Origin of the sequence: Chitinophaga pinensis (assembly GCF_007896845.1) — a bacterium.
GTDB classification, from domain to species: Bacteria; Bacteroidota; Bacteroidia; order Chitinophagales; family Chitinophagaceae; genus Chitinophaga; species Chitinophaga pinensis_C.
This window is the reverse complement of sequence record NZ_VOHS01000006.1, coordinates 173,015-230,685: the sequence shown is the minus strand read 5'-3', so window position 1 is coordinate 230,685 and position 57,671 is coordinate 173,015. Positions and strand designations below refer to the sequence as shown.

The window sequence follows — 57,671 nt, the reverse complement described above, 5'->3', positions numbered from 1 at the left end:
GAACTGAAAGTGTACCTGGATGACCAGCTTATCACAGACATCGCCGAGCTCATTCACGAGCTGCCGGAGCATGCTGACGTGATCATGAATCAGTTGTCCATAGGCCGTGCTGCTGCAGCTTTCAGGATCCTGGAGTTTCATATACAGGAAGAGGTGATCCGGGAGCTGCCCGCTGCGAAAGTCGCTGAGCTGCTGAATGAGCTGCCGGCGGATGACCGTACTGCCTTCCTCGGAGAGTTACATAGTGACGTGGTAAAAGAGCTGATCAAGCTACTTGACCCGGAAGAACGCAAGATCACCCTTAGTCTGCTGGGCTATCCGGAAACCAGCGTAGGGCGTATCATGACGCCGGAGTACATAGCCGTTCGTGAAGAATGGACGGTCAAACAGGTACTGCGCTATATCAGGGAGTACGGTAAAGACAGTGAGACCATTGACGTGATCTATGTAGTAGACGAAAAGGGCAAACTGATAGATGACTTCCGGATCAGGGAGTTCCTGTTGGTAGCGCCTGATACTGTCGTACATACTCTGATGGATGATCGCTTCGTAGCTCTGCATGTCAGTGATGATCAGGAAGAGGCCATTCAGGTATTCCGCATGGAAAACCGGGTGGCGCTGCCGGTAGTAGATGATGCAGGTATTCTGCTGGGTATCATCACCATTGATGACATCCTCTGGATTGCTAACGAAGAACATACAGAAGATATCCAGCGTATCGGTGGTACTGAGGCACTGGATGAGCCCTATCTGGATATTCCCCTGCTTAAGCTGGTGAAAAAAAGGATCGGCTGGCTGGTTGTACTCTTTATCGGTGAAATGCTGACGGCGACCGCTATGGGCTTCTTTGAAGACGAAATAGCCAAAGCCGTGGTACTGGCACTCTTTGTACCGCTCATTATATCCAGTGGTGGTAATAGTGGTTCTCAGGCATCGACCCTGATCATTCAGGCGATGGCGCTGGGTGAGATCAGTATTGCAGACTGGTGGAATGTGATGCGCAGGGAGATTATCTCCGGACTGTTACTGGGTGGTGTGTTAGGCTTAATCGGCTTTATCCGCATCCTGCTGTGGAATACCTTCTTTCATACTTATGGTGATCATACCATATTGATTGGTTTAACGGTAGGAATATCGTTGATAGGAGTCGTCTTGTGGGGAACGCTTTCCGGCTCTATGCTGCCATTGCTCCTGAAAAAGCTGGGTGCTGATCCGGCTACATCGTCTGCCCCTTTTGTGGCTACGCTGGTGGACGTTACCGGTTTACTGATCTATTTTTCAGTAGCTTATACCCTGCTGAAAGGGGTTATGCTCTGATGATCATTCCGGACAGGTACGCATCAAGTCCACCTCATGTCCATAACAGCTTCAGGTACAATGTGTTCCAAGGGCTGCCTATCGTCCGGCCAAACACATAACATCCACTATAGCAATAAGTTATTAAATCGTCATAACGTTACCAGACCGGAATAGCAAGGAGTATTGACAGCTCCTTCCTGTTCCGGTTTCTTATTTCAATAGTTCAGTCTTTTGCAACGTACACTATCCTTATACTTTCTGACGATAAACAGACTGCTGTAATCTTTGCCTGCAACAGAATCGATCTTAGGCTTCGCCTTCAGGGAGTGCATGATGGGTACCAATGCGCGGTTATTCCCCACCACCAGCAGTTTCTTTCCCCAATCCTTCTCACGGGTAATTTCATATAACAGCCCCTCTCCGGAGGAATCAGCTACATAGGAGACGGTATCAAGGCTCAGATACTGAAACATGGAATCTGCCATGTCCATACTGCCGGGATAACGGGTAAAATAAATCTTCTGGATACCTGAGTCCTGCAACAGCCGGTAAAGCGCTCCTGCCTGCTCATGCCCTGCTTCTACCAGTGTAGAATCTACTCCGGTCTGCTCAGCATGACGCACCAGATAGAAGGTGCCGGTAAGAAAGGTGCTGTCTTCCGCAACCGGAATGGCTTGTTTTTCAGGTGGCGCCTGTTCACATGCCAGGCAGCTTAGTAATAGTAGTATTACATATCTCATAGGACCTCATGTTCGGTTAAGGGGGACAAATTACGAATTTTCCACGCAGGCATACAATTTGATGATGGTGAGTGGCTCAAAATGTATAAGTAATAGTACCTAAAGAATATTTTAACGACTAACAGCGTGAGGCTCATTTTGTTATTCTGGGCCATAATTCGCAATCTTTTATACGTTTTTCACATTTTTTATACAACTTGCACGCTTTATCCATGTAAACTGAAAAACATTTTATGTGCGGAATAGTCGCTTACATAGGCCAACGGGAAGCCTACCCCATCGTATTAAAAGGACTGAAAAGATTAGAATACCGCGGATATGACAGTGCTGGTGTAGCACTATTAAATGGAGAACTGAAAGTCTATAAGAAGAAAGGAAAAGTAGCAGAACTGGAAGACTTTCTCAGCGGTAAAGACACACACAGTCACATAGCCATAGGACACACAAGATGGGCTACGCATGGCGAGCCCAGTGATCGTAACTCTCACCCTCATACATCCGGCAATGGCAAATTGGCTATGATACATAATGGTATCATAGAAAACTATGCACAGCTCAAACAGGAGTTACTGAAGAAAGGCCATGTCTTTAAAAGCGATACAGATACTGAAGTACTGATCCATTTCATAGAAGAGATACAGACAAGCAATCAATGCGGTCTGGAAGAAGCACTGCGTATTGCTCTGAAAAGAGTTGTAGGTGCTTATGTGATCGTGCTCGTTGATCAGGATAATCCGGATACACTTATTGCTGCCCGTAAGGGAAGTCCGCTGGTGATCGGTGTTGGTAAAGGAGAACATTTCCTTGCTTCTGACGCCTCTCCTATCGTGGAGTACACCAAGGAAGTCGTGTATGTGAACGATTACGAAATTGCCATTATAAAATCAGATGAACTGATCCTGAAGAATATCTCCAATGAACGTCAGACGCCTTATATCCAGAAGCTGGATATCGAACTGGCTGCCATTGAGAAAAGCGGATATGATCATTTCATGCTGAAAGAAATATTCGAACAGCCGCAGACAATCTTCGACAGCTTACGTGGCCGTCTTGATGCGAAACGTGGTACACTGACACTGGGTGGTATCCGCGAACACGCGTCCCTGCTCAGTAAAGCCAAACGTATCATTATTGTTGCCTGTGGTACCTCATGGCATGCCGGACTGGTAGCCGAATACATGATCGAAGAGTTATGCCGCATTCCTGTGGAAGTAGAATATGCTTCCGAATTCCGCTATCGCAATCCGGTGGTAGGTGAAGGAGATGTGATCATTGCTGTTTCGCAATCAGGTGAAACCGCAGATACGCTTGTCGCTATTGAAAGTGCCAAACAAAAGGGCGCGATCATACTCGGCGTTTGTAACGTGGTAGGTTCTTCTATCGCGCGTATCTCTGATGCCGGCGCGTATACACATGCCGGTCCTGAAATCGGCGTTGCCAGCACCAAGGCATTCACCGCACAACTGGCCGTACTGTGTATGATAGGACTGAAAGTCGCACAGGAAAAAGGCAGCATCACCCAACAACGCTTACAGCACCTGATCGATGAACTGGACGCTATTCCTGATAAAGTAGCAACCGTTCTTAAACTGAATGACCAGATCAGACAGGTAGCAGATAAATATAAAGATGCACGCGACTTCCTCTACCTCGGACGTGGTTATAATTTCCCGGTAGCACTGGAAGGTGCGTTAAAGCTGAAAGAAATATCTTACATACATGCAGAAGGTTATCCTGCTGCTGAAATGAAACACGGGCCTATCGCACTGGTGGATGAAAACCTGCCTGTTGTTTTTGTTGCTACACGAGACAGCTATTACGAGAAAGTAGTATCTAATATTCAGGAAATAAAGGCGCGTAAAGGGAAAGTGATCGCGGTCGTAACTGAAGGTGATCAGACCATCCGTGGTCTGGCTGATGATATCATCGAGGTACCTGCTGCTGACGAACTGGTGGCGCCTATTGTATCCGTTATTCCCATGCAGCTGCTTGCATATCACATCGGTGTACTGAAAGGATTTGATGTGGATAAACCGAGAAATCTGGCAAAATCAGTAACCGTAGAATAATAAAACCTCAATTCTTTTTTGATGAATGTAATACAGAAGAAGCCACTCACCGAGTTAGGCTACAATTTTGTAGCGGCTCCTTATTTGCCGGAGGGCAAAGACGAGTATTACCTGCGGAACAGGCAACTGGGCAAACAACAAACCAATTACCGTAAACTCACTGCGCTTGAGATTGAAATACTGGTGCGTAATGACAATACTTCTGATGATTGGAATAATATTTTTGTTGCCAACGAATTTAATCCGCAACTCGTAAAACACTGCCACTTCTTTGGTGTGGTACGTATCGGGAAACTGGAACCTTATTACCTCGAATTTCACAACCTTAGACTACCTGTCGGCCTGTATAACAGCACGATCTCCTCCTGCGATTTCGGCGATAATGCTGTCATTCATAATGTCAACTATCTCTCTCATTATATTATCGGCAATGAAGTGATCATCTGTAATGTCAACGAAATGACAACAACTGATCACGCTAAATTCGGTAACGGTATCGTGAAAGAAGGCGAGTCAGAATCACTACGTATCTGGCTGGAACTCTGCAATGAGAATGGCGGCAGAAGCGTCATGCCTTTTGATGGCATGTTACCCGGTGATGCATGGCTCTGGACGCGTAATCGTGATGATGCTGCCCTGCAACAACAATTCAAGACATTCACAGAAAAACAGTTTGATAAAAAACGCGGCTACTATGGTATGGTAGGCGACCGTAGTGTGATAAAGAACTGTAAGATCATCAAAGATGTTACAATCGGTACCGACGCTTATCTGAAAGGTGCGAACAAGATCAAGAATGTAACGATCAATAGTTCAGCGGAAGCAACCAGTCAGATCGGAGAAGGCTGTGAACTGGTAAACGGTATTGTGGGTTATGGCTGCCGCGTGTTCTATGGCGTGAAAGCAGTGCGTTTTGTAATGGCCTCTCATTCGCAGCTGAAATATGGCGCGCGTCTGATCAACTCCTATCTGGGTAACAATGCTACGATCTCCTGTTGTGAAGTATTGAATTCATTGATCTTTCCGGCGCATGAACAACACCATAACAACTCCTTCCTGTGCGCAGCACTGATCATGGGACAGAGTAATATGGCAGCTGGTGCTACGATCGGATCCAATCACAATTCACGCGGCGCAGACGGAGAAGTCATAGCAGGAAGAGGTTTCTGGCCGGGACTCTGTGTCAGCCTCAAACACAACTCGCGCTTTGCCAGCTTTATGCTGATCGCCAAAGGCACCTACATGTATGAAATGGATGTGCCTTTCCCATTCAGTCTGGTACTGAATGACGAACAGCACAATACCCTCAGGATCATGACAGGCTATTGGTTCATGCATAACATGTACGCACTGGCCCGTAACTCGTGGAAATATATTGACCGCGACAAACGTACAGATAAAACACAACTGATAGAATACGATTATCTCGCGCCGGATAGTGTGGAAGAAATGATCCATTCAATGGCACTGATGGAGATTGCTACCGGTCAGGCATGGTACCTGAAACATGAGCATGATGCAGGCGCCCTGTCTGTTCATGATTTTCAGGAGAAAGGAAAAGATCTGTTGTTACATGATCCTGAAGAAGCAGGCAGACTACAGATCTATGCTTCCAATGTAGAGAACAGTTCGCGGAAAGTGCAATTGCTGAAAGTACACCGGTCATATCCACTCTTCAAAGAACTGATCAACCTCTACGCCGTAAGAAATATTTTCAGCTATATATCACAGGATGAAACGCATACTTTCACTACACTGCGTGGTATTGTTGAAACAGCAGAACGCGGTCCATGGCACAATGTAGGCGGACAACTGATGAAGGAAGAAACGCTGACAGATCTGAAAAATCAGATCCGTACAGGTGCCATCAACAGCTGGTCTGTATTACATGAAAATTACAAAACCATCGGTGCGCACTATGCAATGGATAAATTGCAACATGCGATTGCATCCCTGTTACATGTAGAAGAAAAGAAGGCAAGGGATTTCACACCTGCTTTCCTGAAAGATTGCCTGTTGCAATCTCTGCATATGCAGACCTACCTGACAGAAAGTATCTATCATTCCCGTGCAAAAGATTATCAGAATCCATTCCGTCAGATGACTTATGAAAATGAGGCAGAGATGGAAGCGGTGATCGGTAAACTGGATGATAATAATTTTATTCAGCAGACGCTGGCAGATCTGGCGGCATACAAACAGCAGGTCAGCAGAGTGATAGAGCAGTGGAAACTGTAGTATCAGTCAGTGATCAGTATCTCGCTGAAGTCCTGATTCTTCAGAAATTTTTTATCGGTTAACGTATTCAGAAACATATACAGCTGACGCTGTTCTTTCGGATTCAGGGGAATACCGTTCTTCACAAGAGGATCAATGGTATTCCCTTTTTCCTGCCCGTGATCGTACATATCAAACACCTGAAAGATATCAAAGAAACGGCCGTCATGCATATAGGGAGAACTGACCAGTACATTGCGCAGCGAAGGCACTTTAAACTTCAGATAATCGGCGGTGTTATTGGTGATACGCATACGCCCTACGTCGTTCATGGAAGGCAGATAGGGCAGTCCGTTATTCCGCAGACTATAATCAGTAAATAAAGGCGGTTTATGACAGCCGGCACATTTCTGCATGAACGTCCGATATCCTCCCTGCTCTTCTGCTGTAAATGTCACACCCGGCTCCCGGCGCATCACACTGTCATATTTAGACTCAAAAGAAAGCATGGTTGCTATGAATTGAGACAGGGCCTTGAACATACGTTCGCTGGTAACCTCCTCCGAACCATAGGCAGCCTTAAAAAGCTGTTTATAGGTCTGATTTCCCTGTAAACGATCAATTAACGCCTTAAGATCCATTCCCATCTCATTCTCGTCTGTAATAGGCGTTAAAGGCTGAATATCGAGATGATTGACGCCACCATCCCACATAAAATCCTTTTGCCAGATCAGGTTGAACAAGGTAGGGACAGAGCGGTTACCCGTTCTTCCCAATACCCCATGACTGAGGGCATGGTCGTAGTGACCAAAACCTGCAAACTGCTGATGGCAGAAACCACAGGAGATAGAACTATCTACGGAGAGTTTGGGATCATAGAAGAGGTGCCGGCCCAGCGCGAACCCTTCTTTGGTGAGTGGATTGTTTTTGAAATTGTAGACTGGCGGAGGCAGGCTGTCCGGTATTTTCAGCTGGTAGTATTCCACTACCGGCGAGTGAGCCGTCAACGTATCACGGTCTCCTCCCATGAGCCAGTACCACAGGCAGAAGGCACAAAGCAGATATATCACTTTCCGGATCATGCGCCTTTACTGATTTACTATTTTCTTAACGGAAAACATATGCTGATAATTATCCGCGATCCTGTCCGCCGCTGTACCCGGGGTCATAAATCCGGCTAACTGTCTGAAACTGACTTTATAAGCACCGTCAAACCAGCTGGCAGCATCTGCTACCAACGACAACTGAGGCGTCTTTCCTGCACGTATTACCAAAGGTTCGGGCAGTGTCAGGGTCACCATGCGCTGTGTGACATGCGGTGCCCGGTAGCCACCTATGTGAAACTGGATCATATGATTGGGCAGGCGGGAGGAAGGAGAATTACCTTCGAGTTTGGCCATGATATAGCCACTATTCCATGTCCAGAACATACCGTACATCGGATCAAGCGCGCCGGATTGTGGTCCGCTGAAATTCAAAACACTATCCACGCCTATCATAAAAGTCAGCTGTGTATAACGCCCTTCCGGACACTGCTGCAGCAGTATTTGTCTGGATCTGGTACTATCTTCGCTGACAAGAAAATAAGCCTTTTGTGCAGCCACTGTCTTTCCGGTTGCATCGGAGAAAGAGAAATTACTCAGGTAATATCTGAAGAGCGTGATATTGAAGGTATCTCCTGCGGCATTGTTGTAGGTAGCCGTTTTGAGTTGCATTGGCAGCCCTCCTACTACATGGCTGATATCCAGCTGCACCTGTTGTGCGGCTGTGCCCGTACAGGTAAACAGGAATATCAGAGATAACAGGCGCTTCATAATACCGAAAGTAAGTGATTTTTTTTATTACCTTGTTGAAAGACCTATTAATAAACAGCTCATGACACAGGACATACTCCAGCAATACCCTGACCACTATCAGTACATTGTTGACGCAACGAACGCATCTGGATTTACGATGGCTTCTGACCCACTGACATGCTCCCTGCTCCGCAGCCTTGCGGCAGCTAAACCCTATGGCAGTTTTCTTGAATTAGGTACAGGTACCGGACTGTCTACCTCATGGATACTGGATGGTATGGATAAAGAAAGTACACTGATATCAGTTGATAATGCGCAGGAATACCTGGATATTGCGATCCGCTTTCTGAATGATGACAGCAGAATCAAACTTGTCAACGCTGACGGAGGAGAATGGCTAAAAGAGAACAGACGCCGGAAATTTGACTTCATCTTTGCAGATACCTGGCATGGAAAATACCTGATGCTGGAGGAAACGCTGGCCATGCTGAATAAGGGTGGCCTCTATATCATCGACGATATGCTGCCACAGCCTAACTGGCCGGAAGGGCATCAGGAGAAAGCGACACAGCTGATAAAAGACCTTGAGGCAAGAGAAGATCTGGTGCTGACAAAACAGGTATGGGCGTCGGGAATTATAATTGGTGTTAAGAAATAAATCTATACATTTGCAATGTCTACAAAATAAGTAGACTTATAAAAACCGCCAACCAATCCTCCCCTTCTGGTAAAAAACCTATGTATTTCACCACCCAATACAAGCGTGTTTGCCGGGACAGGAATTGTTATACAAACCCAGGCTATTAACTGGCAAAACGAAATCATGAAATACAAACAGTTACTATCAGTTGCGCTGCTGCTTGCAGGCATGAGTGCTGGTGCACAGACAACCCAAAAACTGGATCTGCAGGGTGAGACACCAGTTATTGCAGGAACGGTCTATTTACAGCGCTTTGACAATAAAACATTCAATACCATAGATTCTGCTAAAATCAAAAATGGTAAATTCTCATTCCGTACCAGTCTGAAGTTGCCCGAACTCTATGGTTTAAGTCTGGATACTACCGGACCAAATTTATATGTGTTTCTGGACCAGCGCAAAGTGAAGGTCAAACTTGATTCGGCTGCCTATTACAGTCATTCTGAAGTATCCGGCTCTGCCCTGCAGGACCAGTTCAATGCGTTTAAAAAACTGGAAGACGTTAATATCAGTGAGTATATCAAAGACCATTCAACATCATTGGTATCTGCGTATCTGTTATACAGAAACTATGCTTACCGGCTGACTCCCGATGAAATAGAACAGAATATACAGTTGCTGGACACATCGCTGCATCATACGCCGTACGTGAAGACGTTGCAGGCGTATAAAGAAGTGCTCAGGACCGTGGCTATCGGGAAAAAAGCACCTGACTTCACCGCCAACGATCCGGAAGGTAAACCGGTAAAACTATCTGATGATCATCACAAATATGTACTGATTGACTTCTGGGCATCATGGTGTGGACCATGCCGCAGGGAGAATCCAAATGTGGTAGCTGCTTTTCAGCAGTACAAGGATAAAGGCTTCGCGGTATTTGGTGTGTCACTGGATGAAAGTAAAGAGAAGTGGATAAAGGCGATAGAAAAAGATCAGTTGCATTGGACACAGGTTTCTGATCTGAAGTATTGGAAGAGTGAAATTGCAAAGACATATGGCGTGAGGGCTATACCAGCTAATTTCCTTATAGATGAAAATGGAATTATTGTAGCAAAAAATCTGCGCGGCGAGGAATTATTACAAAAGCTCAATGAGTTGCTGAACAAGTAATAAAATCAAAGAGGTTGTTTCAATGTACTTCAGCGGTACGTTTGAAACAACCTCTTTAAATAATATCACGAATCAGCTAGTGTGCTTTATCCAGCTTGTATCCTTTTGTACCAAACCATACCACTACTGCAAAGCAGATCAATGGCAGGATATAGGCCATCTGGATATTGGAATTGTCGGAGATCAATCCCATCAGCGGCGGGAAAATCGCACCACCTACGATAGACATGATGATCAGTGAAGAACCGAATTTCGTATCACCTCCCAGACCTTTAATACCCAGTGAGAATATTGTCGGGAACATGATAGACATGAAAAACGGTACAGCCAGTACTGTCCAGACAGCAACCTGACCTTTGGTTGTCATTGCGATCAGGATCAGCGCCACATTCACCACACCATAGAGCGCGAGTAATGTCTGCGGTTTGACGGTGCGCATCAGGAAAGTACCAAAGAAACGACCGATCATAAAACCTAAACCTGCTACTGAGCCCAATAATACAGCAGCTTCTTTTTCACCGATACCCGCGGTATACTTCGCAAAACGGATAAAGAAAGCATTTACGCCTACCTGTCCGCCGATATAAAAGAACATCGTCACCACTGCCGCGATCAGGTGTCTGTGTCTGAAGATACTACCTTTTGTACCTGCTGTTTCATCAAATTTCTCATCCTCCTGTTCAACTACTTCCGGCATTTTCGTCACAACAAAAAGCGCTGCAATCAGTAATACCACTATGCCAATCACGAGGTAAGGGATCTTTACTGTACTGGCTTCTCCTACGAGATATTGCTGTAAAGCATCCGGAGACATTGCAGCCAGTTGTTCTTTAGAAAGTTCCGTACCGGAAAGAATAAATTTTGCGCCTAATATCGGTGCAATCATCGCACCCACTCCATTAAAGGATTGGGCAAGGTTCAGACGGGTAGTAGCTGTCTCAGGACTGCCCAATACTGATACATAAGGATTTGCAGCCGTTTCAAGGAAAGTAAGACCAGTAGCGATAATAAACAAAGCGCCCAGAAAGAAACTATAATCACGGGTGCTGGCGGCCGGAAGAAAAAGGAATGCACCCAATGCATACAGGCAGAGACCGAGAATAATACCCGCCTTATATCCGAATTTTTTCATGACCGCACCTGCAGGCAGCGCCATCAGGAAGTAGGCAGCGAAGACCGCAGAATCAATGAATGCGGACTGCATGTCTGTCAGCTGACAGGCCTTCTTCAGGTGTGGAATAAGGATAGGGCTCATATTATGGATCAGCGCCCATAGAAAAAATAAACTCGTTACCAGTATAAAAGGGAACAGGTAACTCTTCTTTGTATCGATGTTTGCCTTAACTGTGGAAGTGGGCATTGCGGCTCCGGCCATAAGTATAATTTATATGATGAAGATTACTGTTGGCAACTAGCTGATGGATCTGTCCAGATGTGTATAACCACCATCCACGTACACGATCTGGCCGGTGGTATGGGATGATACGCCTGATAACAGGAATACGGTCATATTCGCTATTTCCTCTGAAGTGGTCATACGTCTTTCGTAAGGAATTTTGGCAACGATAGCGGCCAGTTTTTCCTCCGGATTGGGTAAAGAGTTGATCCATGTTTCATACAGTGGCGTCCATACTTCTGCAGGGATCACTGTATTTACACGGATACCATAAGGCAACAGTTCTACTGCCCATTCACGTGTCAGTGCATTGATACCACCTTTGGATGCAGCATAACCGGAAGTATTACCCTGACCGGTATCAGCAACTTTAGATCCGATATTGACAATATTACCTTTTGTTTGTTTCAGGTACGGCAGTGCGTAGTGTGCGAGATTGTAGTAGTGGGAAATGTTCTTCTGCAGGGAAGCCATGAATTTCTCCGGACTACCGCTTTCCAGCCCCACGCCATCATTTACACCGGCATTGTTTACCAGTCCGTCAATACGTCCGAAGCGCTGTGCGGTGAATTCGATCACGCGTTTACAGGCATCCGGTTCACCCAGTTCGGCAGTTACTTCTACTGCTTGTCCGCCGGCAGCGATGATCGCTTCAACGGTTTTATTATTATCCTCTGTGCTTCTGCCGGCAACAACAGTAATACCACCTTCAGCGGCGATCAGTTTTGAAATAGCTTCTCCGATTCCTTTTGCTCCACCCGTTACTATAAATACTTTGTCTTTTAATCCAAGATCCATATCAATGGTTTAAATAATTTTAAATAAGCGAAGGCGCTACAATCCGTAGAACCTCACCGCATTTCCGCCCATAATGCCAGCTCTTTCCGTATCGGAAAGACGGCTGATATAATCGGTAATAATTGCTTTCACTTCTGTATAGCTGGCAGCCAGCTTACATACCGGCCAGTCAGAACCGAACATCAGTCGTTCAGGTCCGAAAGCATCCAGTGCAACATCGAGAAAAGGAGCAAAATGGGATGCTTCCCATTGCTGCCAGTCTGCTTCTGTTACCAATCCGCTGAGTTTACAGCAGACATTAGGTTGCTGTGCGATAGCCCTCATATGTGTTTCCCACGCGCTGATATCGCGTGTTTTGAAGTAAGGCTTGGCCATATGATCAATGACCAGCCGCTGATCAGGGAACTGTTGTACAAATGTTGCAACTGCGGGCAGTTGCACAGGGTACACGAGTATATCGTATGTGAAATCATGTGCAGCCAGAGCCCTTATTCCCTTACAGAAATCTTCTCTCAGAATAAATGAGGGATCAGGTTCTCCCTGCACAATATGACGGAAGCCTTTCAGTTTTTCGTATTGACGGTAATGAGTCAGTCTGTCGGAAAGATTTTCCGCACGAAGGTCCACCCATCCTACTACTCCTTTGATAAAAGCGTGTTGATCTGCAAGTTCCAGCAGAAAGGCGGTTTCAGTTTCCGACTGGTCTGCCTGTACAGCGACACAGCCGTCCACACCATTCTCCTGTAATACAGGTAAAAGGTGTTGTGGCAGGAAATCTTCCTGAATCACTTTCATATCATCGGTGATCCAGGCATCCTTTACAGGGTGATATTGCCAGAAATGCTGGTGTGCGTCTATAATCATTGTTTCATAACGTTTATCTTCCTTATCAGTGGCTATAAAGCTATACTTCTATACTGCAGTCGTCCTACAATTACTGTAGTGAAAAGATCCTGTCCATCATCACCCATTTTTCTCCGGGTTTAGCTACCGGCAGGGCCTGCTGATATTTCCACATCAGCTTTTCCCATTCCTGTACTTTCGGATTTGCTGCATCTGCCGCTCCTTTTGCATCAAAGGAGAAACTTTCGTTTACCTCCATGATCATAAAAAGACGGTCCATGATGCGATAGATCTCCATATTGGTGATACCGCTGTCAACGATACTCTTTCTTATTTCAGGCCATATCTCACGGTGATAGGCTTCGTATTCTGCTATCAGCACAGGATCATTTACGAGATCAAGTGCGAGGCAATAACGTTTCATAAAAATCAGGAATTGGCAATTAAGAATTAAGAATTGCCGGATAAGCATTTGAAGAGAAAGATCGGGAATGAAGTCATCTATGGAATATAATTATTGCTCCGATATAGACACTTCACTCCCAATGCTTAATTATTATTTCTTAATTCTTAATCTTTCAGTTATTTAAATGCAACAGCTGTCTGCTTTGAAGTACCCAGTCCGTCGATACCCAGTTCGATCACATCTCCGGCTTTCAGGTATACCTGTGGATTCATACCCAGACCAACACCTGCAGGCGTACCTGTAGAGATCACATCACCTGGCAGCAGGGTCATAAACTGGCTCAGATAAGAAACCAGAAAAGGTATTTTGAAGATCAGATTAGCGGTTGTACCGTCCTGCATGGTCTTACCATTTACGGTCAGCCAGAGGCGCAGGTTATCCACATCTTTCACTTCATCTTTGGTTACCAGCCATGGGCCCAGCGGAGCAAATGTATCACAGCTCTTACCTTTTACCCATTGTCCGCCACGTTCCAGCTGGAATGCGCGTTCGCTGTAGTCGTTATGTAAAGCGTAACCAGCGATATAGTCCAGTGCGTCTTTTTCTTCAACGTAGCTGGCTTTTTTACCAATTACAACTGCCAGTTCAACTTCCCAGTCAGTTTTCTCACTATTACGTGGAATGGTCAGATCATCATTAGGACCTACCAGAGAGGAAGTACTCTTGAAGAACACGATTGGCTCCTGTGGGATCTGTGCGTTGGTTTCTTTTGCGTGGTCAGCATAGTTCAGACCAATGCAAATGATTTTTGAAGGACGCTGTAAAGGAGCACCCAGACGGGTACCTGCCGGTACCTGCGGACAACTGCCACTGTTTTTTTCCCACCATGCAGCCAGACGTTGTAAACCGTCTGTCTCCAGGAATTTCTCACCAAAGTCTTCACCAAATGCACTTACATCGAATGTACCTGCTTCTGTTACGATACCTGGCTTTTCTGCTCCCGGTAATCCAAATCTGATCAGTTTCATATAAAAAATACTGTTTTTACTAAACGTTATGACCCTTTTTGAGGGCCGTCATACTATCTTGTTAATGTATTGATGCCGAGACGTCCGCCTTCTACTTTTATTTCGTAGGTATTGGTCAGCTTTCCGTCCTGTTCCAGCACAACAAAACATTTATCTTTTCCTGATGCTACAATACCTACTTTGTTACCGGCAGGTACTACCTGTGTAAGGGTTCTGTTAGCACCGGCAAATTCAGCATATACATGTACTGAATCTTTAGAAGATAACGGAACGACTTTTACGATAAAGTCGGCAATGATATTTCCGGACTTCAGGTTTGTTGTAATCGTCTGTTCGATCTGTGTTTCGCTGGTAGCGCTTACCTTACCCAATCCGAGTTTATTCTCTGCATATTGCCATACACCCGCTGGTGGAGTTCCCACGTGATTGATCTGCAGGTATCCTTTATCATCTACACTGGCATGATAGTAACGGGTGGTACGATTCTGTTTCAATACGCCGATATAACAGCTGTTAGGTTTGTCCCATACCAGCCGGTACAGGTCTTTTTCCTGTACATCTTTTGCCAGTGGCAGTTCGAATTTCTTCTCCTTTGTTTTACCATCCAGTTCGAATACCATTTTAATTTCGGTAGTATCAGTTACAGGGAAAGAAACTGTTACTTTACCAGCAGGAGCTACCGGTTGAAATGCTTCTCCGGCAGAAGTAGTATCATCTGCATCAGCAGCAGCATTTTTCTGGTTGGAATCACAGGCAAAGAATAATGTTGCAATAAGTAATAAAGACCAAGCTTTCATGGAATTATGCGTTGATTTACGAATGAGATTAAGAAATGTGCGTTACGAATATAACCAATCCATCATTCGTAAGCCGCATTTTACGATTCCTTAATTATTCAGCTTGATGAAGCCTCCATCCAGAGGATAATCACAACCAGTGATAAAGCCGGCTTCAGCAGAACACAGGAATAAAGCCAGTGTACCTACCTCATCAGGTTTAGCCATACGGCCGATCGGTTGTGTTTTAGACAGTTTATCAAACATTTCCTGCTCTTTGCCGGGGTAGTTTTTAGCGATGAAACCGTCTACGAATGGTGTGTGTACACGTGCAGGAGACACACAGTTACAGCGGATACCGTCATTGATATAGTCTTTCGCCACAGAAAGGGTCATGGTCAATACCGCTCCTTTACTCATGGAATAGGCAAACCTGTCCGGAATACCCACGCTGGAAGCAATAGAAGCAACGTTCAGGATCACACCACCTTTCTGTTCTTTCATCTGTTTGATCACGGCAAACATACAGTTGTATGTACCTTTCACGTTCACATTATATACCCTGTCCAGATCTTCTTCCGTAGTGGATTCCAGTTTACCTACATGTGCAATACCGGCACAGTTGACAAGTATATCGATACGACCTGCAGCAGCAATGATTTTATCTACTGTGCTGACAACAGCTGCCTGCTGTGCTACGTTACAGGCATGTACCTGTGCAGTACCACCTGCTGCTGCAATTTCAGCTGCTGTTTGTTTACCGCCTTCCTCGTTCAATTCAATAATATGTACATCAGCGCCCTGCGCTGCAAATACCTTCGCTATTGCCTGCCCTATGCCGCTGCCACCACCGGTGATCACAGCCACTTTGTTGTCTAATCTAAACAGGTTCATGTTTTCCTTAATTTAAGGGTTCTAAAATAACCCTTTTACCAAGGCAAAAACTATCCTTTTTTACCAGTAACTTGTACTTTATTACCATATTTCAGAATATTTAAATAAAAAACAGTTGAAAATCAATTACCGGACTGCCTCCAGGTCAGCTATTTTTCTGTTATATGTCATACTGACAAGCAATATTTTCACGGCCTCCGCGCAGGTGATTCCGTTGAATAAATATGGATTACCTGTGGTGAATACGGTGACCTTGTATAAGCAGTTGGCATCGGCAGATAGTAATCAGGTACTGGTGGATATCACCACTTACATTCCCGGTATATTGAAAGACATCCGCTATGCGACCAAAGTTAATTTTACCCATCAGCAACTATATCCCAATGCAGCCGTATACCTGCGGCTCCCTGCTGCCAAAGCATTGAGAGCTGTACAACAGGAACTCAATAAAAAAGGATTGGGCTTACTTATTTACGACGCCTACCGTCCATATAGTATTACAGAAAAAATGTGGGAGATCGTACCTGACGACCGCTATGCGGCAGACCCGCGGAAGGGCTCAGGACATAACCGGGGGGCTGCGGTTGATCTGACTATTATTTACTTACGTAGCGGCAAACCGGTTGCCATGCCTACTGACTTTGACGATTTTACAGAGGAAGCACACCACGATTATGCAGTTACTGATAGTATTGTAGCAGATAACAGACGGTTACTGCGGACAACAATGGAGAAATACGGTTTCACCGCACTCCCTACGGAATGGTGGCATTACTATCTGAAAGACTACAAACAATATCCGCTGATGGATATTCCCTTTAGCAGTATCAAATGAAAGAGCCCCGTCAGTGACGAGGCTCTTTCATTCATATCAATGTTGCTTAATAGATCTTATTCAGTGCATCTACATATGCATGCATAGAGGCATTCACAATATCAGTAGAGTAACCGTAGCCATAGTAAGACAGGCCATTGTGTTTCACACGCATGTTTACTTTACTTACATCTTTACTACCACCACGCATTGACTGGATATTGAATTCATCAATATCAATCTGATCTTTGATGATCTCGTGAATAGCATTGATAGCAGCATCTACAGGACCATTACCTGCGGAACTTGCTTCTTTCTCTTCGCCGTTGATCTTCAGTTTTACAGTTGCCATCGGGCGCAGCGGATCTCCACATACTACCTGCAGCAAAGTTACTTTGATCGCTTTATCATCATAGTTCTTATCATCACCATCACCCATCAGTTCCTGCAGATCAGCGTCGTTGATGTCTTTCTTCTGATCGGCCATTACCAGGAAGCGTTGATATACTTCATCGAGGTTGATCTTATCCATTTTATAACCCAGACGCTCCAGGTGATGCTTCAGCGCATGACGGCCACTACGTGCAGTCAGGATGATCGCATTGGATTCGATACCTACATCTTCAGGATTCAGGATCTCATAGTTTTCACGATGTTTCAGCACACCATCCTGATGGATACCGGAACTGTGTGCGAATGCGTTACGACCTACGATTGCTTTGTTAGCCTGTACCGGCATACGCATCATAGTCTCAACCATGTTGCTGATACCAAAGATGCGTTTTGAATTGATACCGGTATGATAACCCATCGCATGGTGCGTTTTCAGGATCATCGCTACTTCTTCCAGAGAAGTATTACCAGCACGCTCACCGATACCATTGATCGTACATTCTACCTGACGTGCACCGTTCATAACACCTGCAATGGTATTGGCAGTAGCCAGACCGAGGTCATTATGGCAATGTACGGAGATGATCGCTTTATCAATGTTGGATACGTTATCCATCAGGTATTTGATCTTCGCACCATACTGGTCAGGCAGACAGTAACCATTCGTATCAGGAATGTTTACTACGGTAGCACCTGCACCGATTACGGCTTCGATCATTCTTGCCAGATACTCGTTGTCAGCACGACCAGCATCTTCTGCATAGAACTCAATATCATCCACAAATTTGCGGGCATACTTCACCGCATCCACTGCACGTTTCAGGATATCTTCGCGGGTGCTATTGAATTTATATTTGATGTGCATATCGGAGGCACCGATACCAGTATGGATACGTTTGCGTTTTGCAAAGCGGAGTGCTTCAGCAGCTGCATCAATATCCATCGTATTGGCACGTGTCAGCGCACAGATAATTGGTTCGCTGACTGCCTTGGATATTTCAACTACGCTCTGGAAATCACCAGGGCTGGAGATCGGGAATCCAGCTTCAATAACATCTACTCCCAGCAGTTCCAGTTCCTTAGCGACCTCGATCTTTTCGACGGTTGTAAGCTGGCAACCAGGCACCTGTTCGCCATCACGGAGAGTAGTATCGAAGACGTATACACGATTTTTATCGCTCATCTTAAATTAATTGTGTTATTGGAGAAATTACTTTATTCAGGTAATTGTGTCGGATATAATCAGTTCAGATTTTCCAGCACTTTTGCACCCATTGCATCTGTACCCATTACGTAGTGATTTTCCGTATGCTTGTTAGCAATATCCATTGTACGGTAACCTTGTTTCAGGGTAGCTTCAACAGCTTTGATCACGCGCAGGGACTCGTTCTTCAGTCCGAAAGAGATATCCAGCATCAGTGCTGCAGACAGGATAGACGCCAGCGGATTGGCAATGCCTTTACCAGCGATATCATGCGCAGAACCGTGAATAGGCTCATAGAAGCCGGTGCTGTCTCCTACAGATGCTGATGCCAGCATACCCATAGAACCTGCGATCTGGGAAGCTTCGTCGGTCAGGATGTCGCCAAACAGGTTAGCTGTCAGTACCACATCAAAACGTTTCGGATCTTTTACCAGTTGCATAGCAGCGTTATCGATGAACATATGTTCTGTTTCCACATCACTGTATTCTTTGGCCAGCTCCTGTACCACTTCACGCCACAGACGGCTTGATTCCAGTACGTTTGCTTTATCTACAGAGCACAGTTTTTTACGACGGGAACGTGCAGCTTCATATGCTTTACGGGCGATACGTTCTACTTCATAACGGTGATAGATCATCAGGTCAGATGCCGTGTTACGGTCTTCTGAACGTTTCTTCTCACCGAAGTATACATCCCCGGTCAGCTCACGGAAGAACAGGATATCTGCCCCACGGAGTATTTCCGGCTTAATGCTGGATGCCTCCAGCAGTTCATCAAACAACTTAATAGGCCGCAGATTTGCGTAGAGACCCAACTCTTTGCGGATTTTCAGCAATCCCTGCTCAGGACGCACTTTCAGTGTAGGGTCATTGTCGTATTTCGCATGACCGATAGCACCAAACAGGATCGCATCGCTTTTGCGGGCTTTTTCCAGTGTTTCGTCAGGCAGTGGAGTACCGGTAGCTTCGATGGCAACATGCCCCATTATGCCTTCTTCAAAAACAAAATTGTGTTTGTAGTTTACAGCAATTGTTTCCAATACTTTCTGACCCCAGGCTGTCACCTCTTGTCCGATACCATCTCCGGGAATTACCAGTATCTTTTTGTCTACGCCCATTTAGTTTAGAGTTGATTTAAATTGATGTTTACTTCTTCGTACACCCAGTGGTCTACTTCTCTTTTGAAAAGTAAAGCTAAAGCACTGAAGTGAAATGTTAAAAATTAAACTCACGGCTGGCTTCGTATGATTCGATTTCTTTACGAAGGCTCAACAGGTAGTCAATATCGTCATAGCCGTTAATGAGGCAGGCTTTCTTGTACGGATTGATATCAAAGGATATTTCTTCACCGGTGGCAACAATCTTCAGTGATTGTTTTTCCAGATCAACTTCCAGCTGCGCAGCAGGATCTGTTTCAATCGCTTTGAAGATTTTGTCAAGGAATTCGTCAGTCACAGTGATTGGCAGAATGAAGTTATTCAGCGCATTGTTCTTGAAGATATCAGCAAAGAAACTGCTGATCACTACTTTGAAACCATAATCGCCGATTGCCCATGCAGCGTGTTCACGGGAAGAACCGCAACCAAAGTTTTTACCTGCTACAAGTACCTCACCTTTGTAGATCGGATTGTTCAGGATAAAGTCTTTTTTAGGCTCATTGTTAGTATCAAAGCGCCAGTCACGGAAGAGATTTTCTCCGAAACCGTCCCTTGTCGTTGCTTTCAGAAAGCGTGCAGGGATGATCTGGTCTGTATCGATATTTTCAATCGCAATAGGAACTGCGGTAGATACAAGGTGTTGAAAAGTCTTACTCATTATATTATAGCCTTCAGGAGAAGGTCTTTCATTTTAAAGTTAAAGATCTGTTTTAATTTTCTCTGCTTTTACGCGTAAACGCACATACTTCGAATACCATTTACCGTCGCGGAAGTTAGTCGCCCGTAAAGACTCCTGTACTTCCTGCAGAACAGGTAATCTTTCCTGCTCCGGTATCTGATCCAGCAAGTGCGATCCAAACATCTGCAGCCATTCCACAATGCCATTCTCCGGGTCTGCCAGTTCGGTTTCACGGTCAAAGTAAAGGACCTGGTTCACTCTGAATCCATATTCTTCCAGCAGCGAGGTATACTCACCTACAGAAGGAAAATACCAGAATGGTTTGTAAGTATATCCTTTGTTCTGCATTACTTTCTCCAGCGCACCGGTGATGTCGTCCACATTTCCTTTACCACCCATTTCCAGTACGAAACGACCACCGGGCTTCAGGTGCTGATGAATACGATCCAATGCTTTTTCCTGCTGGCGGATCCAGTGCAGGGTAGCATTGGAAAATACGGCATCAAACTGTTCTGACAGTGAGAAAGACGTTGCATCTGCTACCTGAAAAGTAACCTGTGGAAAATGCGCTTTCGCACTGGCGATCATCGCAGCAGAACTATCCAGTCCTGTTACTTTTGCACCGCTTTCTGCCACCTGAGCGGTCAGTTCGCCGGTACCACAGCCAAGATCCAGTATTTGTTCTCCTGCTGCCGGTTGCAGCCATTCGATCAGGTTATTACCATAACCGAATACAAAAGAGTGCTTTTCCTTATATAATTCAGCGTTCCAGGACATTTTCAGTTATATTATACCAGTTCTCTTACATCTGTTACTTTACCGGTGATAGCTGCTGCTGCTGCTGACAACGGGCTGGCCAGGAAGGTGCGGGCATTCGGACCCTGACGACCTTCGAAGTTACGGTTGGAAGTAGAGATACAATACATACCGGCAGGTACTTTATCTTCGTTCATACCCAGACATGCGGAGCAGCCCGGCTGACGCAGATGGAAACCTGCAGCTTCAAATATTTTATCAATACCTTCTTCCTTCGCCTGTGCTTCTACCTGCTTAGAACCAGGTACGATCCATACCACTACGTCTTCAGCTTTTTTCTTACCCTTTACGAAGTCAGCCACCATACGGAGGTCTTCGATGCGGGAGTTGGTACAGCTACCGATAAATACATAATCTACTTTCTTACCCAGCAGTTCGCTACCGGGTTCCAGCCCCATGTATTCAAGGGATTTTTTGAACGATGGTTTCTCTTTATCATCCACTTCAGTCAGCGACGGGATGTGCTGGGTTACCCCGATACCCATACCCGGGTTAGTACCGTAGGTGATCATTGGTTCGATATCAGCTGCATCAAATGTCAGCACCACATCAAACTCAGCATCAGCATCTGTATACAGTGTTTCCCAGTATGCCAGCGCTTTGTCCCAGTCAGCACCTTTCGGAGCAAACTCGCGACCTTTGATATAATCGAAGGTTGTCTGGTCAGGAGCGATCAGGCCACCACGCGCACCCATCTCGATACTCATGTTACAGATGGTCATGCGGGCTTCCATGCTCAGGCTGCGGATTGCCTCACCGGCATATTCCACGAAGTAACCGGTAGCACCGGAAGCAGATATTTTGGAAATGATATATAGGATGATGTCTTTGGAAACAACGCCTTTTTTCAGTTGACCGTTCACTTCGATCTTCATGCGTTTCGGGCGGTATTGCAGGATACACTGTGTAGCCAGTACCTGTTCAACCTCGGAGGTACCGATACCGAAAGCGATTGCACCGAAAGCGCCATGTGTACTGGTATGGCTGTCACCGCACACAATGGTCATACCTGGCAGGGTAATACCCAGTTCGGGGCCGATCACGTGTACAATACCCTGATAAGGGTGGCCCAGACCATACAGTTCTACGCCAAATTCTTTGGTGTTCGCTGTCAGCATCTCTACCTGTTTGCGGCTCAGAGCCTCTTTAATCGGCAGGTGCTGATCAATGGTTGGTACGTTATGGTCGGCTGTTGCACGGGTCTTAGCTGTGCGGAAAACCGGTATACCTCTTTTACGCAGTCCGTCAAAAGCCTGTGGACTGGTCACTTCATGAATAAAATGTGTATTGATGTATACTGCATCCGGAAAGCCGGGTTTGCTAACCACTACGTGGCTGTCCCAGATCTTGTCAAATAATGTTTTTCCCATCCGTAATTTTACATTTTGTGGCGGGCCGGGCAGAGATGATCGGCCCATTGGCACCAGCGAAATTGATAATTTTGTGCTTCCTAGTTTGTTTGTACCTTCAAAGCTAATGGTCAATGTTAATTAACATATAGCTAAATTTGACTTAATTACGATATATAACTACGCCTGACAAGCAATATCAATTTGATTGTCAGCTAATTATAACACATTATTAACGATGTCCAACAATCAGCACGACGCTCTCTTTATATTAATAAAAACACTGACGAAATCCGAAAAAAGGAATTTTCAACTTGCTTTTAATAAAAATAATACTAAAGAGGACGTCCTTTTCATTCAGTTATTCAATACCCTGGACAAGTTAAAGGAGTATGATGAGGAATTGATCCTCAAAAAGATACCCGCTATTAAAAAACAACAACTCAGTAATGTAAAGGCCCATTTATACAAGCAACTGCTGACCAGCCTCCGCCTGTTATACAAGCAAAAAGACCCCCTGATTGATCTCAGGGAACAGCTGGACTATGCACGCGTGCTATACAGTAAGGGACTTTATAACCAGAGCCTTCGCATTCTCTCCAAGGCCAAAGCAACGGCTATTGAGCAGGAGGAAGTGATGCTAAGCTATGAAATTATTGAGTTTGAAAAACAGATCGAGAGCAGACACATCACCCGTAGTCTGGAAAACCGGGCTGATGAACTCAGTGCAGAATCCCGTCAGATAGAACTCCGCCTCAGCAATATCAGTCGCCTGTCAACCTTGTCCCTCCGCATGTACGGCCTCTACCTCAAATTAGGCCATGCCCGGGATGAAAAGGATGCCAAAATGGTAAAATCCTTCTTTGAGCACGAATTGCCGCCCGACTGCAGCAAGGACATGAGTTTCTATGAGAAGATACACCTTTATCAGGCATACAGCTGGTACTACTATATCCTGCAGGATTTTGTCATGTTTTACCGCTATACCCAGAAATGGGTGAACCTTTTCAAGGAATACCCTTCTCTCCAGCGCACAGATGTGGAGTTGTATATCAAAGCGATGCACAACCTGCTGACCGCCCATTTTTATACCATGAACCATGACAAGTTCATGAAGGATCTGGCCGAACTGGAAACATTTATCACTGATAATCAGGAGAGTTTTAACGAAAATACCAAAACCTCCGCTTTTGTATATGTGTATACAGCGCGTATCAACCATTACTTTCTGGAAGGCACTTTCAGCGAAGGATTGTCACTGGTACCACAGCTGGAAGCCGATATCGCCGAGCATCAGCTTAAAATAGACCAGCATCGTGTATTGCTGTTCTACTACAAGATCGCTTGCCTGTACTTCGGTAGTGGCGACAATAACAAAGCGATCGTATACCTGAATAAGATCATACACCTCCGCATAGGCAATTTGCGTGCTGATATTCAGTGTTTTGCAAGAATATTACACCTCATTGCCCACTATGAACTGGAGAATTACAGTCTGGTAGAATACCTGATTAAGTCTGTCTACCACTTCATTGCCAAAAACAAAGACCTTGGTCAGATGATGGAGGAAATCCTCAAGTTCCTCCGCAGAAATATTTATGCACATCCCAAAGCGCTGCGCAGTGCCTTTGCTGATCTGAAGGAAAGACTGGTACAATTGTCGCAGAATCCTTATGAGCGCAGGTCATTCCTGTATCTGGATATCATCTCATGGCTGGAAAGTAAGATAGAAGGAATTCCGGTGCAGGAGATCATACACCGGAAATTCGTCCGGAAAGAAAAAAGAATCTGATCACTTATTCCGATGGTTCTGTTTTCTGATCTGTCAGATCTGTATCGGCATCGGTAGAAGAATCGGTATCATTTTGTGCAGTCTGTTCCCTGTCTTTTGGTAAAGGGTCTTTAAACTCTGCCTTGTCTTTTACGTTGAATAATGTCTTAAATACTTCTTCCAGTTTCTCAGACGCTTCTTTGGAAAACAGTCCTACCAGACATGCAATGGCCATCATACCATAAGGGTTCAACGGCACACTGTCTCTTGGCTGATTGGCTTCGTCACGGGTTGCCGCAGGTATCGCTTCATTGACTACAGGCGGACAATCAGGTTTTGCAGTATCTACCGGTGTAGCTGCCTGCTCCGGAGAATCCGGTTTCACATTCCCCTCCTGTACATTACCTTCCTGCACATTACCTTCTGCCACAGGCGCGGAAGAGGTATTTTCCGTGATCTGATTATTCTCCGGCAGTTGTGGTGCCACCGGCGGACTATAAGTCAATATCCCACCTCTCAGCAGCATATAGAAGAACATAGCCATACCGGCGCCGATGATAGGTCTCAACAGGTACCAGGGTATCCAGGTGGTAACAAACATACGGTTACCTACAAATGCTGTAAATGAGATGATGAGGTGAACATTAGCGCCCAGCGCACCACCAAGTACCATCAGTAAGAGGAAACGGTGTTCTGCAGTAATGGTATAAATGGTGCCGAACAGGCGGAAGGGGTCTTTGCTGCTGACATAGCCGGAAGGCCAGATACAAATGATGATGTAGAATAGCAGGACGGCTGTTATTCCAAACAGCGCGGTCAGGGTAATAATCCAGGCGCGTTCTCTTGGCGACTGGATTCTCTTGGTTTGGTTAGACATAGGTTCCTTTTAAAATAGTGTTACTGTTGGATAGTCTTATATCAAGACAGCCACATCGTTGTTTGTGGACAACGGTGTGGCTGCGCATATGTTTAATGTTGTTGCTTGTATGGTAAACTAAACGACTACTTTAACATGACTTTCCTGCCTTCCTTTACTGAAGTGCGGGCTGCTTCCAGTATACGCACAACAATCAGGTTGTTTTCCAGCGAAGAAAGATCATTATCAGGCTTCAGTGAGCCATTCAGTACAGCTGCAAGATATGTAATATTATCCGTATAGGTTGCTTCGGGAACTTTAAGCGGCTGATATTCACTTTTTTTCCTTTGTTGCAGATCATTTGGATTCAGCGCATGCAGGTAACCGGACTTACCAAATACCTCCCAGTCTTTAATGCTAAAAGGCCAGTTCCAGGAAGCTTCGATGATACCAGTCGCTTCCGGATATTCCAGCAAAATAGTGGCGTCGTCCTCTACTTTCGGATATACGGAAGGTTTGATATGGCGAGCTACCGCTGTTACTGAAATTGGCGCCTTACCATCCATCATCCAGGTCATCAGGTTTGCTCCGTAACAACCGAAATCCATCAGGGCGCCACCTCCGTTTTTCACAGGGTCGGTCAGCCATTTCAGGAAGTCTTCAGAACAACCTATTTCCCTTGGCCCTTCGTGGCCATCGTGTACAACCATTTTCCTTACCGGACCAACCGCTTCCTGTTTTTTCACCAGGTCATAAACATACTGGTTGGTATTGTACCAGGTTGTTTCGTAATTGGTCAGCAGGTGTATATGGTGCTTTCTGGCCAATGCTGCCATACGGTCTGCCTGCGCTACGGTAGTCGCCAGTGGCTTTTCTACCATGACGGAGATGCCCTTTGGGGCGCAGACCTCTACCACATTGATATGTTCTGCTACTGCATTGTAAGCCAGTACGGCATCCGGATGTTTATGTGCCAGCAAGGTGGCCAGATCAGGATAGAAAAGCGAGTCCGGCAACTGATAGCTTTTTTTATAACGGGCAATCAGCTGGGCGTCAGACTCCGCGATACCGGCGATGGTAACCTGCCCTTTTTTCCACTGGTGCATCAAGAGATGTACGTGGTCGTGTGTGAGGCCGGCAACGCCTACGTTCAATGGTTTTTGCTGTGCAAAAGTTGTAATGGCTGCGAGCAAGAGCAGCATAGTCTGGCTTAGAATCTTCATCATGACATGGATTATATGGACCTGTGTTTGTACTATTCGGCAATGTTTAATACCCGCCAGCCGTCTTTCCCCTTGAAGGTATAGATCTGCTGTCTGGCTTTTTCCCCACCCGGGAAGATGTAAACCTCCGTAATCAGATATAGTTGTTCTGTGATCTTTTTACGGTAAGGAAATGCACGGCGAATCCCTTTAAACATGGGAAATCCTTCTTTTTCCAGGCTTTTTATGAAAGAGGTACGCAGAATGTCGGCAGTAGTCTGCAGAATGTCATTACCGTTGTAGATATCATTCATCTTCATTAATAACAGTCTTCCTTCCTCTACAAAATTCTTACAGGCGATCGCCTTTTCTATATTATGCTCATCATAAGCATCTTCCAGGCATAGTATGGCTCCTTCCGGCGTGGAAAAGTCGTGTACAAAGTAATCAATTCCTTCATCAATGTAAAGTCCAACCTGACGATCAAATTCCGGCCATTCATGTGCAGGTTTCCCTTCACGGATAGCCCGGATGGTGTATCCGCCTATCAGGCGGCCATCTTCGATGATCATCCAGTCAGAAATAAAGCGCGGATCGATACCAATTTTTTGGTTAACAGACACAGAATTAACATAGACAGGCTTGTTACCCACTACGCCATACAGGTTTCCTTCATCATCAAAACTGGGAGAGGTTAACCAGAGGTGTTCGCGGTTTACGCCGTCGTCTATCAATACTTTTACGGAGAAATATTGTTGTACCGGTTCCGGTTGCAACAAACTGTTTTGAAAATAATGCAGAGTGGCATTTGCTTTTTCAATGGCCCAGTTCATCCTTTCGTCATCATCGGCTATGTGTACAACCGGCAATTGGTCCTCTAAAACAGCTTTGCTACGTTTACCAAAGAATTTTGATAAGAAACCCATAGGTGAATGGTTAAATATATTTTGTGCCTTCCTTATCCGCTGTCACAGCCTTTCGAACGAATATACCTATATTTTTATTATGATAATGAAGGCTTTTAATCCACTTTCTCCAATGGTGCCTCATAACGGTAATACCTATTGTAAAAAATGATCCCGGCCAGCGCCTGCATCCCCAGAATACCGTACCAGTAAATCCGGGCTAAGCCCATAAATAGTATGGCTACAATAATGATCAGTACCCAGCGGAAATACTTATCCTGGTCTATTCGTGGAAAGTACAGGATACTGCGGAACAGCATTAACAATGACAGGTTACTGGTTATTAACATCACCCAGTGTATAGGAGCGGCCTGCTGCCAGGTCTTGTATATAAGTAATATGCTTTCGGGTGCTATAAGGGCAAGGTATAATCCGCCCATCTGCAGATACCTTTTCCACAGGGGCACCGGCAACTGTGGTAACAGGGAGAGATAGAGATCGTCAAAACGCCTGTGATTATATACCAGTACACTTTGTGCCAATGCGCATACAAGTATCCCTACCAGCAACACACGTTCGTCGTATTTATCTGTCATAAAGGAGCAGGTCACTATGATGATAAGCGCTGATGCGATTTTCGCGATGGCCAGTGAACGCATATTATTATTGAGCAATTCATGTCCATAAAAAGACCAGAGCGGTTTCCGGATGGTCCTGTTGAACCATTGCTGCCATCTGTAGAGCATGAATACCGTACCCGGATGCTTCATCTTATGCACATATATCCACAGTGGAGCAATTACCATCAGCAGACTAAACAGCATGATAACAAGCGCTGCTATATGGAAGCCCAATTTTAAGGCTACGCCTGCCGATACAAGACTATAGATCAGCACGGGGGCGTATAAAGTCAGATGCAGCCATATCCATGTACGCCATCTTGCATTTCCCTCCAGTATTCCCAGTGTACCATATAAAAAGGAATGTTCTTTTGTTGATAAGATGTTAATGATGAATGCAATACACTTCAGATTATATAGTAACCACAGCAAACAGACAAGTGCCAGAAAACCGGGGCTGCCAGTAAAGCCCTTTATAAGGGTAAAGTGGTAAGAAGGTAATTGTCCACCGGGAACAATCCCAAAGAAAAAGTAAAAGATCACCAAAAAGAAGCCGGTGTTCTTCGCATAAAAGCGGGTTGTGAATATTTTGGATAATGCCATTGTGGATAACTTAGATTTTCACAATGTTTTTATCCTGAACCTGCAGACGGACAGATCCTGCTGTAACCGGCTGATGGGAAGTAATACAGAAAGTAACACCATATTGTTGGTGAAACTCTTCCACCAATGTGTATAACAATGGAAGTGATTGTGTATCAAGCGTAATCAGGGGTTCGTCCAATAATATAACTTTCGGCCGTCCTGTAAAAGCCAAAAGAAGGGATACCTTTTTCAGCATACCACTGGAGTAGCTGCTGACAGGTCGGTGGATAAACGACCCAAGTCCCAGTAAATCAATCATTTCCTGCACTTCCCTGAACCCTTTACCTTTTGTTTTCACATACAGGGCCACCAGATCACTGCCAGTAATAAATCCCGGGTACAATGGTTCGGCCTCGGCATAATTCACATATCGGCGATATTGTACAGGTTGTTTGTTACAACTGATAGTGCTGTCCAATAATATATCTCCCTGAAACGGAATCAGGCCTGCCATTACCTTCATAGAAGTTGTTTTGCCTGCGCCGTTACCCCCCAGGAGCCAATATACCCCATAATCCAGCTCCAGACCGGGAATATCGAGCACAACACTATCGTGATAACTTTTTACAACTTGTTGAAGATTAATAACATGTGATGCCATGAAAAGAGATATGATTTATTTGTAAATATGTGGATTAAATAGCTGAATTTCAGTTATCAACATTGGATTTAACAAAACTTTGCGGGTTTAGGTAGCGTTAAAAACCAAAAATTGGGAATTAAAATTTGCTCAAAACGGCTGATTGCCCTGTCACATTACCTTTCCAAAATTCATCTGCTCTTTTTCCACAGTCTGTTAAAAACTTAAAAAGGCACCCCAGCTATTCCTGTGTACATTTGTAACAGTTCGCGATACGAGTAACAAGTCTCCAGGGATATGAGCGCAACCCCGGTCGCCGGGTATGAATAATTCAAACCGAGCTGGCACACGAAATTTCGATCGGAACACACTCACGTATCAAAGGGTAACAGGAAAGGGTCCAATGAATAACTTAAAATGGGGATAACTTCTCCTTCATGTCCTTTCTATCTTCATACGTTAACCATATTAAAAAATTTATTGAGCGATGAATTTAGAGAATGAACTGCTTTTAAAGGAAAACAAAGACAGATTTGTATTACTGCCTATCAACTATCCGAAAGTATGGGAGAAATACAAACAACATGAGGCTAGTTTCTGGACAGCAGAGGAGATTGATCTTAGTGCAGATATGAAGGACTGGAATAATCTCAACGATGGGGAACGTCATTTCATTACCCATGTACTCGCATTTTTCGCAGCAAGTGATGGTATCGTTAACGAAAACCTCGCTGTTAACTTCATGAGTGAGGTACAGTTACCCGAGGCACGTTGCTTCTATGGTTTCCAGATTATGATGGAAAACATCCACTCTGAAACGTACGCATTATTAATAGACACTTATGTAAAAGATCCTGTTGAAAAAGACCGTCTTTTCCATGCGATAGAAACAGTACCTGCTGTTACTAAAAAGGCTAAGTGGGCACTCCGCTGGATCGAGAACGGTAATTTCGCTGAGCGTCTTGTAGCATTTGCGGCTGTGGAAGGTATCTTCTTCAGTGGTAGTTTCTGCTCTATATTCTGGCTGAAGAAAAGAGGCCTGATGCCGGGTCTGACTTTCTCCAATGAACTGATCAGCCGTGATGAAGGATTACATTGCGAATTTGCATGTCTGCTGTATGGCATGCTGGAAAATAAACTGCCGGAAGAACAGGTACATACAATTATCCGTGATGCAGTAGCGATCGAAAAAGAATTCATCACAGATGCATTACCGGTAGCATTGATCGGTATGAACAGCAAATTAATGAGCGAATACATTGAATTCGTTGCAGACCGCTGGTTAAGTGAACTGGGATATACTAAAATATTCAACACGGCAAATCCGTTTGACTTTATGGAGATGATCTCTCTGCAGGGTAAAACAAACTTCTTCGAAAAACGCGTGGGGGATTATCAGAAAGCTGGTGTAATGTCTGGTAAGGATACACAGACTTTCAGCCTTGACGAGGATTTCTGATAAAGGCATAATAATTGCATGCTATTGCAGAATTTGCCAACAACCACATTTTAATAAATACTTTACTCAACCTCTTAAATTCATTTAACCATGTTTGTAATTAAGCGCGACGGCCACAAAGAAGCTGTTAAGTTTGACAAGATTACTGCTCGTGTTGAAAAGCTGTGTTATGGACTGAATGCTGAGTACGTAGATGCCATAGACGTAGCCAAGAAAGTGATACAGGGTTTATATGATGGAGTAACCACCAGCGAACTGGATAATCTTGCCGCAGAAACTGCAGCATCGCTTACTACAAAACATCCTGACTATGCCTTGCTCGCGTCGCGTATCGCGGTGAGCAATCTCCATAAAAATACAGTGAAATCATTTTCCAAAACAATGGAGAGCCTGTATAATTATATTGATCCGAAAGTAGGCAAACCTGCTCCATTGTTAGCAGACGATGTATATGAGATCATTATGAAGCATGCTGCTATCCTCGATTCCAGCATCATCTATGATCGTGACTTTGCATTCGACTATTTCGGTTTCAAAACACTGGAACGTTCTTACCTGCTGAAATTAGATGGTAAAGTTGCAGAACGTCCACAGCATATGTTCATGCGTGTATCTGTTGGTATCCACAAAGAAGATATCGATGCAGTTATCAAGACATACAATCTGATGAGTGAACGTTGGTTCACACATGCAACACCTACCCTCTTCAATGCGGGTACACCTAAACCACAGATGTCCAGCTGTTTCCTGCTGACCATGCAGGATGATAGTATCGAGGGTATCTATGATACATTGAAACAAACTGCGAAGATCTCCCAGAGTGCTGGTGGTATTGGTCTGAGCATTCACAATATCCGCGCTACAGGTTCTTACATCAGCGGTACCAATGGTACATCCAATGGTATCATTCCAATGCTGCGTGTATTTAATGACACCGCACGTTATGTAGACCAGGGTGGTGGTAAACGTAAAGGCGCTTTCGCTATCTATCTGGAACCATGGCACGCTGATATCTTCGAATTCCTTGACCTGCGTAAAAACCATGGTAAGGAAGAAATGCGTGCAAGAGATCTCTTCTACGCACTGTGGGTACCAGATCTGTTTATGAAACGTGTAGAAGAAAACGGTGAATGGAGCCTGTTCTGTCCACACGAAGCACCGGGACTGCACGAATGTTGGGGTGAAGAGTTCGAAAAACTCTACACGAAATATGAGAAAGAAAACCGTGCACGCAAAACAGTAAAGGCACAGGATCTTTGGTTTGCTGTACTGGATGCACAGATTGAAACCGGTACTCCTTACCTGTTGTACAAAGATTCTGCAAACCGCAAATCTAACCAGCAGAATCTGGGTACTATTAAAAGTTCCAACCTGTGTACAGAGATCATCGAATATACTGATGCAAATGAAGTAGCAGTATGTAACCTGGCCTCTCTCGCACTGCCACGCTTTGTAATCGACGGTAAATTCGATCACGAAAAACTGTATGAAGTTACTTATCAGGCAGCCCTGAACCTGAACCGTATCATTGACAATAACTTCTACCCTGTAGAAGAAGCACGTAACAGTAACCTCCGTCACCGTCCTATTGGTCTGGGTGTGCAGGGGCTTGCTGATGCGTTCATCCTGATGCGTTATCCGTTCGAAAGTGAAGAAGCGAAAAAACTGAACAGCGAAATCTTTGAAACCATCTACTTTGCCGCATTGAATGCATCAAAAGACCTGGCTATCAAAGACGGCGCTTACGAAACATATGCAGGTTCACCAGTATCAAAAGGCATCCTGCAGTTTGATATGTGGGGTGTAACTCCTTCTGCACGCTGGGACTGGACTTCCCTGAAAGGAGAGATCAAAAAGCATGGTGTGCGTAACTCCCTGTTGCTGGCACCAATGCCAACTGCGTCTACCTCTCAGATCCTGGGTAATAACGAATGTTTCGAACCATACACTTCAAACATCTACACCCGTCGCGTACTGAGCGGAGAGTTTGTAGTAGTCAATAAACACCTGCTGAAAGATCTGGTGGAACTCGGTCTGTGGGATAATGATATGAAGAATAAGATCATTACTTCCAATGGCTCCATCCAGCACATTCCTGAGATCCCTTCACAGATCAAGGAACTGTATAAAACAGTATGGGAAATCAAACAGCGTACAATCATTGACATGGCAGCCGATCGCGGTGCTTTCATCTGCCAGTCTCAGTCACTGAATCTGTTCGTTGATACACCTTCTGCAGCCAAGCTGACATCTATGCACTTCTACGCATGGAAGAAAGGTCTGAAAACAGGTATGTACTACCTGCGTACACAGGCAGCAGCTCAGGCAGTACAGTTTACTGTTGAAAAACAGGGTGGTCAGCAGATCGAACCAATGGTGGAAAAGAAAGCTGGTGAGGCGAAAGCAGCTAAATCAGTTGACTCCAAGCTCGACGAAGTTGAATTTGTTGAGGGCGCAGTCTGCACCATGGAAGAAGGTTGTGTAACCTGCAGCGCCTGATGAAATAATAACCTATCATTATAGTAAAAGGGTAGTCTCGCAAAGACTACCCTTTTTTATTCCAACAACTGATAAAAACAGGCATTAATAATGCGGTGTATATCGCATAAACACACGACCGTATGAACGCAAAAATCCTTGTAGCGGGTGCAAGTGGGCATCTTGGAGAAAAGATCATCCGCGGACTGATTGATGAGGGCGCAGATGTCCGTGCTGTAATCCGTCCCAATACTGCATTGGAGAAAATTGGCACATTGAAACAATATGATATTGGTGTCATTCAGACTGATATGCACAATATCAATGAACTGACACTGGCCTGTAAAGATGTAGACTGTGTGGTATCTGCGCTGCAGGGCCTGGAAGACGTCATTATAGATGTACAATCGGCACTGTTGCAGGCAGCGGTTAACGCGGGCGTTCCCCGCTTCATTCCTTCTGACTATGCCAGCGACTTCACCAAACAGGCTGCCGGAGAGAACCGCAACTTCGATCTGAGGCGTAAATTCCACGAACAGTTGGAGAAAGCCCCCATAGCTGCCACATCTATACTCAATGGTGCCTTCGCAGAGATATTGATGCGAAATAATCCTTTACTGGACCTGAACAACAACAGTGTCAGTTATTGGGAAGATGAAAATAAACGCATAGACTTCACGACCATAGACGATGTGGCGACTTTCACGGCCGCAGCGGCAATGGATGCTACTACTCCCCGTTTTCTGCGAATCGCCGGTTTTCAGGTAAGTCCGAAGGAACTGGCTACCATCGCTGGTGAATTGAAAGAACAGGAATTCAAATTGATTCGTCAGGGTAGTCTGGATGACTTACTGGCAATTATAAAACGGGAAAGGGCCGGGCATCCTGAAGGGGAAAATGAAATATATCCCGCATGGCAGCAATTACAGTATATGAAGAGTATGTTCAGCACGGAATTGTTTCCGCTGAATAATCGTCGTTATACTGATATTCAGTTTACAGGTGCGAAAACATTTATAAGCGCATTGTTACAAACAACAGCGGCACAATAAAAATAAAAAAGCGGTAGTTTCTCAACTGCCGCTTTTTTATTTTTATTATTAAAGCCTGTTTAAGCGATATCATTCATTTTCCTTTGCTCCCATGCGATAAGCCATAACGGCGGTTACTATCGGTAATAGTAAATTTAACAGCACTAACTGGCACAATTGCAAGAAGAATTCCCTGAACTCCTTCTTCTCTTCCTGCAGATATTTTACAAATGCCGTTTTATCGCTTATCAGACTATCATTGACAGTCTCTCTATTAATTTGAGAAATAATCTTACTGATATCCGCTGATCCATCAAACGGTTTGACGAACAATAATGAGATCAAAATGATAATAGATATCAGAACGATCAACAATGTCATGAAGGTCAATGCAAATCTGAACTTTCTTTCTGAAGGGACGACTAATAATTCGTCTTCTATCTCCAGCTGGGTTAACATCAATGATCAATTTTTAGTTGGAAGAATGCTGTTCCGGTTTAGGAGCTGGTTTCACCTTTCTCAAAAGTGGACTGGTGATTCCAACATAGGTCCCTTGTTCCTGATCTAAGGAAACAATCTTTCTTCCTTTGATCATTTCATTCACTGCCCAACTGAATAAGGATATTCCTTCCCTTGCAATAGCGGATGCTTTCGGATTATCCAGCTTCTGCTGTAGTTCTTTCATAAACGCTCTTTGAATGTCTACAATAACGTCCATTTTGCATAAATTTTATTGCAATGGAAATTAGCATAATATCCCATTCAACCAATCTCACCAAAATGCCTCAACTCACATGTCTTCTTCCTGAAAGCCCCACTCCTCAAGCAATTCGTTGTATTGAGCGTCCGGTAGGTTTTTTTGTTCATAATGGCCTGCAATCGATTTTTGCCTCATTGCCTCATATATGCTCACTGCACAAGCCACAGAAATATTCAGCGATTTGATAATACCCACCTGAGGAATAATAAAGTTACCATCACACAATTTCCTGATCTCCTCACTCACTCCCTCCTGCTCATTCCCGAATACCAGTGCTACAGAACCGGTAAAATCAATCTCATACAGACTTTTCGAATCTGCCGCAAGATGCGTTGTATAGATCTTATCGTACTTTTCCCTTACAGCTGCCATACAGGTGGCTGTATCATTAAACTGATGGACAGTCAGCCACTTCGCGGCACTGGAAGAGCTCTTGTGTCCCCATCTCTTACGACGGGCAGTCTGTGTGTTCAGCACATAGACATCCTGGATACCCACAGCATCACACGTACGCAGCACCGCAGAAATGTTATGCGGATCAAATACATTCTCCAGGACAACAGTCAGACCTGCTTGTCTTTTATTTAATACGGATAGTAACCTTTCTCTACGTTCCGGCGTCATAATCAGGTAAGTATATATTTTAGAGCACAAATTTAACTTAAATCGGACTTTAGAATACCGCTTTTCCTTACTACCTTCATACATACTAAAAAACATCTATTTAAAAAATGCTCAAAAAAATCCTCAAAATTGTAGGAATTTTCTTGCTGGTACTGGTTATTGCAGCTATTGCCATACCATACTTTTTCAAGGGCAAGATCATGTCTATCGTCAAAACAGAGCTGAACAAACAACTCGTAGCCGATGTTGACTTTAAAGACGTGGATATCAGTCTGATAAGACACTTTCCACGGCTCGCGGTAGCCCTTGAAGACCTGAGCGTGGTAAACAGAGCCCCCTTCGCCGGTGATACCCTGTTTGCTGTTAAGAAAATTGATCTGGCACTCAATCTCATGAGCGTGATCAAAGGTGATAAAATGGATATCTATAATGTGGATATCGTAGCGCCGCGCATACATGCTATTATCAATAAACAAGGTCTGGTGAACTGGGATATTACCAAACCTGACACCACCCAGACGCCCTCTGCAGACACTTCCTCTGCCAAATTTGCCCTCAATCTCCAGCAATACAGCATCGAAGATGCCACTATCCGCTATGATGATGAACAAGGCGATATGGGTATGCTCATTGAAGGCCTGGACCATCAGGGTAAAGGCGACTTCACACAGGATCTGTTCACCCTGCAGACAACCACCCAGGCTGAAGGTGTTACCTTCCGCTATGGGCTTATCCCCTACCTCCTGCGCACCAAAACAACAATGGATGCAGACATTCAGGTAGATAATAAAACCAGCACCTATACCTTCCAGAAAGGTAAAGCCACACTGAACAATCTCGAACTGGCCTTTCAGGGTTTCTTTAAACTCGTAAACGACAGCACTTATGGCATGGATCTCACCATGAAAGCGCCTTCCACACAGTTTAAAGACATCCTCTCTCTCGTACCGGCTATCTTTATGCAGGACTTTGATAAAATCAAGACCTCCGGTACCGCTGCTTTCGATGGTTACGTAAAAGGTACCTACAGCGCTACCGAAATGCCTGCCTTCGGATTAAATCTGGCCGTGAAGGATGGTTTCTTCCAATATCCTGACCTCCCTAAACCTGTTAAAAATATTCAGGTAAAAATGAGCGTCAACAATCCGGATGGCGTACCTGATCACACCATTGTGGATATTCCTTCTGCGCATGTGGAAATGGATAACACGCCGCTGGATATGCGCCTCCTTGTAAAAACACCGATCTCTGATATGTATGTAGACGGTGCTGCAAAAGGTAAACTTGACTTGTCAAAAGTTTCTCAGTTCGTAAAACTGGATGCAGGTACCGCACTGAGTGGTATCGTAGATGCGGATGTTACTGCAAAAGGTAACATGAGCGCTATCGAAAAACAGGCATACGATAAATTCTACGCTGCCGGCAGTATCCTGATCAGCGATCTGCTGTACCGCAGCAAAGACTATCCGGATGGCGTTAAAGTAAACACCCTGTCCATGCAGTTCAATCCGAAGAACGTGACAGTGTCTAAGTTCGATGGACAATACATGGGTACCAACTTCCAGGCTAACGGTGAAGTGAATAATATGCTGGCGTATATGCTGAAGAATCAGCCGCTGGACGGTAAACTGGCTGTAAAAGCAGATCAGGTGGACCTGGATAAGTGGATGGGTACAACTGAAACCACAGCTGCCGCCACACCCGCAGATACAGCCAGCGCTCCTTTTGCTGTTCCGGCTAACCTGAACCTCGCTTTACAGGCACAGGTAGATAAAGTACACTACGATAAACTTGACATGTCTAACCTCTCCGGTAACCTGTTACTTAAAGACGAAACCGTCTCTATGCAACAGATCAAGGCAAATGCCTTACAGGGTAACATGGAAGTAAATGGTAGCTACAGCACTAAAAACAGTAAGACTAATCCGGACATCAATATGTCTTACAGTGTACAAAACGTAGACGTACAACAGACTTTCAATGCTTTCAATACCGTTCAGGCGCTCATGCCGGTGGCTAAATTCCTGAATGGTAAAATCAACTCCAACCTCGAACTGACCGGTAAACTGGGTCAGGATATGATGCCGTTGCTCAGTAGCCTGACAGGAGATGGTAACCTGCTGGTACTGGAAGGTGCCTTACAGAAATTTGGCCCGATAGACCAGCTGGCAAGCACCCTGAATGTATCTCAACTGAAAAACTTCTCCCTGAGAGATATCAAAACCTATTTCGCTTTTGAAAACGGCCGCGTAAAGGTAAATCCGTTCAAAGTGAACGTCAGCAACATCAGTATGCTGGTAGGTGGTTCTCACGGTTTTGACCAGTCACTGGACTATACCCTGCAAATGACCCTGCCCCGCAGCGTGATCGGCAAACAGGGAGATGCGCTGGTGACAAGTCTGGCTTCACAGGCGACCGCTAAAGGTATCCCTGTTAATATCAGCGACAGCATTCACCTGAATGTGTTGCTCGGTGGTAACATCATGAAACCGACCTACAAAACCGACCTGCAGGAAACAACCTCCGGTACCCTCAATAACCTGAAAGATCAGGCAACCACCCTCGTAAAAAATAAGGTAGATACAGTGAAAACTGCCCTCAAAGATTCACTGAATGCTGCTAAAAATAACGCCGTTGCAGGTCTGAAAGACCAGATCACCAAACAGATCACAGGTCAGAAAGATACTACCGGAAATAAGGCACAACCTTTGCAAAATGCCGGTAAACAAGCGGAACAAGCGGTAAAAAGTACTATCGGAAATATCTTTAAAAAGAAGAGTAACTAAGCTATAATATTTGCGAAACCGGTCCTCCCTATCACTTAGGGCCGGTTTCCATTTTTTTTAGTGTATTTACTTATTTCACTAGTTTGGACAACTATTTGTCTGACTTTTTCACCACCTTCGCAGAACTGCGATATTATATCTCCATCCGGAATACGGATGCGTTAACTTGAGAAATACCCACATGTAACTATGGACTACGAGCGTTACATATCAGATGGAAATCTGGAGAAAGTGCTCCTTGGATTCGCAAGTCCTGAAGAGGAAGCCGAGTATCGGATGCACCTGAATTTCTTCCCGGAAGTTCAGATCGAACAGGACGAAATCGAGTGCCGCATAGAACGCATGGCGTTCAAAGATGCAGCTCCTCCACCTGCACACCTGAAAACAGCGATCATGCAACAGGTCGCGCAGGAAGCTGCTGCCCCGGTTATGACCGGCACATGGTATAATAGAAAAGAGATCCATTATGAAAATGTGCAGCCACCTCCCAATAAAATGAGGGTACACATAGGCTGGAAAATATTACTGATCACTCTTCTGGTAATGGTTGCTTCATCTATAGCTGCCGCAATTATTTTCTTCTATATGACCATCGGCAAATAACCAGACTTCTTACTTTCTTTACATAAAAAAAGGCGCCCGCTAACCGCGGGCGCCTTTTTTAGTTGCAATGTTTTCCGTTTATAATTCGTGTTGCATCGCTTTGTAGTTTTCCTGCATTTGTTTCAGTTTATCCTTACCATATGCCAGACGGGTAATTACCACATACAGCACCGGTACGATAAAGATCGCAAGGAAGGTCGCGGTGAACATACCACCCAATACGGTCCATCCCATTGTTTTACGGGATTCAGCACCCGCACCACTGGATAATACCAGCGGCATGATACCTAACAGGAACGCAAGGGATGTCATGATGATAGGACGCAGACGCAGCTTGGCCGCTTCCACAGTAGCTGTGACCAGTTCCATACCTTTATCCACACGCTCTTTCGCAAATTCCACAATCAGGATCGCGTTCTTTGCCGACAAACCAATCAGTGTGATCAGACCGATCTGCGCGTATACGTTGTTCGTAATGGCAGGCAGGAAAGTCAATGTCAGGATCGCACCAAAAGCTCCGATAGGTACTGCCAGCAGTACGGAGAATGGTACAGACCAGCTTTCATAAAGGGCTGCAAGGAAGAGGAATACGAAGATGATAGACAGCGCAAAGATGTAAACCGTCTTGGATCCGGATAATAACTCCTCACGGCTCAGACCGGAGAACTCATATCCATAACCTTCCGGTAATACCTGTGCTGCTACTTCCTGCAATGCCTTGATCGCGTCACCACTACTATAGCCCGGAGCAGGGCTACCGTTTATTTCCGCAGAACGGAACAGGTTATAGTGAGAGATAACCGGCGCACTTTCCGTCACCTTATATGAAGTCAGCGCACTCAATGGTACCATCGTACCGGCAGAGTTACGCACAAAATATTGCGCCAGATCCTTGATATCTCCACGGTAAGTGGAATCCGCCTGTGTTACTACACGGAAGTTACGGCCGTACACCGTAAAGTCATTCACATAAGCACTACCCAGATAGGTCTGCAATGCGGTAGCAATAGAGGATATCTGTACGCCCATCTTCTTCGCCTTTTCACGGTCTATCTCCAGTTGATAACCGGGAGTACGTGCGGTGAAGAAGGAGAACGCTCTTGCTATTTCAGGACGCTGGTTGATCGCCATTGTGAATTTCTGCAGTACGCCTTCAAATTCCTTGATGTCGCCACCACCACTCTTCTGCTGAAGAATGAAGGAGAAACCTGCTGTAGAACCCAGACCGGGGATTGCCGGAGGCGGAATTACCACCACATTGGCTTCCTTAAATCTGGATAGTTTCGCCTGCAGTTGTCCTACCAGCGCGAATATCTGCTGAGATTTGTCTTTACGTTGATCCCATGGTTTCAGCTGACAGAAGATCGTACCACTGTTCGATTTGGTCGCAAAACTTACTACGTTCAGACCACCCAATGCTGCATAGTGACCGATCGCTTTTACGCTATCCAGTGTATGCATCATTTCTGTCATTACAGCAATCGTTCTCTCTGTGGAAGATGATTCCGGCAGGTCAAAAGTGATATATATACGACCATCATCCTCTGTCGGGATAAAGCCTGTCGGCTTACCTCTGAAGAGGAACAGGGTACCGACCATAATACAAAGCAGCAGTATGATCACATAACGTGACCAACGGATACTCTTCTTCACACCCAGTGAATAACGACTGGTCACATGTCCAAACCACGTATTGAACTTAAAGAAGAACTTATTCAGACCTTTTGAATCCTTATCAAGGTGCATTGGTCGCAGGATCAGCGTACATAATGCCGGCGTCAGGGACAATGCCACAAACGCGGAGATCAGTACGGAGATTGCGATCGTGATCGCAAACTGCTGATACAGACGTCCCACGATACCCGGTATAAATCCTACTGGTACGAATACCGCCGCAAGAATCAGCGCAATCGCCATTACCGGTCCGGAGATCTCTTTCATCGCTGCATAAGTCGCTTCCTTCGGCGTCATCTGTTCATGGTCCATATTATGCTGGACCGCCTCCACCACCACAATGGCGTCATCCACCACGATACCGATCGCCAGTACGAAACCGAACAGGGTCAGGGTATTGATGGTAAATCCAAGCGGTATGAAGAAGATGAACGTCGCAATAATGGATACAGGAATAGCGAGTACCGGGATAACGGTCGCCCTCCAGCTTTGCAGGAAGAGGAATACCACGATCACCACGAGTACGAGTGCTTCCAACAGGGTTTCCACCACCTCGTGGATAGATACCTCGATCACGGATACAGACTCAAATGGTACTACGTAAGCAACATCTTTCGGGAAGGTCTTGCTCAGCTGTTCCATTGTTTCATATACCGCTTCTGCTGTTTCGATCGCGTTACTACCCGGCGCCTGATAAACCAGCAGGTAGGAAGCTCTCTTACCATCTACATAAGAGTTGTTGCTGTAACTGAATTTACCCAGCTGTATGCGGGCAACATCTTTCAGGTATACAATTGCTCCATCATCCGGACGGGTTTTGATAATGATATTACCAAATTCCTCAGCTGTTACGAGACGGCCTTTTACGAAGATGGTATACTCATATGTCTGTCCGGTCTTCTGAGGAGGTGCACCCACGGTACCTGCGGAAATCTGCGCATTCTGTTCAGTAATAGCAGCTCTTACCTCTTCTGCTGTTACACCCATCTGGGCCAGCTTGTCAGGTTTCAGCCATACACGCATACTGAAATCATCCGCACGGGTGAAGATATCACCCACACCTTTCGCACGCAGCAATGCATCCTTGATATATACGTTGGTATAGTTATCCAGGAAGGTTACATCATGGGTACCATTCGGAGAATATAAAGCCACCAGCATGAGGATACTGGGGTTACGCTTTCTTACAGTCAGACCTAAACGTTGTACTTCCTGAGGCAGGGTTGGCTGCGCAATACCCACACGGTTCTGTACGTCCAGAGCGGCGATATTAATGTCAGTACCCACTTCAAAGTTCACGGTCAAACTCATTGCACCACTGTTGGTACTGTTACTGGTCATATAAGTCATACCAGGTGTACCATTTACCTGCACTTCCACAGGAGTAGCTGTTGTCTGCTCCACCGTCTGTGCATCCGCACCGATATAAGTACCGGTCACCTGTACAGTGGGGGGCGAAATTTCCGGGTACTGGCCAATGGGCAGGTTAGTCATCGCCAGCAAACCTACCAGCACCAGTACAACAGAAATAACTATTGCGGTAACCGGTCTGCGTATAAAAGTATTTGCAATCATGTTTCTTCTTCTATTGATTCAAACTCAAACTGTTATCTATTTCTTAGCTGCGGCATCCGGCGCTTTCTTTACAGTAGTGGTATCAATCTTACCACCATCACGTAAACGCTGTATACCTTCTGCAATCACCAGCTCGCCTTCTTTCACACCGTCCATTACGACGATACTTTCTCTCAGACGAGGGCCCAGATGTATTTTACGCTGTTCTGCAACAGTATCTTTCGCAACAAATACGAAGAATTCACCCATCTGTTCAACCACTGATTTGTAAGGAATGATAACGCGGTCGCCTGACTGATCGTTCAGTACATTCATCACACCGCTCATACCTTCTTTCAGTTCATTCTTCGGGTTGTTGAATTCAATACGCACCTTGATAGTAGCTGTCAGGTTATCCACACCACGATCTACTACTGTCAGACGGCCGGGCTCAGAATAAGCCTGTCCGTTAGGTAATTGCAGACGGAAAGTAGAATCACCCGGAGTCACCGTTTTACCCTGCATACCAGAGAAACGTGGAATATCATTTTCATTCACCACGAAATCAACAGCGATCGGATTCTCTGAAGAAATTGTATTCAGTAAGGTTGTTCCTGCACCGATCTGTGCACCCAGTTTTACCTGAGAGATACCGATACGGCCGGTGAAAGGAGCTTTGATCACAGCGTAGTCGAGGTCTGTGCGGGCAGCCAGTAAAGAGGCTTCCGCAGCAGCCAGCTGGCTACGGCTTACGTCCAGTGCAGCGTCTGCATTGTCCAGTGTCTGACGGGCAATTGCATCCTGCTCTGCCAGTTTATGATAACGGTCTGCGTCTTTCTGTGCTTTCGTAAGATTTGCCTTTGCCTGCGCGATACTGGCTTCTGCCTGACGGTAAGCGGCTTCATACTTACGACGGTCTATTTCATAGAGCGGTTTTCCTTTCTGTACCACTTCACCTTCTTTGAAGAAAATGCCGGTAATATATCCTGATACCTGTGCACGCAGTTCAACCTGGTTCAAGGCTACTACTGTAGCTGGATATTTATCGTAGTAAATAGCAGTACCAGTAACTGCAGGTACTACGCTTACCGGTGTAGGAGGCAATACCATGGCTGCTTTCTGAGCCGGGCCTTTACAGGAAGCCAGGTAAAATAAGCCTGTAGCGCCAATGAGGAGAATGTGTTGCTTTGTTTTCATCTGAAAATATTTGTCCTTTCAATGGTCAGGCTGTACGGACCCGACCAGTTTCCTTATTAGTAGTTGTTAGTTGATATTGTACCCAATGAACGTTGCAGATCCACTTTGCTGGACAGCACAGTATACATTGCGTTATAGTAGTTCAGTTGTGCCGAACGCAGATCTGTCTGTGCCGTGATCACCTCCAGATAGGTTTTTACACCTTCCCGGTACTGCATCTCGATCAGAGTATATACTTCCTGTGCCAGGTCCACATTCTCCTTCATCACATAAAACTGATTCAGGTTACCTTTATAGGTTGCCATTGCCTGAGTATATTCAGTATTGATCTGGTTGCGCAGGTTTTCTATATCCAGATCATTACGTTTGATCTGCAATTCCGCCTGACGGATGTTATAGATACGTTTAGAACCCTGAAAAATAGGCAGGGACACTTTCAGTCCTACCTGAGAACTCGGTACGTTGTTGTTATACAACTTGGAGAATTCCGGATTCAGGTAGTTGAAGTTATAGTTCGCAAATGCAGAAACAGTCGGAATAAAGCTCCATTTGTTATACTTCAGCTGTGCATCTAACAACGTTTTTTGTGTTTCCAGCAACTGCATTTCCACCCTGTTATTATAGGTCACCGTAACGGTTGTATCCAGCTGTATGTTCTGGACCATTTGTACAGTGTCATATACGAGTGGTAGAGGACCGTTCACTGGATAGCCCATCAGCTGACGAAGCTGTGCTTCACTGGCTTTCAGTTGCTCGGCGGCAGTCTTTCGCTGTGCACGGGTGTTATTCAGGGAGATAGTCGCCCTTTTATAGTCTGTCTTATCCACAATACCACCCTGATATTGGTTATAAGCATCTTTCAGACTACGTTCCAGACGTACCACATCTTCATCCAGTACATCAATCTGACGTTCAGTCAGCAACATACCGTAGTAAGCTTTGGTCACATTTGCCACTACATCAATACGGTAGCTTTCTGTGTTCTGTTTTGCTTGTTTGCGTACATCGCGGGCAGTTCTGCCTGCCAGCAGCAGATCACGGGTAAACAGATTCTGGTTCCATTGGAACAAAGCTGCGGAGTTGTTTTCTACGCCCAACTGTACATAGTTCCCATTAAAATAGGATGTGGGAATCTTCAGATAATGGTTGAGGCTGTAATCTACACCAATCTGCGGGTACCAATCCGCAAGCTTACCCTTAATGGTGTATTCAGTGATATCCTCATCCAGTTTTGCCTGTTTTACAACCGGCTGGTGGGTGAGTGCATACTGAATACAAGCCTGGAGGGTGGCTTGAGGAAGCAGTGAATCGGAGACCTGTTGCGCATAAGACGGTGCGTTATACAGCACGGCGCTTAGTACGGCGGTCAGATAAAATACTCTTTTCATAAAAGGTTTTGACAATCAGAATCTTCTTTACACCAATCGGAGGACAACGACGATTTTGTCCACTATATATTTGTTATTCAATTAGATGCTAATGTGATCTTCAGCAAAAATCAGACGGGCACAGTTTAGCATTATGCACAAACTGCAAACAGGTAGGTTCAGGTCGTTAACGGTTTAAACAAATCTTGGGATATTGTCACCTAAAAAGGTGGCAAATCAGCTCCCATAGGGAGCTGTAGCTAACCTCGTTCCCGCAATTGCAGGGCAAAGATAATGACTCGCAATCAGAAACATGTTACCACTGATGTAAATTTAAACTATTGTTTAACTTACTTCGCGGCACGTCCACTGTGAATATGTTTTTCTGCATGGTAGGAGGATCTTACCAGTGGTCCTGATTCTACATAGTCAAGACCCATGTTATATCCTATTTCACGCAATTCTGCGAACTCATCGGGATGTACAAAACGGACAACCGGTAAATGTTTTGGGGTAGGTTGAAGGTATTGTCCGAGTGTCACCACGTCACATCCATTATCGTACAGGTCTTGCATGGCCTGTACCACTTCTTCTTTCGTTTCGCCGAGACCCAGCATGATACCACTCTTGGTACGCATGCCTCCATCTTTCAGGCGGCGGATTACTTCCAGGCTGCGATGATATTTTGCCTGGATACGTACTTGTTTTGTCAGACGCTCCACTGTTTCCAGGTTGTGGGATACCACTTCAGGCGCTACATCAATGATGCGCTGCAGGTTTTCCCACTGACCTCTGAAGTCAGGGATCAATGTCTCCATAGTAGTGTCAGCATTCAGTGATCTGACAGCTTTAATGGTATTTGCCCAGATGATAGAACCACCATCTTTCAGTTCATCTCTGTCTACCGAGGTGATCACCGCGTGTTTCACCTTCATCAGGTAAATGGCTTCCGCCACACGCTGAGGCTCATCCCAGTCCACAGCTTCCGGTCTGCCGGTAGCTACCGCACAGAACCCACAGCTACGGGTACAGATATTTCCCAGTATCATAAAAGTAGCGGTGCCGGCTCCCCAGCATTCTCCCATATTCGGGCAGTTACCGCTCTCACAGATTGTGTGTAATTTATGCGTATCAACCAGGTTACGAACCTGTTTGTAACTTTCCCCTATTGGCAACTTAACTCTCAGCCAGTCAGGCTTTTTCGTCCTTGGTGCAGCAGGTGCTGTACTACATGGCGTTGCGGTCGTGATCGGTGTTTCTTCCATCTCTGATCCTTTCTTTAGAACACAAATTTAATACTTCTCAACTATTTCTTGTCCCAACGCTTTCCAAACTGTAACGCGATGTATGCATTAAAGAAAAACTTCTTAGGGTCCTGATCGATCATAATGTCCACATCCTTAGTATAATACTCAGCATTTACACCGACTTCCAGTGCACTGACAACCTCGTTAAAACGAGCCCAATCAAAGCGCAAACCTGTTTTGGCATGTATACCCGGTACGATACTTACCTCACTCCAGCCCTTTCCAAAACCAGCACCGCCAATAATTGACGATCTGTCCAGAAATGCCTGATCATATAATGGATCCTGACCATATTTTACCTGTACGCCTCTTGAAGTGTTCGGGTCTACTACATTCAGGTAATAAGGTTTCTTCAGACCAACGGAAAGACCACCGTAATAAATGGCATTTACCAATACCCCGTTTTTATTGCCTTTACCACCGATCAGTCGCTGCTGACCAACACCCAGTTTAGCCTGATAGAAATTGTTTTGCTTACCATATATATAAGGCTTCTCGGAGTATATAAAGCCAAATTGATCGATATCTTTTAAAGCACCCGGTTTTTTATCTTCCTTCGGATTTTTCTTCTCAGCAAACTCGAACTGGAAATAGGTTACTTTAATTCTGCTCTTTCTCCAACCCAGTTCAAAAAAACCGGCCCAGCCGTCCGTATTGATACGGCCACCCATGGAAAATTCTCTTTGATACAGGTTCTCACCTTCTTCCAGCTGTTTAAACAATGAAATACGCTTCAGCTTCCGTTCCTCCCGCTGTTCCTTTTTGGAAGGTGCATCAGTGGTTGAAGTCTGGGCATACACACCACCCGCCATGGCCAGTAAAAGCAAGGATAAGTATAGTCTTTTCACCTGTATAGATTTGTTTAGTTAACGGAGTATAGCCGCCGGGCTATACTATATAAACGTAAGGGGCATCATATTGGTATGCCTGCTGTTACAAACCTACACGTTTTTTCTGTCATGTGTAAATTTGTTTTTCTGCGAAAACCCACGCCCATGTATATATAACGCCCCGGATGAAAAATGGTTACAAGATTTGTTTATCAGGCAATTCCACTCCTGACCAGCCTTGCTCCCACCGCACAGTGCAGACATCTTTTTTCCTCACAATATGTTTGTTTCAACTGCAACAATGCCTGTGTCTCTCCTGCCGATCCGGCACTCACATGCAGCGCCTTCCATTCACGGATCAGGTGATTATCTTCCGGTGGCAATTGTCTTAGCATCGCTACCGCCTTTTCCTGATAATCGCCATCCTTTTTCTCTCTTCCGTAGACATATAATAATGGTAAGACTGTATTGATCAACATATTATGCACAGCCCTCTTACCGGGCATCCTTGTCTGTGCCACCGGCTTTCCAAACCGATAATGTGTCTGCCAATATCCGGAAAGAGGTACTTCCAGCAATTTTATCAGGGTAGCGGCATCTTTTGCCTCCAGCATGACAGAAAAGAGGTGCGCATGCCTGTGCAGCAATGCCGCCATTGCCGCAATTTTCATGGTGGGAAAAGAAGCAGGCCGCATCCGTAGCCACTTCCAGCGTTGGCCATCCATTGGAATAAGCTTATATTTACGTCGCAGATAAGTATATTCCTGTCGCAGACGCCTCATATATTCATCTGATATTCCGCGCGTCTCAACACCCTTTATAACACCTTGATCTGCAACACTTCCGGCGATCAAGTCCACCTCATCTCCACCTATACTCCTGCGCATCTCCCCTGACACCTCCGCTTCGTCCCGGTTTAACTTCCATTCATCGTCAGCGACATCACCACGTTTATCTTCCAGCATGCCGGCCTGTCCGAATAATAATGCCTCCAATTGCAGCTGATCATGCTGATGACGCAACAGCAATTTGTAAGGCAATGACCTCGCCAATGCCAGAAATGTTTCCCCATTTACCGGCATACCTATTCCTCTGGCCAAAGCACGGTAACAAACTTCTTCCCAGTCATACTGTGTTTGCAACAACCAGACCTTCAATACGTCTGCCCGCTGTTCCAGCCGTTCTATCAGCAAACGGTCTTTCCATCCGGTCCATACCAGTGAGGGCACCTCTGCAACAGATCCTGCACAGGGTACAAAGGCCTGCGATTGCCGCAACCATTCATACCGCTGCAGCAATAACTTTGGAATACAGTATCGTAATTCAAGAATAGGAATGCCGTGGGTGTTGTCACCTGCTACGTCGTGCTCAAAAACGATATGGAGCACAACATTCCGGTATTGCAGGTTGTGCTGATGCCCGTGCCGGAACCAGTCTGACGTTCTCAGATGCAGTTCTACATTTCCCACCCATAAAGTATTGCCAATACGGATACGTGCAGCAGTAAAATCAGGCCCTGCATGACGGTTCAGTTGCCCGGGATGATCTATCTGAACTGGATCTCCTTCAAGGGTGCTCAGCCCCGATTGTGTAAATAAACGGAATTGCCAGATATGCTGGAAGAGCTCTTCCGACATGATCGGATCAACAGGTACAATGGTCATAATTGGTTGGTTAACAGAATAATTAAAAGTCCGATAAGATATATCAAATTAGCAAAAAAACAGGTGGGTCAAAAAAATTAAAAATACAGCCATTTGGAAATTTGATCAAAGTACCCTTAACTTTGCACCCAGTTCTTACACATGACTTATCCAGAAAGGCGGAGGGACTTGGCCCTGCGATGCCTTAGCAACCAACCTGCAGAAATGTAGGGAAAGGTGCTAATTCCGGCCCCGGTTATACGATAACCGAGGGAAGATAAGTTGGCAGAGATTGAAATTCACTGTAATAAAATACTTGAAAGCTCTTCCAACATCGGAAGGGCTTTTTTTATGCCCGTTCTGGTAGTTATATGACCGAATGAATGTCTGATTGTGCGTGTGCCAACCAGGGTTTAATAACAGTATAATTACTTTGAAGATTGAAAATAGCTACTCAATTATTGCATAGCATCCCGGTGGATGAGTTGACTGGCGCCATCTCCGTCCCCATCTACCAGACCTCCACCTTCGTGCAGGAGTCTCCCGGGATCAATAAGGGTTTTGAGTTCTCCCGTGCCAACAATCCCACCCGTAAAGTGCTGGAAAATCTGATCTGCAGTCTGGAAGAAGGACATGCAGGTTTTGCTTTCGCCAGCGGTATGGCGGCCATTGATGCTGTTATGAAACTCCTGAAAAGCGGTGACGAAATCATGGCGGTAGAAGATACCTATGGCGGTATCTTCCAGATGTTCCAGCACATGTTCGAACGCTTCGGCATCAAAGCCAATTTTGTCGATACCAGCAACACAGACAAAGTACTGGCGGCTATCACCCCCAATACTAAAATGATCTGGCTGGAGTCGCCTACCAATCCGACATTACGCATCTCCGATATCAAGTCCATCAGCAAAATTGCCAAACAGCATAACATACTGCTGGTAGTGGATAACACACTCTGTACTCCCCTGCTGCAGCAACCAATGCCGCTGGGCGCAGATATCATTATTCACAGTGCCACCAAATATCTTGCAGGACACACTGACGTCATCGCCGGACTCGTAGTGGTCAACTCCAAACTACTGGCCGATCAGCTGCGCTTTAACCAGAATATTTCAGGTAGTATCCTCAGTCCTTTCGAAGCATGGCTCACCATCAGAGGCATCGAAACACTGAGTCTCCGGCTGGATAAACAATGCAGCAATGCAATGGCCATCGCTACATGGTTGTCTGCACATCCCGCTGTGGATAAAGTGTTCTATCCGGGACTCAGCACTCATAAGAATCATCATATTGCACGCAAACAGCAAAAACAATATGGCGCATTAGTCAGCTTCTCCCTGAAAAATGACAATATCAAAAATGCGATCCGTGTAGTGAATGCAACCAAACTTTTCAAACTCGCAGAAAGCTTCGGTGGTGTAAAAAGTATGCTGGATCATCCGGCTACCATGACGCATCGGAACATACCGGAAGAATTCCGCAGGAGAACAGGTTTACCAGATTCCTGTATCCGTCTGTCAGTCGGTATCGAAGACGCAGAAGATCTGATCAATGATCTTAAACAGGCACTCGACAAACTGAATCTGCCTGCCGGAAAACAAATGACAGTGCTGCAATAAAAAGTTCCTCCAAAAAGCAATCATTACTTTTAAAAGGAGCAGCAACAGCACACAAGGGACAATTATTTACAACAACTTTTTTTCAACATAAGGCAGCACATTTTTATCAACCAGCTGCATTAAAATGGAAGTAAGCACTAAGTATAGAACATGGAAAACAAAATCATCAATTTAGGCATTTTCGGATTTGGTTGTGTGGGACAAGGGTTATACGAGGTACTAAACAGAACGAAAGGTATCAATGCCCGTATCAAAAAGATATGTATTAAAGATCCTAACAAGCCTCGTCCTATCGACGCAAGTTATTTTACTACAGACAAAAATGAAATTCTCAATGATCCAACCATTGATGTCGTAGTAGAACTGATCAATGAAACAGATGCAGCATTCGAAATAGTAAGCACTGCACTGCGTAATGGTAAAGCAGTCGTTAGCGCCAGCAAACGCATGATCGCAGAAAACCTGCCTGCACTGTATCAGCTGCAGGTAGAAAACAAAGTACCTTTCCTGTATGAAGCATCCAGCTGCGCAAGTATTCCTATCATCCGTAACCTGGAAGAATACTATGATAACGACCTGCTGAATGCAGTAGAAGGTATCTGTAACGGTTCTACCAACTACATTCTCACCAAGATATTCGAAGAGAACCTGAGCTTTGAAACTGCCTTGAAACAAGCACAGGAATTAGGCTTCGCAGAAACCGATCCTACGCTGGATATCGAAGGTTATGATCCGAAATTCAAGATCGTGATCCTGTTGTTACATGCCTTCGGTACTTTCGTAAAACCGGAAGAAGTGTTCAACTTCGGTATCCATCACCTGAACGATTTCGATATACAATTTGCCAGACAACGTAACTGTACTATTAAACTGATCGGTAACTGCCGCAGACAAAATGGTCATGTGAACGCATATGTATTACCACACCTGATCCGTGAACACAACCTGCTGTACGATGTATACAATGAATACAACGGCGTACTGCTGGAAAGTGCATTCACCGACAAACAGTTCTTCGTAGGGAAAGGCGCAGGTGGTACCGCAACCGGTAGTGCTGTACTCTCCGATATCTCCGCACTGTTGTACAACTATCGCTACGAATACAAAAAGATCAAACAGTCCAATCAGCCGGCCTTCACCAATGATGTACAGCTGAAGATCTACCTCCGTTACAGCAATGCTTCTCAGGTACATCTGACAGACTTCTACAACATCTCTGAAAAATATGAATCAGCTACTTACAGCTATGTGGTAGGTGTGATCAATCTGCAGAAATTAAAAGAAGCAGACTGGTTAAAAAATAAAGATGTGAATCTGTTGGTTCTGGGTGAAGACCATGCACGTTAGTCATCAGTTAATCAGCCATATATTAGCAGAAGGCGTCCGCCATTGGCGAGGCGCCTTTTTATATAAAAAAACACCTGATCCTTAAGGGACCAGGTGCTCATGTATGAAGCGGGTTAGCATCGGGATAAATGGATCATTGAATAGGACATAGGACTATAATAACTTTTGCAGGGTATTAAACAGCCCCGCTCCAAGCAACTCTTTGGCAATGATTTTACCGGATGGATCGATCAGCACATTAAACGGCAGATGTGGTATTGCATATAACTCTGAGATTTTAGCTCCACCGGATTGAAATTGTGCCACATGTGTCCATGCGCCTGTTCCGTCCTGTTCAATTGCTTTTAACCATTTCGCTTTGTCAGCTTCTTTATCCACCGATATACTCAATATTGTAAAATTGGCATTCTTATATTTATCATACGCCGCTTTCAGGTTAGGGCTCTCTGCTCTGCAAGGACCACACCACGATGCCCAAAACTCCAGCAATAAATATTTACCCCGGTAATCGGACAATGACACCGGCTTCCCATTCAGATCCCGACAGGTAAAAGCAGGTGCAGGTCGTCCACTCTCCATTGACAATAAATTATCGATATAGGTCCCGACTGCACGGCTTCTTTCTCCGGCTTTATATTTACTACTATAACTTTTATATAGTGAATCAGCCTGCAGAGGACTTATTTGCTTATTTTCAAGCAGCTCCCGCACATAAAACTGGCTAAAATAAGAATCCGGATTTTTACGGATATACTCTTTCCTGAATTGGTCATACTTTCTTTCCAGTCGTTCCCTGTCAGCATGCTGGGTGGCGCCGTCTGTATATTTAATTTTGTGAAGACTGTCGTCCGCATCACTATACTTCTGTCTTTCCGCTTCCACAATAGTAAAATCGTTATTTAGCTTCGATCCCGGAAAAGTAGCAGCAGATAGAGGTCCATCACTATTGATAAAAGTATCTCCGGGCTCGAGAAAGATTGTTCTTCTTTCCAGAGAACTTCCATCAAAGGCTGGCGAAAAACCAACAAAAGCCCTTTTATAGTCATCTATTTTGCCCTTAAATACAAAGCCTCCATTATTAACTGTTGTTGAATCTAATGTCCATTTTTCACCTCCAGTTAAAATAACCAGATACACTTTTGTATGCGGTCTTGCATTCTTAAACTTGCCGATCAGGCGAAAATCCTTTGTCTGGGCATGAATAACTACAGGTATAAATAGGCTAAGGGCCAGCAAACTTCTCTTAAAAACAATGTTCATGGTGTTAAATGGTATTTGGGTATACCTATATAAAGACTGTTCCCGTTCAAATCTTAGCGTTTCAATCGCATATATTTGTAATAAATACCGCCATCATGAAAAACACCGCCCCGGATATCAATACTTACATAGCCGATTTCCCCGAAAATGTACAGGCGCTCCTTCAGCAGGTACGTGCTACTATTCATAAAGCAGCGCCTGAAGCGACAGAAGACATCAAATATGCCATACCAACATTTGTATTAAACGGCAATCTGGTGCATTTTGCCGCATTCAAAAGCCACATCGGCTTCTATCCTACCCCAACTGGTATAGAAGAATTTGAGAAAGAGTTATCAGTATATAAACAGGGAAAGGGTTCTGTACAGTTTCCATTAGACCAGCCAATGCCGCTGGACCTGATCACGCGGATCGTAAAATACCGGGTTAAACAAAACGCTGAAAAGAAGAAAAAGTAAGATGGCTGGCGCCACCTTACCCGATAATTATTTTTTGCCTATTGCTTCGAGCGCCTCTACGACGTTGCTTACAGGCAATCCCATTACATTATAAAAACAGCCATCAATACGATCAATGCCCACTGCGCCGATCCATTCCTGAATCGCATAAGCGCCTGCTTTGTCGTAAGGCTTATAAGCATCTACATAATAGGTGATCTGCTCGGTGGTCAGGGGTTTGAAATGTACTTCCGTCTCTTTGGAGAAAGCGGATTCTTCGCCCTGCTGTTTGATCACCACACCTGTGATCACGCGATGTATACGTCCGCTCAGAGCAGACAGGATGCGGATGGCATCTTCCCTGTCTTTGGGTTTACCAATGATCGTATCATCCAGTACAACCACTGTATCAGCAGTGATAACGATGTCATCATCAGCACAAAGTGCAGCTACTGCAGCAGATTTCTGCCGGGCAATATGCACCGGTACTTCAGGAATCGCCATATCAGCGGGAAAAGTCTCTGCGGTATCCACCACTTTCACTTCAAAAGGAATACCCGCCTGTTCCAGCAATTGTTTTCTACGGGGAGACTGGGACGCAAGGATCACACGTTTTCCGGTATACATCAGAGCAATATTTTAAAGAAGATCATGGAAAGAATACCAGACAGCATCAGCCATTTCACAAGAGAACTTACTTTATGATAATGTTCAGGCAGATGTGCCTTTTTCAGTAAGACATAAATATAGAAAACAGGCGCCTGTACCAGTAATGCCAGATAGATAATAGCAGGCCACCAGCCGATAAAAGCAATACGGATCTGGACCAGCAGGATCAGTATCAGCAATGCCAGCATCAGGGCATAACAGATCTGTTTGGCCGGATTTACCCCCCAGACAATCGGAATAGTACGGCAACCGTCTTTGCTATCCCCCAGCATATCCTCAAGGTCTTTTACTATTTCCCGGATCAGGGAGATAATGAAAGCGAACAGGGCATATACACCAATCACCTGTATCAGCTTTCTGCCAATGGGCGACATAATGGCTTCGAAGCTTTCATAAATCTGCTTCTCATAAAAACCGACTACCACCACTGCCAGTGCTGTCAGCAAAGAGATCAGTACATTTCCTATCAGCACCTGACGTTTGAAGGAAGTAGAGTAAAACCATAGTATCAGGGAGCAGATCACCTGCGTAAACCCGAGGTAGATCACTCCGATACGCCAGGCCACAATAAAGCCGATAGAAACGCCGGCCATATTAAATATGGTGTGCCAGGCCATCGCCCAGCGACGGTTAATGATCTTATCAAGAACCATCTTTTCCGGCTTGTTGATGATATCTATATTGATGTCAAAGTAGTCATTAATAATGTTTCCCGCAGCTGCTATCAATACCGTTGACAGGGATAACAGGCAGAAGGAAAGCCAGGACAGCGAAGGCGTTTCTCCGTTATAGGTCAGTACCGGTGCTACCACACAATACTGTAACAGGAATTGGGTCAGCGCTATATAAATAAGATTCGGATATCGGACCAGCCTGAGGAAGGCAATCAGCAATTTCATAATTCAATAATTGCGGTAAAAATATTTCCTGTTATATATAATATGATCGCAGCTCTTATCTGCTGGCAATCTCCTCATCCATCATCCAGTGATCATTCAGTTTTAATACTTTTTCGATCACTTCCCGCACACAGCCGAAACCGCCATTGACCGGCGATACATAGCGGCATATACTCTTGATTTCCGGTGCAGCATCCGCAGGACATACCGGCAGTCCCACCAGTTGCATGGCTCTGTAGTCAGGAATATCGTCGCCCATGAACAGGATTTCGTCCCACTTCAGGTCATTTTCAAATGCGTAGTCCTGTAGTTTCTCCTGTTTATCCAGTATACCGGTATAAATATCTTTTATGCCCAGTCCCTGCAAACGGCTCACCACACTTTCCGATTTTCCACCAGAGATGATCACCACCCTGTATCCTTTTTTAACGGCCAGTTGTAATGCGTAGCCGTCTTTGATATTCATTCTGCGGGATTGGTCTCCGTTGGGTAATAACTGCACGGTACCATCTGTCAGTACACCATCAACATCAAAAACAAAAGTGGAAATAGGTTTAAAAAGAGCTAAAATATTCATTATCAAAGAAATTAGGAATTAAGAATTAGGAATCAGGCATTAAGATGGCAGCGATGTACAGCGGCTCAATTCTTAATTCCCGATTCCTAATTCCTAATTGCCAAAAGTAATACAGATTTTTGAAGTCTGCCGCTCAGACATGTCGTCAGCTATTATGAAAGTCGTAAATACTATCCGACATTACCTGATAGATCAGTTTAAGGTATTCCTCATTCTCAATCAGCCCACGGTGTCTCGACATGGTAATTTCATCATTCCGCATAGCAGGACCCGTCTGTACGGATTCCGGCGGGAATTTCTCAAGGCGGTCGAAGGTCTCCTTAATAATAGGTTGCAGTAAGGAGAAATCGAGTCCGGCCCCTTCACAATAACGTTTTGCTCTGGCTATCAGGTGATTGGTAAAGTTGTTACACAATACGGCCGCCAGGTGTAACTGGAGGCGTTGCTGAGAATTGACCTCTCTGATATCGGGGCTTACGCTCTGGGCTACTGAGCGCAATCTGCGCATCACTTCCTCATTAGCGCCTTCCAGCAGCAAAGGGATAGCCGGGTAATTACGTACCTCTTTGCGGAGTGACTGCAAAGGATACATTACTCCCGTATTAATAGAGATCTTTTTGATTGCATCCAGCGGAACTGCACCTGCCGTGTGTACGACAAAGCGTTTACCCAGTCTTAATTCGTCATTCAATTCGGGAATAGCCGAATCACTAACGGCCATCAGGTACACATCAGCTTCCATATTAATGTCCAGCAGGTCGTTGGTACCGGTAGAGTGTAAAGACTCCGCCAGTTCCACAGCATGTTCCTTACTGCGACTGATCACCTGTAAAATCTGGTGACCGTGCAGTTTCAATAAATGACCAAAGCAATGCGCCACATTTCCTGCGCCAATAATAACTATATCCATTCGGTGTAAGGTTAAATATATATTATGGTGTACCGGTTCTTTTAAAAGCAATGCAGAGGTATCGCACTCATATCTTTATATGGCTGGGCAACTTCCCTTGTTAGCTACGCTGTTATCCAGCAATTTAAGTATTAAACTGTTAATGACTCATTTTTAATGAATTTATCAAAAATATTACATTTATCTTCAATACATTAAAACAGTCTTATTTTTTATTCTCAAGCTACTTTTATATACTTGCAAAATTCGTATTTGTATTTTTTATACGAAATTTTACGTATCTAGTAGCTCATAAAGACGGCATTCATGGCAAAAAATCTAGTAATAGTTGAGTCTCCGGCGAAAGCCAAGACGATAGAAAAGATACTGGGCAAAGACTTCGAGGTAAAGTCCTGCTTTGGTCACATCCGTGATCTGGAGAAGGATGATATGGGTATCGACATCGCCAACAACTTCAAACCTAAGTACACTATACCTGACGATAAAGAGAAGATTGTTAAGGAATTAAAGAAACTCGCGAAGGACACTGATGAAGTGTGGTTAGCAACGGATGAGGACCGTGAGGGTGAAGCCATTTCATGGCATTTGTGTGAGGTCCTCGGACTGGATCCGGACGTAACCAAGCGTATCGTCTTCCATGAAATCACCAAGCCTGCCATCGAAAAAGCCGTACAACAACCCCGTCTATTAGATATGAATCTGGTCAATGCCCAGCAGGCCAGACGTATTCTTGACAGAATAGTAGGTTTTGAATTATCTCCGGTGCTCTGGCGTAAAATGAGCATGCGTAATTCATTATCTGCCGGCCGTGTACAATCTGTTGCGGTAAGACTGATCGTGGAGCGTGAACGTGAAATCAATACATTCAATGCCGTTAGCAGTTTTAAAGTAGAAGCTTTCTTTACTGCTAAAGATCTTCAGGGCAAAAATATTACTTTTAAGGCTGAAGGACCTACCCGTTTCAAGACGGCGGAAGATGCCGAAAAGTTCCTGCAGCAGTGCGTTGGTGCTGCTTATTCAGTGAAAGACATTCAGGTAAAACCAGGTAAAAAATCACCTGCCGCACCTTTTACAACGTCTACACTTCAGCAGGAAGCCAGCCGTAAACTGGGCTACAGCGTATCCAAAACAATGCTGCTCGCTCAGAAACTCTATGAAAGTGGTAAGATCACTTATATGCGTACTGACTCCGTAAACCTGTCAGATACAGCTCTCGGGGATATCCAGAACGCAATCACTACCAACTACGGCCAGCGTTACCACCAGCACCGTAAGTTTAAGAACAAAAATGAATCAGCACAGGAAGCGCACGAAGCCATCCGTCCTACATATATGGAAAATGCGACTGTCGATGACAGTGATACCAAAAAGCTTTATGAACTGATCTGGAAGCGTACTATTGCCAGTCAGATGAGTGATGCTGAACTGGAAAAGACCATCGCAAAGATCGATATCTCCACCAACCACGAAGAGCTTACTGCCAGTGGTGAAGTGTTGAAGTTTGACGGATTCCTGAAAGTATACATGGAAGGTAAAGATGATGAAGATGTAAGTGATGAAGAAGAATCTGATGGCTC

The 57,671-nt window shown here is 44.9% G+C and carries 50 protein-coding genes and 1 riboswitch (2 of these 51 running past the window's edge); of the genes, 16 read left to right on the top strand and 34 right to left on the bottom strand.

All coding sequences use genetic code 11. From position 1 onward, the window contains the following. On the top strand, positions 1-1,317 hold the 3' portion of the coding sequence (gene mgtE, locus FEF09_RS08750; protein WP_146304749.1) for a magnesium transporter. 60 nt of this gene lie to the left of the window's left edge; only the last 1,317 of its 1,377 coding nucleotides appear in the window; the start codon falls outside the window, past its left edge; its stop codon occupies positions 1,315-1,317. Between the two features lie 197 nt (positions 1,318-1,514). On the opposite strand, the gene FEF09_RS08745 is transcribed toward mgtE, so the two are convergent. Next, a complete protein-coding gene (locus FEF09_RS08745; protein ID WP_146304748.1) occupies positions 1,515-2,039 on the bottom strand; it encodes a hypothetical protein in 525 nt (174 codons plus the stop codon). Positions 2,040-2,272: 233 nt separating this feature from the next. On the opposite strand from FEF09_RS08745, the gene glmS reads away from it, so the two are divergent. Continuing rightward, positions 2,273-4,108: a glutamine--fructose-6-phosphate transaminase (isomerizing) gene (glmS, locus tag FEF09_RS08740; protein WP_146304747.1), complete on the top strand. Its 1,836-nt coding sequence runs from the start codon at positions 2,273-2,275 to the stop codon at positions 4,106-4,108. Between the two features lie 21 nt (positions 4,109-4,129). Continuing rightward, a complete protein-coding gene (locus FEF09_RS08735; RefSeq protein ID WP_146304746.1) occupies positions 4,130-6,346 on the top strand; it encodes a DUF4954 family protein in 2,217 nt (738 codons plus the stop codon). A gap of 2 nt (positions 6,347-6,348) precedes the next feature. Here the strand turns inward: FEF09_RS08735 and FEF09_RS08730 are convergent, their stop codons facing one another. Together FEF09_RS08730 and FEF09_RS08725 are read right to left on the bottom strand one after the other, a co-directional pair. Then, a complete protein-coding gene (locus tag FEF09_RS08730) occupies positions 6,349-7,407 on the bottom strand; it encodes a cytochrome-c peroxidase (RefSeq protein ID WP_146304745.1) in 1,059 nt (352 codons plus the stop codon). A 6-nt stretch (positions 7,408-7,413) separates the two neighbouring features. Continuing rightward, entirely contained in the window at positions 7,414-8,139 is a 726-nt protein-coding gene (locus FEF09_RS08725; RefSeq protein WP_146304744.1) for an MbnP family protein, read from the bottom strand. Between the two features lie 61 nt (positions 8,140-8,200). Here FEF09_RS08725 and FEF09_RS08720 point away from each other — a divergent pair, with 61 nt between their 5' ends. Together FEF09_RS08720 and FEF09_RS08715 are read left to right on the top strand one after the other, a co-directional pair. Next, positions 8,201-8,779, top strand: a complete 579-nt coding sequence (locus FEF09_RS08720; RefSeq protein ID WP_089808741.1) for an O-methyltransferase — start codon at positions 8,201-8,203, stop codon at positions 8,777-8,779. A 165-nt stretch (positions 8,780-8,944) separates the two neighbouring features. Next, a complete protein-coding gene (locus tag FEF09_RS08715) occupies positions 8,945-9,931 on the top strand; it encodes a TlpA disulfide reductase family protein (RefSeq protein ID WP_146304743.1) in 987 nt (328 codons plus the stop codon). Between the two features lie 76 nt (positions 9,932-10,007). Here the strand turns inward: FEF09_RS08715 and fucP are convergent, their stop codons facing one another. The 7 genes from fucP to FEF09_RS08680 all read right to left on the bottom strand — a co-directional run bounded on the left by fucP (position 10,008) and on the right by FEF09_RS08680 (position 16,072). Then, complete coding sequence (gene fucP / locus FEF09_RS08710; RefSeq protein ID WP_146304742.1) at positions 10,008-11,306, bottom strand: L-fucose:H+ symporter permease; 1,299 nt, start codon at positions 11,304-11,306, stop codon at positions 10,008-10,010. Positions 11,307-11,342: 36 nt separating this feature from the next. After that, positions 11,343-12,125, bottom strand: a complete 783-nt coding sequence (locus tag FEF09_RS08705) for an SDR family oxidoreductase (protein WP_146304741.1) — start codon at positions 12,123-12,125, stop codon at positions 11,343-11,345. Between the two features lie 36 nt (positions 12,126-12,161). Next, positions 12,162-12,989 (bottom strand): amidohydrolase family protein, encoded by an 828-nt coding sequence (locus tag FEF09_RS08700; RefSeq protein WP_146304740.1) that lies wholly within the window; start codon positions 12,987-12,989, stop codon positions 12,162-12,164. 70 nt (positions 12,990-13,059) lie between these two features. Further along, a complete protein-coding gene (locus FEF09_RS08695; protein WP_012789663.1) occupies positions 13,060-13,392 on the bottom strand; it encodes an L-rhamnose mutarotase in 333 nt (110 codons plus the stop codon). A 158-nt stretch (positions 13,393-13,550) separates the two neighbouring features. Continuing rightward, positions 13,551-14,402: a fumarylacetoacetate hydrolase family protein gene (locus FEF09_RS08690; protein WP_012789662.1), complete on the bottom strand. Its 852-nt coding sequence runs from the start codon at positions 14,400-14,402 to the stop codon at positions 13,551-13,553. Positions 14,403-14,455: 53 nt separating this feature from the next. Beyond that, positions 14,456-15,199, bottom strand: a complete 744-nt coding sequence (locus FEF09_RS08685) for a hypothetical protein (RefSeq protein WP_146304739.1) — start codon at positions 15,197-15,199, stop codon at positions 14,456-14,458. Between the two features lie 90 nt (positions 15,200-15,289). After that, a complete protein-coding gene (locus FEF09_RS08680) occupies positions 15,290-16,072 on the bottom strand; it encodes an SDR family NAD(P)-dependent oxidoreductase (RefSeq protein WP_218155238.1) in 783 nt (260 codons plus the stop codon). Positions 16,073-16,187: 115 nt separating this feature from the next. Between FEF09_RS08680 and FEF09_RS08675 the strand changes: the two genes are divergently transcribed. Further along, on the top strand, positions 16,188-16,907 hold the full coding sequence (locus FEF09_RS08675) for a M15 family metallopeptidase (protein WP_186774246.1): 720 nt from the start codon (positions 16,188-16,190) through the stop codon (positions 16,905-16,907). 46 nt (positions 16,908-16,953) lie between these two features. On the opposite strand, the gene FEF09_RS08670 is transcribed toward FEF09_RS08675, so the two are convergent. The 5 genes from FEF09_RS08670 to leuC all read right to left on the bottom strand — a co-directional run bounded on the left by FEF09_RS08670 (position 16,954) and on the right by leuC (position 22,505). Further along, positions 16,954-18,462, bottom strand: coding sequence for a 2-isopropylmalate synthase (locus FEF09_RS08670; protein WP_146304737.1), 1,509 nt, complete (start codon positions 18,460-18,462; stop codon positions 16,954-16,956). 59 nt (positions 18,463-18,521) lie between these two features. Continuing rightward, positions 18,522-19,601: a 3-isopropylmalate dehydrogenase gene (gene leuB / locus FEF09_RS08665; RefSeq protein WP_089808760.1), complete on the bottom strand. Its 1,080-nt coding sequence runs from the start codon at positions 19,599-19,601 to the stop codon at positions 18,522-18,524. A 97-nt stretch (positions 19,602-19,698) separates the two neighbouring features. Further along, complete coding sequence (gene leuD, locus FEF09_RS08660) at positions 19,699-20,298, bottom strand: 3-isopropylmalate dehydratase small subunit (protein WP_146304736.1); 600 nt, start codon at positions 20,296-20,298, stop codon at positions 19,699-19,701. A gap of 39 nt (positions 20,299-20,337) precedes the next feature. Continuing rightward, complete coding sequence (locus FEF09_RS08655; RefSeq protein ID WP_146304735.1) at positions 20,338-21,096, bottom strand: methyltransferase domain-containing protein; 759 nt, start codon at positions 21,094-21,096, stop codon at positions 20,338-20,340. An 11-nt stretch (positions 21,097-21,107) separates the two neighbouring features. Continuing rightward, positions 21,108-22,505, bottom strand: a complete 1,398-nt coding sequence (leuC, locus tag FEF09_RS08650) for a 3-isopropylmalate dehydratase large subunit (RefSeq protein WP_146304734.1) — start codon at positions 22,503-22,505, stop codon at positions 21,108-21,110. Between the two features lie 217 nt (positions 22,506-22,722). On the opposite strand from leuC, the gene FEF09_RS08645 reads away from it, so the two are divergent. Further along, positions 22,723-24,276: a hypothetical protein gene (locus tag FEF09_RS08645; RefSeq protein ID WP_146304733.1), complete on the top strand. Its 1,554-nt coding sequence runs from the start codon at positions 22,723-22,725 to the stop codon at positions 24,274-24,276. A gap of 4 nt (positions 24,277-24,280) precedes the next feature. Here FEF09_RS08645 and FEF09_RS08640 read toward each other — a convergent pair whose 3' ends face one another. From FEF09_RS08640 to FEF09_RS08620, 5 genes are all read right to left on the bottom strand, one after another. Next, positions 24,281-25,132, bottom strand: a complete 852-nt coding sequence (locus tag FEF09_RS08640) for a hypothetical protein (RefSeq protein ID WP_146304732.1) — start codon at positions 25,130-25,132, stop codon at positions 24,281-24,283. A 125-nt stretch (positions 25,133-25,257) separates the two neighbouring features. Further along, complete coding sequence (locus FEF09_RS08635) at positions 25,258-26,337, bottom strand: Gfo/Idh/MocA family protein (protein WP_261387391.1); 1,080 nt, start codon at positions 26,335-26,337, stop codon at positions 25,258-25,260. 29 nt (positions 26,338-26,366) lie between these two features. Continuing rightward, complete coding sequence (locus FEF09_RS08630) at positions 26,367-27,239, bottom strand: YegJ family protein (RefSeq protein WP_146304731.1); 873 nt, start codon at positions 27,237-27,239, stop codon at positions 26,367-26,369. Between the two features lie 95 nt (positions 27,240-27,334). After that, a complete protein-coding gene (locus FEF09_RS08625) occupies positions 27,335-28,441 on the bottom strand; it encodes a hypothetical protein (protein ID WP_146304730.1) in 1,107 nt (368 codons plus the stop codon). Positions 28,442-28,451: 10 nt separating this feature from the next. Beyond that, positions 28,452-29,084, bottom strand: coding sequence for an ABC transporter ATP-binding protein (locus FEF09_RS08620; protein ID WP_146304729.1), 633 nt, complete (start codon positions 29,082-29,084; stop codon positions 28,452-28,454). 466 nt (positions 29,085-29,550) lie between these two features. On the opposite strand from FEF09_RS08620, the gene FEF09_RS08615 reads away from it, so the two are divergent. The 3 genes from FEF09_RS08615 to FEF09_RS08605 all read left to right on the top strand — a co-directional run bounded on the left by FEF09_RS08615 (position 29,551) and on the right by FEF09_RS08605 (position 34,052). Further along, a complete protein-coding gene (locus tag FEF09_RS08615) occupies positions 29,551-30,522 on the top strand; it encodes a ribonucleoside-diphosphate reductase small subunit (RefSeq protein ID WP_146304728.1) in 972 nt (323 codons plus the stop codon). A 90-nt stretch (positions 30,523-30,612) separates the two neighbouring features. Then, on the top strand, positions 30,613-33,021 hold the full coding sequence (locus FEF09_RS08610; RefSeq protein WP_146304727.1) for a ribonucleoside-diphosphate reductase subunit alpha: 2,409 nt from the start codon (positions 30,613-30,615) through the stop codon (positions 33,019-33,021). Between the two features lie 122 nt (positions 33,022-33,143). After that, complete coding sequence (locus tag FEF09_RS08605; RefSeq protein ID WP_146304726.1) at positions 33,144-34,052, top strand: NmrA family NAD(P)-binding protein; 909 nt, start codon at positions 33,144-33,146, stop codon at positions 34,050-34,052. 69 nt (positions 34,053-34,121) lie between these two features. On the opposite strand, the gene FEF09_RS08600 is transcribed toward FEF09_RS08605, so the two are convergent. The 3 genes from FEF09_RS08600 to FEF09_RS08590 all read right to left on the bottom strand — a co-directional run bounded on the left by FEF09_RS08600 (position 34,122) and on the right by FEF09_RS08590 (position 35,415). Further along, entirely contained in the window at positions 34,122-34,490 is a 369-nt protein-coding gene (locus FEF09_RS08600; protein ID WP_146304725.1) for a hypothetical protein, read from the bottom strand. Positions 34,491-34,503: 13 nt separating this feature from the next. Further along, on the bottom strand, positions 34,504-34,749 hold the full coding sequence (locus tag FEF09_RS08595; RefSeq protein WP_146304724.1) for a hypothetical protein: 246 nt from the start codon (positions 34,747-34,749) through the stop codon (positions 34,504-34,506). Between the two features lie 72 nt (positions 34,750-34,821). Next, the gene (locus tag FEF09_RS08590) at positions 34,822-35,415 is read right to left on the bottom strand and encodes a TrmH family RNA methyltransferase (protein ID WP_146304723.1); all 594 of its coding nucleotides are present in this window, start codon (positions 35,413-35,415) and stop codon (positions 34,822-34,824) included. 107 nt (positions 35,416-35,522) lie between these two features. On the opposite strand from FEF09_RS08590, the gene FEF09_RS08585 reads away from it, so the two are divergent. Both FEF09_RS08585 and FEF09_RS08580 read left to right on the top strand, forming a co-directional pair. Further along, on the top strand, positions 35,523-38,201 hold the full coding sequence (locus tag FEF09_RS08585; RefSeq protein ID WP_146304722.1) for an AsmA-like C-terminal region-containing protein: 2,679 nt from the start codon (positions 35,523-35,525) through the stop codon (positions 38,199-38,201). A gap of 189 nt (positions 38,202-38,390) precedes the next feature. Next, positions 38,391-38,804, top strand: coding sequence for a hypothetical protein (locus tag FEF09_RS08580; RefSeq protein WP_146304721.1), 414 nt, complete (start codon positions 38,391-38,393; stop codon positions 38,802-38,804). A gap of 78 nt (positions 38,805-38,882) precedes the next feature. Here FEF09_RS08580 and FEF09_RS08575 read toward each other — a convergent pair whose 3' ends face one another. The 6 genes from FEF09_RS08575 to FEF09_RS08550 form a co-directional block, all read right to left on the bottom strand. Continuing rightward, a complete protein-coding gene (locus FEF09_RS08575) occupies positions 38,883-42,053 on the bottom strand; it encodes an efflux RND transporter permease subunit (RefSeq protein WP_146304720.1) in 3,171 nt (1,056 codons plus the stop codon). Positions 42,054-42,089: 36 nt separating this feature from the next. Then, positions 42,090-43,229, bottom strand: coding sequence for an efflux RND transporter periplasmic adaptor subunit (locus FEF09_RS08570; RefSeq protein ID WP_146304719.1), 1,140 nt, complete (start codon positions 43,227-43,229; stop codon positions 42,090-42,092). 56 nt (positions 43,230-43,285) lie between these two features. Further along, a complete protein-coding gene (locus FEF09_RS08565; protein WP_146304718.1) occupies positions 43,286-44,617 on the bottom strand; it encodes a TolC family protein in 1,332 nt (443 codons plus the stop codon). Positions 44,618-44,946: 329 nt separating this feature from the next. Next, positions 44,947-45,861 carry a lipoyl synthase gene (lipA, locus tag FEF09_RS08560; protein ID WP_012789638.1) on the bottom strand — a complete coding sequence of 305 codons (915 nt, stop codon included), beginning with the start codon at positions 45,859-45,861 and terminating at the stop codon, positions 44,947-44,949. Positions 45,862-45,902: 41 nt separating this feature from the next. Beyond that, the gene (locus FEF09_RS08555; RefSeq protein ID WP_146304717.1) at positions 45,903-46,751 is read right to left on the bottom strand and encodes a hypothetical protein; all 849 of its coding nucleotides are present in this window, start codon (positions 46,749-46,751) and stop codon (positions 45,903-45,905) included. Positions 46,752-46,945: 194 nt separating this feature from the next. Beyond that, positions 46,946-48,397 (bottom strand): DUF2851 family protein, encoded by a 1,452-nt coding sequence (locus FEF09_RS08550; protein WP_146304716.1) that lies wholly within the window; start codon positions 48,395-48,397, stop codon positions 46,946-46,948. Between the two features lie 143 nt (positions 48,398-48,540). After that, positions 48,541-48,660, top strand: a riboswitch (SAM riboswitch). Positions 48,661-48,816: 156 nt separating this feature from the next. Between FEF09_RS08550 and FEF09_RS08545 the strand changes: the two genes are divergently transcribed. Both FEF09_RS08545 and FEF09_RS08540 read left to right on the top strand, forming a co-directional pair. After that, positions 48,817-49,995, top strand: a complete 1,179-nt coding sequence (locus tag FEF09_RS08545; RefSeq protein WP_146304715.1) for a trans-sulfuration enzyme family protein — start codon at positions 48,817-48,819, stop codon at positions 49,993-49,995. Between the two features lie 150 nt (positions 49,996-50,145). Continuing rightward, a complete protein-coding gene (locus tag FEF09_RS08540) occupies positions 50,146-51,342 on the top strand; it encodes a homoserine dehydrogenase (protein ID WP_089808803.1) in 1,197 nt (398 codons plus the stop codon). A 153-nt stretch (positions 51,343-51,495) separates the two neighbouring features. Here FEF09_RS08540 and FEF09_RS08535 read toward each other — a convergent pair whose 3' ends face one another. Further along, the gene (locus FEF09_RS08535; protein ID WP_146304714.1) at positions 51,496-52,602 is read right to left on the bottom strand and encodes a TlpA disulfide reductase family protein; all 1,107 of its coding nucleotides are present in this window, start codon (positions 52,600-52,602) and stop codon (positions 51,496-51,498) included. Between the two features lie 95 nt (positions 52,603-52,697). Here FEF09_RS08535 and FEF09_RS08530 point away from each other — a divergent pair, with 95 nt between their 5' ends. After that, on the top strand, positions 52,698-53,060 hold the full coding sequence (locus tag FEF09_RS08530) for an iron chaperone (RefSeq protein WP_146304713.1): 363 nt from the start codon (positions 52,698-52,700) through the stop codon (positions 53,058-53,060). A gap of 27 nt (positions 53,061-53,087) precedes the next feature. On the opposite strand, the gene FEF09_RS08525 is transcribed toward FEF09_RS08530, so the two are convergent. The 4 genes from FEF09_RS08525 to FEF09_RS08510 all read right to left on the bottom strand — a co-directional run bounded on the left by FEF09_RS08525 (position 53,088) and on the right by FEF09_RS08510 (position 56,145). After that, on the bottom strand, positions 53,088-53,666 hold the full coding sequence (locus FEF09_RS08525) for a Maf family protein (protein ID WP_146304712.1): 579 nt from the start codon (positions 53,664-53,666) through the stop codon (positions 53,088-53,090). After that, the gene (locus FEF09_RS08520; protein WP_146304711.1) at positions 53,666-54,607 is read right to left on the bottom strand and encodes a geranylgeranylglycerol-phosphate geranylgeranyltransferase; all 942 of its coding nucleotides are present in this window, start codon (positions 54,605-54,607) and stop codon (positions 53,666-53,668) included. The genes FEF09_RS08525 and FEF09_RS08520 overlap by 1 nt, the downstream gene beginning before the upstream one ends. Before the next feature lie 55 nt (positions 54,608-54,662). Continuing rightward, complete coding sequence (locus tag FEF09_RS08515; RefSeq protein WP_146304710.1) at positions 54,663-55,184, bottom strand: KdsC family phosphatase; 522 nt, start codon at positions 55,182-55,184, stop codon at positions 54,663-54,665. 145 nt (positions 55,185-55,329) lie between these two features. Beyond that, on the bottom strand, positions 55,330-56,145 hold the full coding sequence (locus FEF09_RS08510) for a Rossmann-like and DUF2520 domain-containing protein (RefSeq protein WP_409994848.1): 816 nt from the start codon (positions 56,143-56,145) through the stop codon (positions 55,330-55,332). Between the two features lie 255 nt (positions 56,146-56,400). On the opposite strand from FEF09_RS08510, the gene topA reads away from it, so the two are divergent. Then, positions 56,401-57,671, top strand: partial view of a type I DNA topoisomerase gene (gene topA / locus FEF09_RS08505; RefSeq protein WP_146304708.1) — the 5' portion only. 1,084 nt of this gene lie beyond the right edge of the window; the window shows 1,271 of its 2,355 coding nt (coding positions 1-1,271); its start codon is at positions 56,401-56,403; its stop codon lies beyond the right edge, outside the window.

Coding starts and splice junctions, on each gene's coding strand:
- leuC (WP_146304734.1), bottom strand. CDS start 22,505: ATGGGAAAAACATTATTTGACAAGATCTGGGACAGCCACGTAGTGGTT.
- FEF09_RS08705 (WP_146304741.1), bottom strand. CDS start 12,125: ATGGATCTTGGATTAAAAGACAAAGTATTTATAGTAACGGGTGGAGCA.
- FEF09_RS08535 (WP_146304714.1), bottom strand. CDS start 52,602: ATGAACATTGTTTTTAAGAGAAGTTTGCTGGCCCTTAGCCTATTTATA.
- FEF09_RS08720 (WP_089808741.1), top strand. CDS start 8,201: ATGACACAGGACATACTCCAGCAATACCCTGACCACTATCAGTACATT.
- FEF09_RS08540 (WP_089808803.1), top strand. CDS start 50,146: ATGGAAAACAAAATCATCAATTTAGGCATTTTCGGATTTGGTTGTGTG.
- FEF09_RS08620 (WP_146304729.1), bottom strand. CDS start 29,084: ATGGCATCACATGTTATTAATCTTCAACAAGTTGTAAAAAGTTATCAC.
- FEF09_RS08550 (WP_146304716.1), bottom strand. CDS start 48,397: ATGACCATTGTACCTGTTGATCCGATCATGTCGGAAGAGCTCTTCCAG.
- FEF09_RS08605 (WP_146304726.1), top strand. CDS start 33,144: ATGAACGCAAAAATCCTTGTAGCGGGTGCAAGTGGGCATCTTGGAGAA.
- FEF09_RS08580 (WP_146304721.1), top strand. CDS start 38,391: ATGGACTACGAGCGTTACATATCAGATGGAAATCTGGAGAAAGTGCTC.
- FEF09_RS08715 (WP_146304743.1), top strand. CDS start 8,945: ATGAAATACAAACAGTTACTATCAGTTGCGCTGCTGCTTGCAGGCATG.
- glmS (WP_146304747.1), top strand. CDS start 2,273: ATGTGCGGAATAGTCGCTTACATAGGCCAACGGGAAGCCTACCCCATC.
- FEF09_RS08730 (WP_146304745.1), bottom strand. CDS start 7,407: ATGATCCGGAAAGTGATATATCTGCTTTGTGCCTTCTGCCTGTGGTAC.
- FEF09_RS08565 (WP_146304718.1), bottom strand. CDS start 44,617: ATGAAAAGAGTATTTTATCTGACCGCCGTACTAAGCGCCGTGCTGTAT.
- FEF09_RS08655 (WP_146304735.1), bottom strand. CDS start 21,096: ATGTCCTGGAACGCTGAATTATATAAGGAAAAGCACTCTTTTGTATTC.
- FEF09_RS08595 (WP_146304724.1), bottom strand. CDS start 34,749: ATGGACGTTATTGTAGACATTCAAAGAGCGTTTATGAAAGAACTACAG.
- FEF09_RS08615 (WP_146304728.1), top strand. CDS start 29,551: ATGAATTTAGAGAATGAACTGCTTTTAAAGGAAAACAAAGACAGATTT.
- FEF09_RS08520 (WP_146304711.1), bottom strand. CDS start 54,607: ATGAAATTGCTGATTGCCTTCCTCAGGCTGGTCCGATATCCGAATCTT.
- FEF09_RS08635 (WP_261387391.1), bottom strand. CDS start 26,337: ATGATGAAGATTCTAAGCCAGACTATGCTGCTCTTGCTCGCAGCCATT.
- FEF09_RS08530 (WP_146304713.1), top strand. CDS start 52,698: ATGAAAAACACCGCCCCGGATATCAATACTTACATAGCCGATTTCCCC.
- FEF09_RS08585 (WP_146304722.1), top strand. CDS start 35,523: ATGCTCAAAAAAATCCTCAAAATTGTAGGAATTTTCTTGCTGGTACTG.
- FEF09_RS08610 (WP_146304727.1), top strand. CDS start 30,613: ATGTTTGTAATTAAGCGCGACGGCCACAAAGAAGCTGTTAAGTTTGAC.
- FEF09_RS08590 (WP_146304723.1), bottom strand. CDS start 35,415: ATGACGCCGGAACGTAGAGAAAGGTTACTATCCGTATTAAATAAAAGA.
- FEF09_RS08695 (WP_012789663.1), bottom strand. CDS start 13,392: ATGAAACGTTATTGCCTCGCACTTGATCTCGTAAATGATCCTGTGCTG.
- FEF09_RS08670 (WP_146304737.1), bottom strand. CDS start 18,462: ATGAGCGATAAAAATCGTGTATACGTCTTCGATACTACTCTCCGTGAT.
- leuB (WP_089808760.1), bottom strand. CDS start 19,601: ATGGGCGTAGACAAAAAGATACTGGTAATTCCCGGAGATGGTATCGGA.
- leuD (WP_146304736.1), bottom strand. CDS start 20,298: ATGAGTAAGACTTTTCAACACCTTGTATCTACCGCAGTTCCTATTGCG.
- FEF09_RS08685 (WP_146304739.1), bottom strand. CDS start 15,199: ATGAAAGCTTGGTCTTTATTACTTATTGCAACATTATTCTTTGCCTGT.
- FEF09_RS08525 (WP_146304712.1), bottom strand. CDS start 53,666: ATGTATACCGGAAAACGTGTGATCCTTGCGTCCCAGTCTCCCCGTAGA.
- FEF09_RS08575 (WP_146304720.1), bottom strand. CDS start 42,053: ATGATTGCAAATACTTTTATACGCAGACCGGTTACCGCAATAGTTATT.
- FEF09_RS08640 (WP_146304732.1), bottom strand. CDS start 25,132: ATGTCTAACCAAACCAAGAGAATCCAGTCGCCAAGAGAACGCGCCTGG.
- FEF09_RS08725 (WP_146304744.1), bottom strand. CDS start 8,139: ATGAAGCGCCTGTTATCTCTGATATTCCTGTTTACCTGTACGGGCACA.
- FEF09_RS08600 (WP_146304725.1), bottom strand. CDS start 34,490: ATGTTAACCCAGCTGGAGATAGAAGACGAATTATTAGTCGTCCCTTCA.
- FEF09_RS08570 (WP_146304719.1), bottom strand. CDS start 43,229: ATGAAAACAAAGCAACACATTCTCCTCATTGGCGCTACAGGCTTATTT.
- FEF09_RS08680 (WP_218155238.1), bottom strand. CDS start 16,072: ATGAACCTGTTTAGATTAGACAACAAAGTGGCTGTGATCACCGGTGGT.
- FEF09_RS08625 (WP_146304730.1), bottom strand. CDS start 28,441: ATGGCATTATCCAAAATATTCACAACCCGCTTTTATGCGAAGAACACC.
- FEF09_RS08745 (WP_146304748.1), bottom strand. CDS start 2,039: ATGAGATATGTAATACTACTATTACTAAGCTGCCTGGCATGTGAACAG.
- lipA (WP_012789638.1), bottom strand. CDS start 45,861: ATGGAAGAAACACCGATCACGACCGCAACGCCATGTAGTACAGCACCT.
- FEF09_RS08630 (WP_146304731.1), bottom strand. CDS start 27,239: ATGGGTTTCTTATCAAAATTCTTTGGTAAACGTAGCAAAGCTGTTTTA.
- FEF09_RS08700 (WP_146304740.1), bottom strand. CDS start 12,989: ATGATTATAGACGCACACCAGCATTTCTGGCAATATCACCCTGTAAAG.
- fucP (WP_146304742.1), bottom strand. CDS start 11,306: ATGGCCGGAGCCGCAATGCCCACTTCCACAGTTAAGGCAAACATCGAT.
- FEF09_RS08645 (WP_146304733.1), top strand. CDS start 22,723: ATGTCCAACAATCAGCACGACGCTCTCTTTATATTAATAAAAACACTG.
- FEF09_RS08515 (WP_146304710.1), bottom strand. CDS start 55,184: ATGAATATTTTAGCTCTTTTTAAACCTATTTCCACTTTTGTTTTTGAT.
- FEF09_RS08690 (WP_012789662.1), bottom strand. CDS start 14,402: ATGAAACTGATCAGATTTGGATTACCGGGAGCAGAAAAGCCAGGTATC.
- FEF09_RS08735 (WP_146304746.1), top strand. CDS start 4,130: ATGAATGTAATACAGAAGAAGCCACTCACCGAGTTAGGCTACAATTTT.